The following is a 57,671-nucleotide window of genomic DNA, read 5'->3' as shown; positions in this document are numbered from 1 at the left end:
CAGCGCCTTCAGATCGACGTCGGGGCCGAAGTTGAAGGCCACCGGGATGCCGACCTGGTGCAGCGCGGCGATCGATGCCGGCACATCCTTGGCCTTCTTGATGGCGTTGATGCGGGTCAGCAGCGGGGCGATCGGGTTGGAACCGTCCGCTTCCACGGCGGCTTCGTCCAGGCCACTGGCCCAGAAGTCGCCCAGCAGTTTCTGCACGTTGCCCTGCGGCGATTTCATCGCGGCGTCGAGCAGTTCACGCTGCTGCTGGCGGCTGCGGTCGACCAGCTGGCCCAGCGCGGTGGTGGCGCCGGTCTGCGGCACCGGATTGGCCTTCAGCCAGCCTGCGTTGGTAGCGTCATAGAAGTCGCTGCACTGGGCACTGACGGCCGGAGCGCGTGCGGCCTTCTTCTTGGCGGCGGCGAACGCATCGTGGGTCGGGACCAGGGTCGCCAGGCTGATGCCCAGGGCGATGGCAAGCGGACGGAAGTTGGGCATGTGGAACGAATCCGTGATGGATTGAGGGCGCGCGCACTATAGCAAGCCGCGCATCGACGCGGCATGCACGCATCACGCCGCGCTCGCAGGGCGCCGCCAAAAACAAAGGCCCGGGAATTCCCGGGCCTCTGCAGGTCTGCCGCAGCGTCAGCCGTGGCTTACCAGATCACCACCTGCTGCTCGCCGGTGCGGGCCATCGGCGAACCGGCCTTGCACTGGAAGGCCGCGGCAAAAGTCGGCAGGTTCGACGGCGCACCCATGGCGCGGAACTGCGCCGGGGCATGCGGGTCGGTGGCCAGGCGGACCTTGGCGTTTTCCGGGGTGTACTTGGTGCGCCACACGGTGGCCCAGTTGAAGAAGAAGCGCTGGTCGCGGGTGAAGCCATCGACCTTTGCATCTTCCTTGCCGGCGGAGGCCTTCTGCAGCGCGTCGTAGGCGGTGGCCAGGCCGCCCAGGTCGGCGATGTTCTCGCCCAGGGTCAGGTGGCCGTTCACCGCCTGGCCGTCGACCTTGTACTGGTCGAACTGCTTGACCAGCTTGCCGGTCAGGCCTTCGAAGTTCTTCTTGTCGGCCGGGGTCCACCAGTCTTCCATGTTGCCGGTCGGCCCGAAGCGCGCACCCTGGTCATCGTAGCCGTGGGTCATCTCATGACCGATCACCGCACCGATGCCGCCGTAGTTCAGCGCGTCGTCGGCCTTCGGATCGAAGAACGGCGGCTGCAGGATGGCGGCCGGGAACACGATCTCGTTTTGCAGCGGGTTGTAGTAGGCGTTGACCGTCTGCGGGGTCATGCCCCACTCGGTCTTGTCCACCGGCTTGCCGATCTTGGACAGGTTGAACTTGTAGTTGAACTCACTGGCCGCGCGCACATTGCCCAGATAGCTGTCGCGCTGGGTCTGCAGGCCCGCCCAGTCACGCCACTTGTCCGGGTAACCGATCTTCGGGGTGAAGGTTTCCCACTTGGCGATGGCCTTGGCCTTGGTTTCCTCGCCCATCCAGCTCAGGCCCTGGATGCGTTCCTTCAGCGAGGCGGCCAGGTTCTTCACCAGCTCTTCCATCTTCGCCTTGGCTTCCGGCGAGAAGGCAACCTTCACGTACAGCTGGCCGAAGGCTTCGCCGGCATCGTTCTCGATGGTGCCCAGCACGCGCTTCCAGCGCGGCTTCTGTTCCTTCTGGCCGTTGAGGGTCTTGCCGTAGAACTCGTAGTTCTCCTGCACGAAGGCGTCAGCCAGGTACGGCGAGGCGCTGTCCACGGTGTGGAAGCGCAGGTAGGCGCGCCACACCGACGGATCGGTGTCGCCAAGCGCCTTGCTTACTTCCTCATGGAAAGCCGGCATGGCCAGCGAGAACTTCTCCGGCGCGGCCACGCCCTGCGACTTGAAGAACTCGGTCCAGCTGAAGTTCGGGGTCAGCTTGTCGGCGTCGGCCAGGGTGACCGGGTTGTAGAACAGCTCGACGTTGCGCGACAGCTCCACGCGCGACTTGGAGGCCTTGGCCAGGCGGGTCTCGAACTTCACCACGTCCTCGGCCTGCTTGGCTGCATCGGCTGCAGCGACGCCGGACAGCTCCAGCACCTTGGCGACGTGCGCCTGGTAGGCCTTCAGCTTGTCGGCATTCTTGGCGTCGGTGTAATAGGTGGTGTCCGGCAGGCCCAGGCCGCCCTGGCTGGCGTAGGCCATGTTCACGGCCGAGTTCTTGAAGTCGGCCTCGGCGCCGAAGCCGAACAGGACGTTGTCGCCCTTGGCGGCGCTGCTGCGCAGGTAGTTGGCGATGGCCGCCTTGTCCTGCAGGCCGTCGATCGCGGTCAGGTCGGCCTTCAACGGCTCGATGCCCTGCGCGTTGATCTTGGCTTCGTCCATGCCGGTGGCCCACAGGTCGCCGACGATCTTCTCGATGTGGTTCGGGTTCTTCACCTGCGCGACCTGCTCGGCCAGCTGGTGCTGTACGGCCACCGAGCGCTCGTCGAGGATGGTGAAGGCACCCCAGCTGGTGCGGTCGCCCGGAATTTCATTGGCGGCCAGCCACTTGCTGTTCACGTAGTCGCCGAAGGCGCCACAGGCGTCCTTGCTGGCATCCAGATCGCTGGGCTGGAAAGCGTTGTAGGCCGGCAGCTTGCTCTCGTCCAGCGTGTAGTGGGTGGCTTCGGCCGCAGCCGGCGTGGAGGCGGTGGCGTCCTTGGCCGGGGCTTCAGTCTTGCCGCAGCCAACCAATACGGCCGAAACGGCCAGGGTCAGCAGCACGATCTTGGGATTACGGGTCACTTGAATGGCCTCCAGGCCGAGTGAGTCAGGGAAGGGCCGCAGGACGGCCGTGGGCCGAACGATACGCCGCCAGCCTGACCTGCAAGGGTGTCGAAGGTCATGGCCGGGCGCAAGGGGGCAGGGCCGCGGCCGGAAAAAGACAGACCCGGCAAAAGCCGGGCCTGTCGGGGTGCTGCGGTTCTGGATGGATCAGAACTTGTAGGTGGCGCCCATATACATGTAACGGCCGATGTTGTCGTACATCGCTGAACCGACATCGGAGCCGAAGTAGTTCACCGGCGGGTCCTTGTCGAAGGCGTTGTCGATGCCCAGGTAGACGTCGATCTTGTCACCCGGGAAGCGGTAGCCGAACTGGAAGTTGTGGTACGTGTACGAGCCGTTGCGGATCGGACTGGTCTGTCCCGGGTTGGCCTGGTAGCTCTTCGGCTGCACACGCAGGTTCGGGCCGACGTAGGTCATGTCCCACGACGCGCGCCACTGGCCCAGCGAGTACTTGGTCTGCAACTGGCCACGCCAGCGCGGATCGGTCACCCAGGTGACGTTCTCGTCGTACTCGTTCGGGAAGGCCTGGAAGGCCCACTCGCGCGACTGCAGCAGACGGGTGCCCACCAGGCGGATGACGGTGTCACCCTCGGCCAGCTTGAAGCGGTAGTCCATTTCCAGATCGACGCCGACGCGACGCGAGCGGGCCAGGTTTTCGTTCAGCGCAACCCAGCGGCTGATCGAGTATTCCGGGAAGGTGCGGCCGCCAGCATCGGTCTTGCCGCCCACCGGTGCGCGTTCGATGAAGCCGCAGAAGCTGTTGTTGATCCCCCCCGGCGAATCCACGCAACGGGTTGCATTGGTCTGCGCGGTCACCGCACCAATGGCGTCCTTCAGACTGATCCACCAGTAGTCGACGGACATGCCGAAGCCCTGCAGGAAATCAGGCTGCCAGACCAGGCCATAGGTGAAGCTGCGTGCGCGTTCCGGCTTCAGGTCCGGATTGCCGCCGCTGACGCCCGGGCGGGTGGCAGTGTAGGTGTCGACCCAGCCGACCGGCACGCCCAGCGCCGAGCAGTTGGCCTGGCGCAGTGCCGGGTCCGCCGCGGTGTTCGGGCGGTTCGGGTTGGTGGCCAGGTAGTTGCAGGGGTCGTTGACCGTGGCGAAGTTTTCGCTCTGCGGGTTGTACAGCTCACCGATGCTCGGTGCGCGCACCGCCTGCGACAGGGTGCCGCGGGCACGCAGCGACGGGATGATGGTCCAGTCCAGGCCCACCTTCCAGGTGGTGGTCTTGCCGATGCTGCTGTAGTCCGACCAGCGGCCTGCGGCGTCCAGGGTCAGGTTGTAGATGCCCGGGATGTCGGCCAGCAGCGGCACGGTGGTTTCAACGAAGGCCTCGCGCACGTCGTACTTGCCCATGCGGTTGGGAATGGCGTTGAGGAAGGTCAGGCCCTGCGCGGCCAGCGGATCGGTGATTTCGCGGCTCTTTTCGCGGCGGTATTCGACACCACCGGCCACGCCGACGTCACCGGCCGGCAGGCTGAAGAGCGAGCCGTTGGCCAGCGACGCGCTGAACACCGACTGCTGCAGGCGCGAGTAGTTGAACGAATTGACGTTCATCCAGTCACGCGCGGCCTGGGTCACAGCTCCGTTGCCGAACACCGAGAACGGCACGCAGCCTTCGCGGGCGAACTGCGAGTACACGCGGTTGCCGTTGTTGGGATTGGTCGCGTTCGGGTTCAGCGTGGTGCGGCAGACGATCTCGCCATTGGCCGGGTTGACCACGGTATCCAGGCCGGCCTGCCAACGCTCGTTGATGCGGTTGTTGAGGTTCCAGCGCTTGACTTCGCTCTGGCCCCAATTGCCGTAAACGTCGTAGGTCCAGTTCTCGGTCAGGTTGCCTTCAATGCCCAGCACGAAGCGCTGGGTGTTGCGCTCCACGTGCTCACCACGCTGGCCGGCGTCGACGTTGAAGCGGCTCAGGGTCAGCTGGCTCAGGCCGGCGCTGGTCATCAGTGCGCGCAGTTCCGGCGACACGTAGGCGTTATCGCGCTGGATGCGCAGGGTCTGGTCGAACGACGGCTGTGCCAGGAAGTCGGACACCGTTTCGGTGTACTTGCCCTCGAAGTACAGGCGGTGGTTGTCGGTCAGGTCGAAGTTGACGACCGTGTTGATGCTCTTGCGGTCGAACTTCGGCTGCAGGTCGGCAACCGAGTTAAGGTCGGCGAAATCACAGTTCACGCAACTGGTTGCGCTGACCACGGTGCCGTCGTAGCGCTGCTTGCGGAAGGTGCCATCCGGGTTGAACTGGTAGCGGTTGCCCCAGGTAGCCGGATTGTTCGGGTTGAAGGTACCAATGTTGAAGGTACCGCCGAAGGAGATCGAGTGGTTGCCGCCCGGGCCTGCCAGCACGGTTTCCGGGTTGCTTTCGCTGGACGGCTTGCTGCTGTCGTAGTTCGGGTTGCGCACCGACACCAGGAACTCGTTGCCGATGGCGCGGTCGGTGCGGACGAAGCGGTCCTGCTTGCTGTATTCAAGGGCGACAGCGGCGTTGCCGCGGCCACCGGCGAAGTCGGTGCCGGCCGAGGCACTGATGAAGGAACGGTTGAAGCCGCCTTCGCTGGCCATGCCGGTCTGACCGCGTACTTCAGCCCCGTCGAAGGACTTCTTCATGATGAAGTTGACCACGCCAGCCACAGCGTCGGCGCCATACACCGCCGATGCACCACCGGTGATCACTTCCACGCGCTCGATCCATTCCACCGGAATGGTGTTGACGTCCACGGCGGAGGAGCCGGAGGTTGCGCCGACGTGACGGCGGCCATTGACCAGTACCAGGGTGCGGGAGGTGCCCATGCCACGCAGGTCCATCAGACCCACACCGGCGGTGCCGATGAAGCGGGTCGAGTTGCCCAGGGTATAGGTCGGGGTCAGCGCCGGCAGGCGGGTCATCAGGTCGCCGATGTTGTTCGCACCGGTGGCACGGATTTCCTCGGCGGTGATGGCCGTAACCGGGGAGGGGGTCACGAAGCCGGTACGCGCAATGCGCGAGCCGGTCACGCTGACGCGATCGAGGTCGATCGGGTTGGAACCTGAGCTGGCTTCCTGGGCCAGGGCCGGGCCGGCAGCGGCCATCATCAGACCGACCAGCAGGGCGTTGGTCAGCGGGTGGCGGCCGGGAGTGCGGTTGTACGTCATCGAGTGGATCCCCCTAGTGGACAGAATTCTTTCGCTTCCGTGCAGTTGTTATGTTGATGTTCAGATGTCGTCCTGACTTGACGCGAACCTAACATGGTCTTAACGCAAATTGGCCATTTGCTGGGAGAGCTGACACATTCCGCATCAGTTGGCTACATAAAAGTGCAACAAATACAGCGACTTGGTATCAGTTGTAATCGTGGCATCGAGATCTTCCAATGGATGCTGAATGGGCTGTTAAGGTCAACTTTGCGCAAAGTGGCGGTTGGCTTTGCGCGGGGAGACATGCGCGGGGGACCCGAGGGTCTCTGTGCCCGACATGCCTGTACGGTGCGTTCAGCTGCAGCAGGCCGGCGGGTCAGGGGGTGACGACCGTCCTGCAACGTGGGACGTCCCACCGCCTGCAGCCGGCCCGGCCAGGTCGCCTTGCAGCATCACCTCAAGATTGCACGAGGCGGCGAAGCAACCCGTCCGCGGGGCATTGGATTCATCAGGCGATCAATGCTCGGACGGGAGATCGGTAGGCCGTTCGAACGGCTTTTGAACGTAGTTGTGCTGCGCACCAATGTCGCCAACTTCCGCTGGGCTCAGAGCGTGCCTCATGTTGCCGGCAGTGCCGCCTGACTGCGGATCAACGTGATTGCCCATTCCTTTCAGATCCAACGGCCTTGGGTGTCGAGCCAGGTCGGCAAGGTTTCATTCCGCGACTTTTCAGGGGGTTGTTGCAAGAAAGTAAAGATTGAAAATCCATTTCAGCGTTTTGGCCGGAATCGGGCAAAAAAGACCCCGCCGAAGCGGGGTCCTGGTGTTCTGCAGGAACGCCCCCGCCTGGGCGGGGCGTCCAGCAGGGAGGGGCTTACTTCCTGCCGAAGTCGTACTGCGCCTGCACATAGATCGCCCGTCCGTAGGCGTTGTACAGGGAGTTGTTGTACGGCACGTCGATGTTGCCGGCATAGGAGTGCTGCTGGTTGTCCGGCACCTTGTTGAACAGGTTGTTGACCATCAGCGAGAACGTCAGGTTGTCCATCGCGCGATAGCTCACGCTCAGGTTGTAGGTGGTGTACGAGCCCCACTTGCCGGCCTTGTAGCCGGACGTCGGGTCGACAAAGTCGTAGCCGCGACCCAGGTAGGACATGTAGTTCGGCGTGCGGCCGATGTAGTTGAAGTACAGGGTGGTGGTGAACTTGTCCAACGCCCAGCCGATCGAGCCATCGGCGCGGACCTTGGCGTAGGAGTCATACACCCACATCGCGTACGGGTTGCCCAGCAGGTCCAGGAACGGATCATTGAGCTGCGGCTGCAGTTCGCGCTTGAGCATGTTGGTGTAGTTGCTGGCGAACTGCAGGGAGCCGAAGCGGCCGATGTCCTGCACGTACTTGAAGCTCGCGGTGAGCGCCTCGAGGTTCTGGCGCGCCACGTTCAGCTTCGGCGTGTAGATCTCCTCCAGGGCGCCGGTGGCGTCACGGGTGACCCAGTTGGCCACCTCGTCACAGGTGGCGCCTGCGGTGTTGGTCAGACCGTTGCGGCAGTAATACTCCGCCAGCAGCAACTGGTCGGAACTGAGGGTGTTGACCTCGTTCTTGATCTTCCAGTTGTAGTAGTCCAGCGATACCGACAGATTGTTGATCGGCGCCCACACCAGGCCGGCGTTCCACACATCGGCAGTGATCGGCTTCAGTGACGGATTGCCCGACTGCGTGCCGAACACCGACACGCTGCCATAGCGGCAGTCCACCGTGTTGGACGGATCGAAACCGAGCTGGCCGCAGCGGTAGTAGTCCTTGGAGCCATTGGCGTAATAGCCGCTCTTGCCCTGGAAGGCATCGGGCAGGGACGGTGCTCGGAACGCGGTGCCGTACTTGCCGCGGACCAGCAGGCTTTCGAAGGGCCGGAACTCGACGCCGATACTGTAAGTGGGCTTGTCAACGGTATTGCCGGCGATCTTGAAGTTGTCGTACCGACCCGAGGCCGTCACCGTCAGCATGTCGTGCAGTGGCAGGCGCAGTTCGCCGGTCACCGCATAGTTGCTGCGGTGGCCATTGCCGGCCACGGAGGTGGTTCCGAACACGGTGCCGTCGGTCAGGCGTACATCCGGGGTGTAGTCCCAGCCTTCACTGCCGCCCTCGACGACTGCCGCAAAGCCGGCATCACCACCGGGCAGCTTGAACAGCGAACTGTTGGTGAGCTGGGCCCGGGTCTGGGTCTGCCAGGTGCGGCTGCGGCTGGTGGTGAAACCGGTGAAGCTCTGGAACGCCCCGTCTGGCAGTCTGGAATAGAAGGCGCCCCAGTTCGGGTTGTAGATGTTGTAGCCATCATCGGTCTCGCCCAGCACCGGACCCAGCACGTTGTCGGCGAACCAGTTGTTGATCGGATCGTTCCAGCGCGCATAACCGCGCTCATTGAGCTTGTACTCGCCGCGTGTGATGCTGGCCTCGTAATCCCAGTTGCTGCCGATCGAACCGCGTGCGCCGAACGTGACCTGATAGGACTTGCTGCGGTCGGTATTCATGATGTCGCGGTAGCCACCGCCGCCGATGTCTTCGGGGGCGAACACGCGCTGCAGGCCCAGATAGCGACCGCTGGACTGATCGAAGAACGGACCCATGCTGATATCCGTGCCCCAGTAGTTGTAGCCGGCACCGGTGTTGTACTTGACGGTTTCGTAGCTGTAGAGGACATCGCCGAACAGCTGCAGGTTGTCATTCACATCGTAGGTCAGCGACGAATAGAACTGGCTGCTTTCCTTGCTGTTCTTGATCGTCTTGTAACCCGCGCCGAACGCGGAGCCGCAAGATTGTCCAGCGCGGCGTGTACCGAGGATGGTGGTGCCGTCGAACTGGCCGGCAACGCCGGCGCAGTTGTTCGGGTCCATCATCAGGAAGTCGTCGGTTTCCGCATCGAAGACCAGGAAGTCGTTCGAGGGGAGCTGGCGGGTGTAGCCCCGGGGATTGTTCTGCGTGGTGATGTCGCGCTGGTAGCCCCAGATCGGGTTGGTTTTTTCGTACTGCACGTTGACCAGTGCGCGGAAGCGGTCGTCGCGGCTGTTGAAGCCGTTGGCCGCGCTCACGCGGAAGCTGGCGCCGCCGCCATCCGAGTACGCGCCGCCACGCACGTTCAGGGTGCCGCCGTCCATGCGTTCCTTGAGGATGATGTTGACCACGCCGGCGATCGCGTCCGAACCGTAGAGCGACGACTGACCGCCAGGCAGGACTTCGATGCGGTCGACGATGTCGATCGGAATGCCACTGATGTTGTTGAACGCGTCGCTGCCGTTGTACAGCGCCGGGTAGGACAGCATCGGGCGGCCGTTGATCAGGTACTTGGTGTAGCCCGGATTCAGGCCGAACATGCCGGCCGCTTCGGCGCCCTGGGTGAACGACGCGGAGGTCTGGCCGCCCTGCAGGCCGCCGGTGGTCAGCGAGGACTGCTGCAGCACTTCGGCAACGCTGGAGAAGCCGCGCGCCTGGATCGCCTCAGCACTGATGGTCAGCACCGGCGTCTGGTTTTCGATCTGCGTCTGCGGAATCAGCGACCCGGTGACCGTGACGCGGTCAAGGTTGGTGGCCGCGCTCTTGCTTTCCTGAGCGAGCGCGACAGTGCTGACGCTGGCAAGGAACAAGCCGCTGAGCACGGCACTGGTGAGCGGGTGGCGTGAGAACAAGAAGCGACTGCGAGACATGCGATTACTCCGTGTGATCGTAATAACGCGTTTCCCTTCCAGGGGCTCGGTTTCTGTTCGGCCGCGTCAACAGGTCATGCCGCGCGCGGTCGCTGAAACCTAACATGCGCTTAATTTGAAATGCACCGATTTGTAACCAAGCTTGACGGGCTTCGTCACAATTCCGTCCTGTTCTCTTTTAAAACAACAACTTGCAGATACTGTCTGGTTTTGCCGAGTGTGGCGGAATGAATGTCGATCAAATGATCGTATTAATAATCGAGACATTTATTCGATTATTTTCCGGGTTGTTCATTGTCAAAAAAAAAGGCCCCGCCGAAGCGGGGCCTGGTCCAGACACTAAGTCCGGAAAACGACGGGATTACTTGCCGAAGTCGTACTTGGCCTGCACGTACACGGTGCGGCCGTAGACGTTGTACAGGTAGTTGTTGAACGGCGTGCCGGAGGTGCCCTGGTAGCTGTGGGCCTGCTGCTCGGGCATCTTGTTGAACACGTTGTTGACCATCAGCGACAGGGTCAGGTCATCCTGCGCGCGGTAGTTCACGCTCAGGTTGTACGTGGTGTACGAAGCCCACTTGCCTGCCTTGTAGCCCGACGCGGCGTGGGTGTACTCGTAGCCGTTCAGGCCTGCCAGGTAGTTCGGGGTGTGGCCGATGTAGTTCGCGTACAGCGTGGTGGTCCACTTGTCCAGCGACCAGGCCACCGACGCGTCGGAACGGACCTTGGCGTAGCTGTCGTAGTTCCACATCGACTTCGGGTTGCCCAGCAGGTCCTGGAAGTCCTCACCCGGCTGCGCCTGCACTTCACGCTTCAGCATGTTGGTGTAGTTGCCCGAGAACTGCAGCGAACCGAAGCGGCCGATGTCCTGCAGGTACTTGAAGCCGACGGTCACGGCCTGCAGGTTCTGGCGGGCCACGTTCATCTTCGGGGTGTACAGCGAGCTCAGGTTGCCGGCCGAGTCACGGGTGACCCAGTCAGTCACGTTCTGGCAGGTGGCCGAGGAGCCGTTCGGAAGGCCGTTGCGGCAGTAGTACTCAGCCAGCAGCAGCTGGTCGGTGCTGGCCGTATCGACTTCGTTCTCGATCTTCCAGTTGTAGTAGTCGGCCGAGATCGACAGGTTCGCCATCGGCGCCCAGACGATGCCCGCGTTCCAGACGTCGGCGGTGATCGGCTCCAGGTCCGGGTTGCCGGCACGCTCGGAGTAGACCGAGACGCTGTCGGCGTAGCGGCAGGCGTCGGTGTTACCCGGGGTGTAGCCCAGCTCGCCGCAACGGTAGTAGTCGGTCGAGTTGGCAGCGTAGTAGCCGCTGCGGCCCTGGAAGGCGTCGGGCAGGGTCGGCGCGCGGAAGGCGGTGCCGTACTTGCCGCGGAACAGCAGGCTTTCGATCGGACGGAACTCAACGCCCACGCTGTAGGTGGCCTTGTCGACGGTGTTGTCGGCGATCTTGAAGGCGTCATAGCGACCGGAAGCGGTCACCGTCAGCGACTCCAGCAGCGGCATGCGCAGCTCGCTGGTCACCGCGTAGTTGCTGCGATGGCCGTTGCCGGCAACAGCCGACGAGCCCCACACGTCGCCGTCCAGCAGGCGCTGGTCCGGGCTGTAGTCCCAGCCTTCGCTGCCGCCTTCGACGACCACGGCCAGGCCGGCATCACCGCCCGGAAGCGAGAACAGCGAGCCATTGGTGACCTGCGCACGTGCCAGGTTCTGCCAGGTGCGGGCATGGTTGGTGGTGTAGCCGGTGAAGCCAGCGAAATCTTCCGGCGAGATCGGCGAGTAGAACGCGCCCCAGTTGGTGTTGTAGATGCCGAAGCCATCCTTGGTGCCCAGCTGCGGGCCCAGCACCTTGTCGGCGAAGTAGCTGTTGATGGCATTGCCGAAGCGCTGGAATTTGCTTTCATCCAGGCGGTATTCGCCGCGGGTGAAGCTCAGGCTGTAGTCCCAGTTGCCGACCGCGCCCTTGCCGCCCAGGGTGACCTGGTAAGCACGGCTCTTGTCGTTGTTCAGGATGCCCTTGTAGCCTTCGCCGCCGATGTCTTCCGGAGCGAACGCGCGCTGCAGGTTGACCAGCTTGCCCGACGCCTGGTCGTAGAAGCCGCCCATGCCGCTCTTGGTGCCCCACCACAGGTAGTTCGAGCCCGAGGTGTATTCGGTCTTTTCCTTGCTGTACAGCACGTCGGCGAACAGCTGGAAGTTGTCGTTCACGTCGAAGGTCATCGACGAGTAGAACTGGCCGCTGTCCTTGCCGTTCTTCAGGGTCTTGTAGCCGGCGCCGAAGACCGAACCGCAGGACTGGCCGGTCGGGCGGTTGGCCAGCACGGTGGTGCCATCGAACTGGCCGGCGACGTTGGCGCAGTTGCTCGGGTCCATCATGTACAGCGCATTGGTCTTGGCGTCGATGACGGCGAAGTCGTTCGACGGCAGCTGTGCGGTGTAGCCGTGGGTGTTGTTCTGCTTGGTCAGGTCGCGCTGGTAGCCCCAGATCGGGTTGCTGCTTTCGATCTGCACGTTGACCAGTGCATTGAAGCGGTTGTCCAGTGCCGAGAAGCCGTGGGCGCCGCTGATGCGGAAGCTGCTGCCGCCGCCTTCAGTGGTGGTGCCGCCACGCACGGACAGGCTGCCGCCTTCCATGTGGTCCTTCAGGATGATGTTGACCACGCCGGCGATCGCGTCCGAACCGTACAGGGAGGACTGGCCGCCCGGCAGGACTTCGATGCGCTCGACGATGTCGATCGGAATGCCGCTGATGTTGTTGAACGCGTCGCCGCCGTTGTACAGCGCCGGGTAGGACATCATCGGGCGGCCGTTGATCAGGTACTTGGTGTACCCCGGGTTCAGGCCGAACATGCCAGCGGCTTCAGCGCCCTGGGTGAACGAGGCGGAGGTCTGGCCGCCCTGGATGCCGCCGGTGGTCAGCGAGGACTGCTGCAGCACTTCGGCGACGCTGTTGAAGCCGCGCGACTGGATGGCTTCAGCGCTGATGGTCATGACCGGGGTCTGGGTCTCAACCTGGGTCTGCGGGATCAGCGAGCCGGTGACGGTGATCTTGTCCAGGTTGGTGGCCTTGTCCTGGGCCATTGCCGGCGAGGCGGCGACCAGGGCGGAGATCAAGGCGACAGCGAGGGTGTTGCGACGTGCGGAATTGCGAAGGTCTTTCATGTAGTTCCGTTCAAAGAGCAAATACGAATACGGCACTGCGCATGCGCCATCGTGCGTGCCGTGAAACAGCGACGCAGCCCAAAACCAGTGCTTAGCGAACGTAACATGAACTTAACAACCTGTGCACGAATCTGTAGCAATCCTGAATTTCAGTCAGGCTACGTCCAGCTTGTATGATGTTGGGTTATTCCCCCCGATACCGCTGGTGCCCGTTGTGAACAGTTCTCCCCGTCGCCCCCATGCCAGCCAGGTCCAGAAGGGACTGACGCCACATGCCCGCATCCGCAATGTCATTGCGGTCGGCTCGGGCAAGGGCGGTGTCGGCAAATCCACCACGTCGGTGAACCTGGCAGTGGCGCTGCAGCAGCTCGGTGCACGCGTGGGCGTCCTTGATGCGGACATCTACGGCCCAAGCGTGCCGGCCATGCTTGGCCTGTCAGGCCGCCCGGAAAGCCCCGACAACAAGAGCATTGAGCCGCTGCGTGCGTTCGGTGTGGATACGATGTCGATCGGCTACCTGATCGAGGAAGACACGCCGATGATCTGGCGTGGGCCGATGGCCACGTCGGCGATGACCCAGCTGTTCAACGACACCCTGTGGGACGACCTGGACTTCCTGCTGATCGACCTGCCGCCGGGTACCGGTGACATCCAGCTGACCCTGACCCAGAAGATCCCGCTGGCCGGTGCGGTGATCGTCACCACGCCGCAGGACATCGCCACGCTGGATGCGAAGAAGGCGCTGAAGATGTTCGAGAAGGTCGAGGTGCCGGTGCTGGGCATCGTCGAGAACATGGCGGTGCACACCTGCAGCAACTGTGGTCACGTCGAGCACCTGTTCGGCGAGGGCGGCGGCGAGCGCATGGCCGCGCAGTACGGTGTGCCGCTGCTGGGTTCGCTGCCGCTGCAGATCGGCATCCGCGAGCAGGGCGACGCTGGTACGCCGATCACCGTGGCGCAGCCCGATTCGGTCCCGGCCCAGGCCTACCGCCATGCCGCGCAGCGCCTGATCGAAGAAGTGGGCAAGCGCCCGCGCGCTTCGATTCCGATCCTGTCGTCGCTGCTCTGATCACAGCTGCAAAGAAAAAGCCGCCGGCGCAAGGCCGGCGGCAAGTTGGAGCGTTCCTGGAGAGGAAGCTGCTTACCAGTCGTACTGGACCTGGAAGCGGACGGCACGCGGATCGTTGAAGTACTTCGGCGTGTTGTAGTTGTAGTAGTTGCGAATGGTCGGAGCGGAGCTGGGGCGACCGTACTTGGTTTCGTACACCTGCACCGGCTTGATGTTGTTGAAGGCGTTGAGCACGGACACCTGCAGGCTCAGGCCTTCCAACCAGTTCGGCGTATAGGTGATGTTCGGGCTGACGGTGAACTGCCATGGCGTGCGGCCGGCGCTGCCGACCTTGGCGATGTCGTCTGCCGGAACCCGGCCATTGAGCTCGCAGCTGTGGAATACGCCGGAGTAGCCGTACTCGGTGTCGAAGCTGCCATAGCCGCCGCCGAGGCAGCTCTTCGGTGCGCCGGACTGCGCCAGGATGTTCACGCCGACCGACCACTCGTCGGTGAACTTGTAACCACCAAACAGCTTGATGCTGTGGCGATGGTCGTTGAACAGGTAGCCGTCCGAGCCATACATGATCTCGGCGAAGTCGAAGTCCGACGTGGTGCCGGTGTCATCCTGGCCGTTGGTGCTCTTGACCAGGCCTTCATAGTTGCCTTCCAGCTTGGACCAGGTGTAAGAGAAGCTGGCATACCAACGTTCGGTCTGCTTGTCGGCGCTGAGGGTGACGGCCTTGTACGTACGCTTGGCCTTCGGGCCGAGGCTGGCGCCCGGAACAGTGATCTCTTCCGCCGTACCGTTGCCATCCACATCAAGGGTGACCTTCAGGTCGCTACCCGGGTTGTAGATCCAGCAGCCGGGCAGGCCTTCCGGCACGGTCCACGGGTCGGACCAGTTGGACAGGTCATAGCCTGCGGCAGCTGCGGCGTTGTACAGCGAGCGCGAGTCGCAGGTGTCGTCGATCACCTTGTTGGCGCGGCGATAGGTCGCCTTGATGCCAACGGTCCAGTCGTTGAAGAAATCGATCGACGAGCTGACCTGCTGCTGGTAACCGATGATCAGTTCGTCCTGGGTGTAAGGCTTCAGGCCCTTGGACGCGACTGCGCGCGGATCCGGAGTGACGCCGCTTTCGCCATTGACCACGGAGTCGTTCGCACCATCCTCGAAACTGCCGGTGACGTTCGGAGCGCCATTGGCGCCGATGCCGTCGTAGGTGTAGTACTGGTCCAGGTAGTAGGAGGCGCTGGCTGCGCGCAGTGCCACGTTTGCCGCGATCGGCAGCGAGTACCGGCCCACCGAAGCGAACAGCTTGCTGCGACCATCACCCAACAGGTCCCACGAGAAGCCAAAACGCGGCTGCCAGATGTCGTCCTGCTTGACGAACGTTGCACCGTCGGAGTTCTTGTTGTTGAACGAATCGTTACGAATGCCGCCGTACAGCATGAAGTTGTCGGTGATCTGCCAGTTGTCCTGCAGATACCACGACTTCTGCTTGATCTCGATCGAACCACCGTTGCGGAAGTTCACGAGATTGGCGTAGTCGTCGAACAGGTACCAAAGTGCTCCGCCCGAGTACGAGGTGCCCTGCACGGACGTCCATTTTTCATCGCTGTAACCAAAGCCGACCTTGTGGTCGCCCAGCTGCCAGTCGAAGTCGAGGCGAGTGCCCTTGCGTTCGTTGCGGCCGCCGAAGATACCGACGGTGCTGGCAACCGCACAGCCGATCTGGCGGCCGGTGCCGCCGGTGGCCGAGCGGTAGTCCAGCACATAGGGGCACGCACCCTGCGGGCTGTTGATGTCACCGTTGTAGGCATCAAAGACGCCATCGGCGCTGATGGTGTGTTCCGATGAACGATTGCGCATCTGCCCGTACTGCAGGGATGCGGTCAGGTTCTCGGTGAGATAGCTGGTCCACTTGAAGACGTCGGTCTGGCCGCCGCTCTTGCCGATCAACTGGCCCAGGTCGCCGGTCTTGGCCGGTTCGCCACCAGCGTTGGGGCTGTCATAGGCCGCAGTGTAGTAGTCATACGAGTAACGACGGCTGTTGTCGAAGCCGGTGTACTCCAGGTGGTTGTTCTCGTTGAGGTACCAGTCGACCTTCAACAGCCAGTAAGGCGTCTTCGACTCATAGTCATAGGCGCTGGTCGACAATGCCGCAGCCGACGGCGGACGGCCATTGGTGGTGTACTGGGAGCCGCGGTTGCCGAAGTTGCCGGTCTTGGAGTTGCTGAACTGGCCCATCGCGAACACGAACAGCTTGTCCTCGATCAACGGACCGCCAGCCCAGACGCTGTACACGTTGGAGCTGCTGCTGTTCTTGTCGTACGAACGGAACAGCGAGCCATCGCTGTAGTAGGTGTCCGGAGCTTTTTCACGCAGCGAGTCCGGGGTGCCGGTCCAGCTGAAACCACCCTTCCATTCGTTGGTGCCGCGCTTGACGTTGACGCTGGTCACGCCACCGGTGGAGAAACCGTACTGAGCACCATAGCCGCCGGTCTGCACGTCCAGCTGATCGATGGCCTGGTACGGGATCTCCGAGAAGGACAGGCTGTCATACAGATTGGTGACGTTGAATCCGTTGACGTAGTAGCTGTTTTCCGCAGCCGACGCGCCACCGAACGAGGCTGGGCCGAAATAGCCGCTCGATGCGACGGTGCCCGGGGTCAGCAGCGAGACGCTGGTGATATCGCGGGCGACCGGCAATGAATTGAGCTTGTCGGCAGTGAAGGTGGTACGCGATTCAACGCTGCCCAGGTCGATCGTGTTGGCCGCGCCCAGGGCGCGCACGTTGACGGTATCCAGCGATGTTGCACCGCTGCTGTTCGCCGAGGCGAATGTCGCGAACGACTGTTGTCCGGCGACCACGGTGACGCGGGTGGTCGCAACCGGATTTCCACCACTGACCGTGGTGACCTCATAAGTGCCGGTCGGCAATTGGGAGATGCGGAAACGGCCATCCGCGCTGACGTTCGCCTCGCGGGTGGCGCCGGAAGACAGGCTCTTGACCTGCACTTTGTCAGCCGACGTAGCGGTACCGACGATGTCGCCGGAAGTGCTCTGCGCATAGCTGGTGCCGGCGATGGCTCCCAGGACCATGGCCAGAGCGGTGCGCTTCAGACTGCGTCCATTGAAGTTCAGATTCATCGTGTTCCTTTGCGGTTGCAGAGGGAAATCGGTTGGGCTCAAAGGACCTGAACGAATTGTTCAGGATGAATGAAACCGTAACGATCAATCTTTCCTCATGCAACGTTCATCCGGCGCTCATGTCACCAAGGAGGCCGACTGGTGGCTTCATGTATTTGAATTTCAAGAAAAAATATTTTTATGTCGACATGTGTCATTGCAAACATGCTGATTGGATTTGACATAAATATGTGCTAACTGATTTAACTCGGTCGGCCTGGTCTCATTTGTTAGTCATCCTGCGCGTGCGTCTTTTCGCTGCGACGGCGCATGACAATGGAAGTGGCGCGCCAATCCGCATCATGGCCGGCACAGTCGGCCCGCCTGTAGAATCGCCGCCTCGGGCGCAGCCCGTTTCCCCCTCGTTCAACAGGACAGAGCATGAGCATCAAGAGTGACCGTTGGATCCGCCGCATGTCCGAGCAGCACGGCATGATCGAGCCGTTCGAGGCAGGGCAGGTCAAGCAGGCCAACGGCGAGCGCATCGTGAGCTATGGCACGTCCAGCTATGGCTATGACGTGCGCTGCTCGCGCGAGTTCAAGGTGTTCACCAACATCAACTCGACCATCGTCGATCCCAAGCGCTTCGACTCGGGCAGCTTCGTCGACATCACCGCCGACGAGTGCATCATTCCGCCGAACAGCTTCGCGCTGGCGCGTACCGTTGAATACTTCCGCATTCCGCGCGACACCCTGGTGGTGTGCCTGGGCAAGAGCACCTACGCGCGCTGCGGCATCATCGTCAACGTGACCCCGCTGGAGCCGGAGTGGGAAGGCCACGTGACCCTTGAGTTCAGCAACACCACGCCGCTGCCGGCGCGCATCTATGCCAACGAAGGCGTCGCACAGATGTTGTTCTTCCAGGCGGCGGCCGATGACGTCTGCGAGACGTCGTATCGTGACCGTGGTGGCAAGTACCAGGGCCAGACCGGCGTGACCCTGCCGCGGACCTGAAGGCTGTCGGCAGCTTGTGGGGCCGGGCGATGCTCGGCCTGACGTCAAGGCAGCCGAGCATGGCCCGGCTCTACATGAAGAAGGCGGCGCAATGCGCCGCCTTCTTCATTTCCCGCGACCGAACAGCATCGCGATACCGACACCCACCAGCGCCACCGGCCACCAGGTCAGCAGCAGCTTGGACAGGTTCAGGTGCGTCCAGCCGAGGTTGCTGGCGAGCATGAACAGACCGATCAGGATCAGCAGGATGGCGGCAACGAGGTTGAATCGCATCGGGTCGGCGAACGCTCAGGAGTGGGCCGGATATCCTAGCCGTTCCTTCCAGTAGGCGACATGCTGGTCCAGCGCGGCCGGCTCGTAGCGGTGCGCCGGCCCGCTGCCCCAGACCGGGCCGGGCCAGGCCGGGTCGCCATCGTGACGCCCGATCACGTGGAAGTGCAGCTGGCGCACGATGTTGCCCAGCGCGCCGATGTTGATCTTCTCCACGCCGTCGGAGCCCTTCAGGGCCTTGCAGGCGCGGTTGAGCTCGGTGCGCAGCTTGTCCTGCTGCTCGCCGTCCAGCTCGATCCACTCGGTCACCCCGGCCAGACGCGGCACGAGTACCAGCCAGGGGAATCGTTCGTCGTTCATCAGCCGCACTTGCGACAACGGTCCTTCCGCCACCAGCACGCTATCGGTGGCCAGGCGTGAATCGAGTTCGAAATCGCTCATCCAAGATGCTCCGAGAAGAAGTCCAGGGTGCGTTGCAGCGCCAGGGCGGCGCTGTCTGGATCATACGCATGTCCGACCTCCCGGTTGAAGGCGTGATCGGCCGGATAGACGTGGGTGGCCATCTGCGGCAGCTTCTCCCGGTGGGCCTGCACGGCCTCCGGCGGGATGCTGCGGTCCTGGGCGCCAAAGTGGAAAATCACCGGGGCCTTGGGCGTCTCATCCAGGAACTGGACGTTGCGCGCACCGTAGTAGCTGACCGAGGGCAGGCCCAGGCGCAGCGCGGACAGCATCGCTACCGTGCCGCCCCAGCAGTAGCCGACGGTGCCGACCTTGCCGTAGGGGGCCAGCCGGGTGGCCGCCGCGCGGACCACTTCCAGCGCCTTCTCCATGCCCAGCGCGCTCACCCGTTCCAGGCCCTGCTTCACGCCGTCGGCGTCATAGGGCAGGGCATCCGGATCGGCTTCTGCGCCATCAACCAGGTCGAAGAAGGACGGCGCCAGCACCGCGTAGCCTTCGGCCGCGAAGCGCTCGGCTACGCCGCGGATGTGCGGGTTGGCGCCGAAAATTTCCTGCACCACCACCAGCCCGCCGCGCGGGGTGCCTTCAGGGAGGGCCTGCCAGGCCCGTACCGCGCCGTGGTGCGTATCCAGGGTGATCCACTCGGCCATTGCTTCTACCTCATTGCGGGAACAGACCCGCATTGTCGGTGCTGCGCGGGTTAGCGCGGTGTCAGCGGCTGTGCGTGATCGGGCGGCTGGCCATTCAGAGCGAGGTCGCCAACCCCGGTATACTGGCGCCCTTTCAGGCCCCGGCCCCCAGGAACCCCTGCCACGCCGGCAGGGGCCCAGGCCCCCAGAGTCCCGCGATTCCATGTCCCAGCTGAACCCCAAAGTCGGCTTCGTCAGCCTTGGCTGCCCGAAGGCCCTTGTCGATTCCGAACGCATCCTTACCCAGCTCCGCTCGGAAGGCTACGACATCGTCCCGTCCTACGATTCGGCCGATGTGGTGGTGGTCAACACCTGTGGCTTCATCGATTCGGCGGTGACCGAGTCGCTGGACGCGATCGGCGAGGCGATGAACCAGAACGGCAAGGTCATCGTCACCGGCTGCCTGGGCAAGCGCCCTGAGCAGATCCGCGAGGCGTACCCCAACGTGCTGGCGGTGTCCGGCCCGCAGGACTACCAGAGCGTGATGGAAGCGGTGCATGAAGCATTGCCGCCCAAGCACGATCCGTTCGTGGACCTGGTGCCCGACTACGGTATCAAGCTGACTCCGCGCCATTACGCTTACCTGAAGATTTCCGAAGGCTGCAACCACAAGTGCAGCTTCTGCATCATTCCGTCGATGCGAGGCAAGCTGGTCTCGCGCCCGGTGGATGAGGTGCTGCGCGAAGCCGAACGCCTGGTACGCGGTGGCGTGCGCGAGCTGCTGGTGGTTTCGCAGGACACCTCGGCCTACGGCGTGGACGTGAAGTACGCCGAAAAGATGTGGCGCAACAAGGCCTACCAGACCCGCCTGAAGGCGCTGTGCGAAGGCCTGTCCGAGCTGGATGCGTGGGTGCGCATGCACTACGTCTACCCGTACCCGCACGTGGACGAAGTGGTGCCGCTGATGGCCGAGAACCGCATCCTGCCGTACCTGGACATCCCGTTCCAGCACGCCAGCCCGCGCATCCTGCGGCTGATGAAGCGCCCCGGTGCGGTCGAGAAGACCCTGGAGCGCGTGCAGAACTGGCGCCGCATCGCGCCGGACATCACCGTGCGCTCGACCTTCATCGTCGGCTTCCCGGGCGAGACCGAATCCGAGTTCGAAGAGCTGCTGTCGTTCCTTGACGAAGCGCAGCTGGACCGCGTGGGCGCGTTCGCCTATTCACCGGTTGAAGGTGCCACCGCCAACGATCTGCCCGATGCGGTGCCGGAAGAGGTGAAACAGGAACGTCTGGCCCGCTTCATGGAGAAGCAGGCGCAGATCTCAGCCGCGCGCCTGGAGGCCAAGATCGGCACCGTGCAGCAGTGCCTGGTCGACGCCATCGAAGGCGATATCGCCGTGGCCCGCTCCAAGGCCGATGCCCCGGAGATCGACGGCTTGGTGCACATCCAGAATGCCGACCAGGTGCCACTGCGCGTGGGCGAATTCGTGGATGTGGAAATCACCGAGAGCGACGAGCACGACCTGTACGGTGACGCGCTGCCGGCCGCCACCCGCCCGGCATTCGATCTCAAGATGCTGTGACCGCAGCGACGACCGCCGCCGGTGACGGCAGCGGCGTCCGCCGCTTCGTGCCGCCGCCGCGTGCGGCGGTCGATCCGCAGGTGTTCGCGCACCCGGTGTTTGCCGGATTGCGCGACGTTCGTGACCTGCTGGCCAGCCCGGAGTGGCCGTCCATTGCAGCGCTCGAGACACGCCTCGCGCTGCCCGGCAAGCATCTGGTCGAGCAGGATGCCACGCTGCTGACGGACGGCCTGCACTACGAAGTCCGCATCGCACAGGGGCGCATCGCCACCCGCGCCGACAACTGGCATGACCTGTTCAACGCACTGGTGTGGGCCCGTTACCCGCAGCTCAAGCAGGCGCTCAACGTGCAGCAGTGCAGGCATATCGCATCCATGCCGCCGGGCCAGCGCAATCGCGCACAGGCGGCACTGACCCAGTTCGACGAGACCGGCGTGATCGTGCGCGTGCGCCATCACACGCTGCTGGCCGCCTGGGATGCGCACGACTGGCGTGCACTGTTCGAATCGAGATACTGGCTGAGCGGCGACATCGCCATCGCTGCGGTATTCGGCCATGCGCTGATGGAGCAGGCGCTGCTGCCGGGGCGTCTGCTGGTGGGCAAATGTGTGGTAGTGCACGGCGAAGTCGATGGTGCCTGCGTTGATGCAGTCGCCGCGGCCATTGCCGAGGGCAGAGCAGTGACCGATCCCTTGCAGCTGCGTCCGCTGCCGTTGGCCGGAATCCCGGGCTGGCACCAGGGACAGGACGCCGCCTTCTATGCCGATGCCGAGTACTTCCGCCCGTTGCGCGCCGGCCGCCAGTATCCGCCGCCGTTGCACGGCGCTATGTAGAGTCGACTGTCAGTCGACTGCTCTTCGTTCCGAGGCTGTGAACGCCTGACAGATGGCTTCGGCGAGTCATCAACCGCGACGAGGATCGCGGTGCGTTTGCCGTCCGGCTGCGGAGGTTTGTGCCGCGCTTCGCGCGGTAGTCGACTGACAGTCGACTCTACAACGGCTCGTATTCCACCCCGATTACCGCAAAGGTGAACTGGCCGCCGGGCAGTTCCACCGAGAATTCATCATCCAGCCGCTTCTTCAGCAGCGCACGCGCCAGCGGCGAATCGATGCTGATCCAGCCCAGGCCTGCGTCGGTCTCATCCGGGCCGACAATGCGATAGCGGCTGGTGTCGCCACTGTCCACGTTCTCCAGTTCCACCCACGCGCCGAAGAACACCGCCTGCGGATCGGTCGGCGTGGTGTCGACCACGCGCAGCGATTCCAGCCGCTTGGTCAGATAGCGCACGCGGCGGTCGATCTCGCCCAGCTGCTTCTTTCGATAGGTGTACTCGGCGTTTTCCGAACGGTCGCCTTCTGCGGCGGCTGCGGCCAGTGCCTTCACCACCTCGGGGCGCCGCACACGCCACAGGTCATCCAGTTCGGCCTTCAACCGGGCGTGGCCGGAGGCGGTGATCAGGGCGGTACTCTTTTCTGCAGGGGGACGCCAACGCGACATGTGGTGCGACTTCTTTTCTGGATGACAAACGGGGTAGCGGGGGCGGAGCCCGCCCTGGCGGGTGGGATCCGACCGCGGGGCCAGATCCCTTTCCAGCGGAAAGGGCTCCGATCCCAGTAGCGGCAGGTCAGCGCTTGCCGCCGAAGATGCCGCCCAGCAGGCCGCGCACGATCTGGTTGCCCAGCTTGGTGCCAACGGTACGCGTGGTCTGCTTGGCCATGGTTTCGATCATGCCCTGGCGGCGCTTGGTGCCGAAAATCGCATCCTTGATCGCCTGGCCGAAACCGCCTTCCTGCGCTTCGTCCTGCTCACGGCTGCGCGCGGCCGGCGCCTGCGCCTGTTCGACGGTCTTCTGCGCACGCTGGGCCAGCAGTTCGGCGGCCGATTCGCGGTTGATCGCGGTGTCGTAGCGGCTGCCGACCGGGCTGCCGGCACGCACCTGGGCACGCTCGGCCTCGGTGATCGGCCCCATCCGGCAGCGCGGCGGTGCAATCATCGTCTGCTGCACCGGCATCGGCACGCCCTTGTCCTGCAGCGTAGAGACCAGCGCTTCGCCGGTGCCGAGCTGGCTCAGTACCTTGGCCACGTCCAGCTTCGGGTTCGGCACGAAGGTTTCAGCCGCGGTCTTCACTGCCTTCTGGTCGCGCGGGGTGAATGCACGCAGCGCATGCTGCACGCGGTTGCCCAGCTGGCCGAGGATGTTGCCCGGCACGTCATCAGGGAACTGCGAGCAGAAGTACACGCCCACGCCCTTGGAGCGGATCAGGCGCACCACCTGCTCGATGCGCTGCACCAGCGAGGCCGGTGCGTCGTCGAACAGCAGGTGGGCCTCGTCGAAGATGAAGACCAGCTTCGGCTTGTCCAGGTCGCCCACTTCCGGCAGCTGCTCGAACAACTCCGACAGCAGCCACAGCAGGAAGGTCGAATACAGCTTGGGCTTGAGCACCAGCTGGTCGGCGGCGAGGATGCCGATCACGCCGCGGCCGTCGTGATTGACCCGCATGATGTCGGCCAGTTCCAGGGCCGGCTCACCGAAGAAGTTCTCGCCGCCATCCTGCGCCAGGCGCAGCACCGAACGCTGGATCGCAGCGATGGACTGCGCGCTGACCAGGCCGTATTCGGTGGAGATGTCCTTGCGCTCCTCGGCCACCAGGCCAAGCAGGGCGCGCAGGTCGTCCATGTCCAGCAGCAGCAGGCCACGGTCGTCGGCCAGCTTGAACACGATGTCTAGCACGCCGGACTGGGTGTCGTTCAACTCGAGGATGCGCGCCAGCAGGGTCGGGCCCATCTCGCTGACCGTGGTGCGCACCGGGTGACCCAGCTTGCCGTACAGGTCCCAGAAAAGGGTCGGGCTGGCGGCCGGCGCGTAGTCGGCCACGCCGATCTCGGCGGCGCGCTTGAGCAGGTTCTCGGCGCCGGTGCCGGGCACGGCCAGGCCGGAGACATCGCCCTTCACATCGGCCAGGAATACCGGCACGCCCAGTCGCGAAAAGCCCTCGGCCAGCGTCATCAGGGTCACGGTCTTGCCGGTACCGGTGGCGCCGGCCACCAGGCCGTGGCGGTTGCCGAGTTTCGGCAGCAGGGTGACGGCAATATCGTCGGTAATGCCTTTGCCGAGCAGAATCGGATCCATGGTCCAGCCCTTGTGGTGAATAGCCCAATGTTAACCGCCGGCGGTGACGGTCCGAAGGTCGGCTTGCCCGGACCTTGGCGGCGCCGCTACTCTGCCTGCCTGTTTCGCACACAGTGCCATCAATGCCCGTTCCTGTCCTGATTTCCCGCGGTTGGCCGCTGCTGGCCCTGGCCGGCCTGGTTTCCCTGGCACCCGACGCCCATGCACAGCGGGTCTCGGCCCGGGACAAGGTGAAGGTGGATGCGCTGCAGCAGCGCATGACCGCCGCCGAGAAGCGCTACAGCGACGCTCTGCTGCTGGTCGCCAACGCCGACCCCAAGGGCAGCAACGAGGCCGATGCCGCGCTGGAGGACATGGAAGATGTCCTCAACGACTGCGTGAAGCAGAAGGGCTGCCAGATGGGCACCCTGCTGGCCAGCTACAAGCGCCTGCTCAAGCACGACGCCGATGCGGCCGCCAGCGATGACGTCGCCGACGAGGGCGGTGACCGCCTGGAAGCCGACCCCGACCACATCGGCCCGCTCACCGCCGACGTGCCCGAAGCCGCCCGCGCCGCCGCGCTGCTCAACGACAAGCGGCACGCCTTCGACAGCATGGTCGAATACAACCCGGCCGTGCAGGCCGGTATTCGCCGCTGGCTGACCGACATGCGCCCGGCGCTGCTCACCAGCTATGAGAACTACCAGAACCTGCGCGCGGTGATGTGGCCGGAGTGGGAGAAGCGTGGCCTGCCCGAGGCACTGCTGTTCGGCATCATGGCCAAGGAATCCAACGGTCGCGTGCACGCCTCCTCGCGTGCCGGCGCAGCCGGCCTGATGCAGTTCATGCCGGCCACCGGCCGCCGCTTCGGCCTCGGCCCGGACGGCACCGGCTTCGATACCCGTTTCGATGCGCGCAGTGCCGCTGAAGCCAGCGCCAGCTACCTCAACGAGCGCCTGCGCGAACTGAACAACAACGTGGAAATGTCGGTGGCCGCCTACAACGGTGGCGAAGGCCGTGCCGCGCGCGTGTTCAAGCAGAGTGCTGGGCAGAGCTTCTGGACCGACAGCGTCTACAACCAGTTCCCGGGCGAGACCAAGGACTACGTGCCGATGGTGATCGCCGCGGCCTGGATCTTCCTGCACCCGCAGCAGTACGGCGTGGAGTTCCCGAAGATCAGCGCCCAGCCGGCCACGCTGCGCCTTGCCAAGTCCACCACCATCTACGAACTGACCATCTGCCTGGGCAGCCACGGTACGCGAGATGGCTACATGCGCGCGCTGCGCAACCTCAACCCGCGCTATGAAGCCGATGGCTGGATTCCGGCCGGTACGCTGATCAACGCTACCACCCGCATCGCCGGCCTGTACCAGCGCAACTGTGTCAGTGGCCCGCGCGCCGACCTGGCCCGCACCCTGATCACCGCCGATCTGAATGCGGCGATCAAGCGCCCGACTGCGGCCAGCTACACCGGCAGCGTGGCGGTGGGTGGTGTGGTGCCGGTGGCCGACGCGGCCGCATCCACCAGCGTGCCGACCGCACCGGTGGCTGCGGTGGCGGCGCCGCGCCCGGCACCGGCCGCCCGGCCGAAACCGGTGCGCAGCCACAAGGTGGGCAAGGGCGAAACCCTGGGTGCCATCGCGGCGAAGTTCCAGTGCGACGTGCCGACCCTGGCCCGCGCCAACGGCCTGAAAGCCCCGGCCTACAGCCTGCGCCACGGCCAGACGCTGAAGCTGCAGGGCTGCGACAAGTAATCCCCCACGACCCCTGGAACCTGCATGGACCTCGAAGACACCCGCAACCTGTTCGCCAACCTCCGCGAAAACACCGACTGGGACATCAACGGCCCGTTGCTGTGGGGGTACTTCTTCGTCCATTCCAGCGCCGAGCCGCTGCAGGCACTGGCGGATCATCTGCAGGGGCAGGGCTACAGCTTCGTCGAACTGTTCGAACAGGAGCCGGAAGAGGGCGGTGCACCGTTCCATGTGCTGCACGTGGAGCGCGTGGAGATCCACGACGAAGCGTCGCTGGACCGTCGCAACCAGGAGTTCGCGGCGTTGGCTGCGGAAAAGGGTGTGGAAGACTACGACGGCATGGACGTCGGCCCTGCACCGGCCCTGCAGTAACGCGCTTCTGGCTGTAGAGCCGAGCCCATGCTCGGCTTCCTTTGCCCACAGAAATGCATGACCGGTTGCAGCCAGCAGCCGAGCATGGGCTCGGCTCTACATGTACCTCAGCGCAGTTTCGCCAGCGCCTGGCCCAGCTGCACCGGGCTTTCGGCACCCAGCTGCGGGGCAAACTCGGCCACGCCCGGCGGCAGCAGCACGATCACGGTCGAGCCGTAGTTGAAGCGCGCCATCTCGGCGAAGCGCTCCAGCTTGATGCCCTGGCCGCGGTAATCCTTGCGGGTGATGCGGTCGCCATAGTGCGGAATTTCTTCGCCGCTCCATACGGTTTCCACACCGGACACCAGCAGCGCACCGACCATCACGCTGACCATCGGCCCGAAGCTGGTGTCGAAGTGGCAGACCAGGCGCTCGTTGCGGGCGAACAGGCGCGGCACCCCGTTGACGGCCGCAGGACCAACGCTGAACAGGCGGCCCGGCACGTGCACGGTTTCACGCAGGGTGCCGGTCCACGGCATGTGCACGCGGTGGTAGTCGCGCGGGGACAGGTACACGGTGGCGTACAGGCCGTCGTTGTACGGCTTGGCGTCTTCGTCGCTGCCCAGCAGCTCGGCGGCGGTGAACGACTGCCCCTTGGCCTGGAAGATGCGGCCGGCCTCGATCTTCCCCAGCTGGCTGATGCGGCCGTCGGCCGGCATCACCAGGCTGCGCGGATCGGCATCGGCCACGCGCGCGCCCGGCTTCAGCGCACGGGTGAAGAACTGGTTGAAGGTCGCATAGCTGCGCGGGTCCGGGTTGGCCGCTTCGTCCAGGTTGACGTTGAACTTGCGGGTGACCGTGTCGATCAGCCAGCGCGACACGCGCGGATCGTCCGAGTACGCCAGCGAGCGCGCCATCGAGGACAGCAGGCGATGGGGCAGGGCGTACGTCAGGGCGGTGGTGAGGCTCATGGGGCGGTTTTCTCGGTCAGCTTCTGCAGGTCGCGGGCAATGGCCGGCGCGTTGAACGGGGGGCGTACCAGGCCGGCAAGACGGCCCTGCGGGTCGAGCACGGCCAGGCTGGCCGAGTGCTCGACGGTGTAATCCTCGGGATTCTCGTCGAAGTGCTTGCCCGGCACCTTCTGGAACACGAAGCCCAGCGAGGTGGCGAAGCGTTCCAGCGAGGGCACATCGGCGGTTGCGGCCAGGGTGTCCTTGTGGAAGCCGTGCACGTACTCGCCCAGCCGCGTGGCGCTGTCCCGTTCGGGGTCGACCGAGATGAACAGCACCCGCGGGCGCAGCGTGTCAGGCAGGGCTTCCCACTGGTTCTGCGCGCCGGCCAGCTCGGCCAGGGTGGTCGGGCAGACGTCGGGGCAGAAGGTGAAGCCCAGGAACACCAGGGTCCAGTGGCCCTTCAGCTCGCCGGGGATCAGCCGGGTGCCGTCGGACTGTGCCAGGTTGAAGTCGGGCAGCTCACGCGGCTGCGGGTACAACGTGATTGCTTCGGTGGCCGGGGCGTTGGCCGGGGGCTTCGGCGCGAATGCCTGCTGGGCGGCCAGCAGGCCGAGCCCCGCCGCCAGGGCGATCAGCAGGATGATGCCGGCGTTGCGATTGAACATGGGAGCTCCCGCGCGAAATGGGCTCCATCATACCGGCTGCGGCCCGATCGTTTCCGCCGCAACGGATGCCGCCACGGGCGCCAGCCCCTATAATCGGGGGCCACTTTGCCCGCAGTACCGCCATGACCGCTGAAACGGCCGCCGAACTCCACACGATCATCGATCTGATCCGCTACGGCACCAGCCGTTTCAACGAAGCCGGACTGACCTTCGGGCACAGCTACGACAACGCGCTGGATGAGGCCACCCAGCTGGTGCTGCACAGCCTGCACCTGCCGCACGATCTCGGCCCGGCCTATGGCCAGGCGCGCCTGCTGCAGGCGGAGAAGCTGCGCGTGCTGGAGCTGTTCCAGCGTCGCATCGATGAACGCATCCCGGCCGCCTACCTGACCGGTGAGGCCTGGTTCGCCGGCCTGAGCTTCAAGAGCGACAAGCGCGCCCTGGTGCCGCGCTCGCCGATCGCCGAACTGATCGAATGCGGCTTCGAGCCGTGGCTGGCCGGCCGCGATGTCAGTCGTGCGCTGGACCTGTGCACCGGTTCGGGCTGCATCGCCATCGCCATGGGCCACTACTACCCGAACTGGGAAGTGGACGGTGTCGACCTGAGTGACGACGCGCTGTCGCTGGCCGAGGAAAACAAGGAGCGCCTGCAGGCGCACAACGTCACGCTGCTCAAGTCGGACCTGTTCAACGGCCTGACCGGCCGCCACTACGACCTGATCGTCACCAACCCGCCGTACGTCACCAACGACGAGACCGATGCCCTGCCGCAGGAATACTCCTACGAGCCGGAGATGGGCCTGCGTGCCGGCGACGACGGCCTGGACCTGGTGCTGAAGATCCTGCGCGACGCCCCGCTGCACCTGAGCGAAGACGGTCTGCTGATCTGCGAAGTGGGCGAATCCGAGCAGCACCTGATCAAGCTGCTGCCGGAAGTCGACTTCGCCTGGATCGAGTTCAAGGTCGGCCAGATGGGCATCTTCGCGGTCGAATGCCGCGAGCTGATCGCCCACAGCGCACGCATCACCGAACTGGCGGCGCAGCGCCCGTGAGCTCCAATTCGTTCGGCAAGCTGTTCACCGTCACCACGTTCGGCGAGTCGCACGGGCCGGCCATCGGCTGCGTGATCGATGGCTGCCCCCCGGGGCTGGCACTGGACGCGGCCGAATTCGCCCACGACCTGCAGCGCCGCGCGACCGGCAAGAGCAGGCACACCTCGGCGCGCCGCGAGGCCGATGAGGTCGAGATCCTGTCCGGCGTGTACGAGGGCCTGACCACCGGCACGCCGATCGCCCTGCTGATCCGCAACACCGACCAGCGCAGCAAGGACTACGCCAACATCGGCCAGCAGTTCCGGCCGGGTCATGCCGACTACAGCTACTGGCACAAGTACGGCATCCGCGACCCGCGTGGTGGCGGCCGTTCCTCGGCGCGCGAAACCACCATGCGCGTGGCCGCCGGCGTGGTCGCCAAGAAGTGGTTGGCCGAGCGCTTCGGCGTCACCGTGCGTGGCTACCTGTCGCAGCTGGGCGACATCACTCCGGCCGGTTTCGACTGGTCGGCGGTGGAAGACAACCCGTTCTTCTGGCCGCACGCCGCACAGGTGCCGGAGCTGGAGGCGTACATGGATGCGCTGCGCAAGTCCGGTGATTCGGTCGGTGCGCGCGTGGACGTGGTGGCCGACAACGTGCCGCCGGGCTGGGGCGAGCCGATCTACGGCAAGCTCGACGGTGACCTGGCCGCCGCGCTGATGAGCATCAATGCGGTGAAGGGCGTGGAGATCGGTGACGGTTTCGCCAGCGCTGCGCAGAAGGGCACCGAACATCGCGACCTGCTGACCCCGCAGGGCTTCGCCAGCAACCATGCGGGTGGCATCCTCGGTGGCATTTCCACCGGCCAGCCCGTGGTCGCGTCAATTGCGTTGAAGCCGACCTCCAGCCTGCGTCTGCCGGGTCCGTCGCTGGACACGGCCGGCAACGTGGTCGAGGTGGTCACCACCGGGCGCCATGATCCCTGCGTCGGCATCCGTGCCACTCCGATCGCCGAGGCGATGGTGGCGATGGTGCTGATGGACCAGGCACTGCGCCATCGCGCGCAGTGCGGCGATGTCGGCACGATCACCCCGCGCATTCCCGGGCAGATCGATGGCTGACACGCGGCCGACCGTGTGGGTGAGCCAGCCGCTGATCGACGCGGCCATCGCGCCGCTGCGCGATCGCGTGCAGCTGCGCAGCACCGACACCGTCACCGCCTGGTCGCCCGACCAGATCGCCGAACAGCTGGCCAGCGCCGACGGCGCGATCATCACCCTCAACGAACGCATCGGTGCGGCCCAGGTGGCCGATGCCACGCAGCTGCAGGTGATCGCCAATGTCGGCGTCGGCTACAACAACCTGGATGTCGACGCGCTCAGCGCGGCCGGCATCCTGGCCAGCAACACGCCGGACGTCCTGACCGAAACCACCGCCGATCTCGGCTTCGCGTTGCTGATGGCCACCGCGCGCCGCATCACTGAATCCGAGCGCTGGCTGCGCGAAGGCCAGTGGCAGCAGTGGTCGTTCCAGACCATGCTCGGTGCCGACATCCACGGCAGCACGCTGGGCATCCTCGGCATGGGCCGCATCGGCCAGGGCGTCGCCCGCCGCGGCGCGCATGGTTTTGGCATGAAGGTGCTGTATCACAACCGCTCGCGGCTGCCCGCCGCGACCGAGGCGGAGGTGGGGGCCCGTTACGTAGACCTGGACACGCTGCTGGCGCAGTCCGATCACCTGCTGCTGGTGCTGCCGTATACCGCGGCCTCGCACCACCTGATCGATGCCGCCGCGCTGGCGAAGATGAAGCCGTCGGCGACGCTGGTGAACATCGCCCGTGGTGGCCTGGTTGATGAGATCGCGCTGGCCGATGCGCTGGCCAAGGGTCGCCTTGCTGCAGCGGGTCTGGATGTGTACGAAGGCGAGCCGAAGGTGCGCCCCGAACTGCTGGCACTGCGCAACGTCGTGCTCACTCCGCATATCGGCAGCGCCTCCCTGGCCACGCGCACGGCGATGGTACAGCTGGCCGTGGATAATCTGGTTGCCGGGCTCGGCCTGGATGGCGGCCCGTCGTGCATGCCGAGCGCGATCAACGCTGACGCGGCGATGGCCGCGCGCGTGACGCTGGGCAAAAAAACCGGGAAACGATAGGGAACCTCCGCGCGCCCCGCTTGAGGAGGTTCCCCGAACCCAGCTGTCGTGCGTGTTTTTTTCCCCATTCCCGTTTTTCGTGAGAGTTTCCCCCATGAGCAATGCACAGCGCAGTTTCCACGTCGCCGTCGTCGGTGCCACCGGTGCGGTCGGCGAGACCATGTTGTCGATCCTGGCCGAGCGTGATTTCCCGGTCGGTACCCTGAGCGTTCTCGCTTCCGAGCGTTCGGCCGGCGGCGAGATCGAGTTCAACGGCCAGAAGGTCACGGTCCAGGACCTGGCCACCTTCGATCCGACCGGTGTCGAGATCGCCCTGTTCTCGGCTGGCGGCAGCGTGTCCAAGGAATACGCACCGAAGTTCGCCGCAGCGGGCGCGGTGGTGATCGACAACTCCTCGGCCTTCCGTTACGACGATGACGTGCCGCTGGTGGTGTCCGAGGTCAACCCGGAGCAGGTCGCCAACCGTCCGCGCGGCATCATCGCCAACCCGAACTGCTCGACCATGCAGATGCTGGTGGCGTTGGCGCCGCTGCACCGCAAGTACGGCATCGAGCGCATCAACGTCTCCACCTACCAGTCGGTGTCCGGCGGCGGCCGTTCGGCTACCGAGGAACTGGGCAAGCAGACCGGCCAGCTGCTGAGCTTCCAGGAAATCGATCCGCAGCGCTTCCCGGTGCAGATCGCCTTCAACCTGATCCCGCACATCGACGACTTCCAGGACAACGGCTTCACCAAGGAAGAGATGAAGCTGATCTGGGAAACCCGCAAGATCCTCGGCGACGACAGCATCCTGGTGAACCCGACCGCGGTGCGTGTGCCGGTGTTCTACGGCCACTCCGAGTCGGTTGCGATCGAGACCCGTGACAAGGTCACCGTGGCCGAAGCGCGCGCGCTGCTGGAGCAGTCGCCGGGCATCGAAGTGGTGGATCGCCACGAGGCCGGTGGTTACCCGACCCCGGTCACCCATGCCTCGGGCACCGACGCGGTGTACGTCGGCCGCATCCGCGAGGACCTGTCGCACCCGCGCGGCCTGAACCTGTGGATCGTGTCGGACAACGTGCGCAAGGGCGCGGCGTTGAATGCCGTGCAGCTGGCCGAGCTGGTCGCCGCCGAACAGCGTTGATGGAGAGGCCGGGCAATGCCCGGCCTTTTCTGTAGAGCCGAGCCCACGCTCGGCTCAGGCCATGCAGCCGAGCATGGGCTCGGCTCTTCATGGGTGCGGACTCCGGTCCGCACGCTTTATAGTGTCGCCCATGAATAAACGGGCCAAGGGCGCAAAGCGCCCGCTCAGCTATCTGTCCGCCGCCCTGCTCGCCTTGGCCAGCAGTTCGGCGCTCGCCCTGGGGTTGGGCGACATCCGTGTCCTGTCCAAGCCGGGCCAGCCCCTGCTGGCCGAAATCCCGGTGGTCTCGGCGGACCCGTCCGAGCTGGAAAACCTGCGCGTGGCGCTGGCCTCACCGGTCACCTTCGAACGTGTCGGCCTGCAGCGGCCCACCGGACTGGTCAGTGAGCTGCAGTTCGAGCTGACCCGCGACACGCAGGGCAGGGCGGTGGTGCGCGTCACCTCGCAGGCGCCGGTGGAGACGCCGTCACTGAGCTTCCTGATCGAAGCCGACTGGGGCCAGGGCCGCCTGGTGCGCGAGTACTCGGCGTTGGTCGATGCGCCGCCCAGTGCGTTGGCCGTGGCCGAGCCGGAGATCGTCGCACCGGCCGGCACGCTCTCCAATACCATCATGCGCGAACCTGCACCGGCTTCGGCAACGGCGCCGGCAGCAGCGACGCCCACTACGCCGCCCCCTGCGGTGGCGCCAGCACCGGCACGCCCGCGTGCGGCCTCCGCGCCGGTTGCTGCACCGGCGGCCGATGGCAGCATCACCGTGCAGCGCGGGCAGACCCTGTCGCAGATCGCCAGTGCGGTGGCACGTGGCAACCAGGTCAGTCGCGACCGCGCGATGATCGCCCTGCTGCGTGCCAATCCCGAAGCCTTCATCCGTGGCAACGTCAACCTGCTCAAGCAGGGGGCGGTGCTGCGCATGCCGGGCAGCGACGCGCTTGCTGCGGTCGACGCTGCCGAAGCGGCGACGCTCGTGCGCGAGCACGCCGCGCAATGGCGGCAGGCGCGTACCGTGCCGCAACCGGCGGGTGCCGTCGCCCCGGTCGCCAAGGCGGCAGCCACGAACGCTTCTTCCCCGGCTGCGGCCAATGGGGCACGACTTGAAATCGCTCCGGCGCTGGCGTCCGACGCCGTGCACGCGGGCACAACCACCGGCACCGCTGCCGGCAGCGAGGGTGACATGCTGGGCAACGAACAACTGCGCCAGGCGCGTGAGGACATCGCCACCCGCGATGCCGAGATCGGCGAGCTGAAGCAGCGCGTGGCCGACCTGGAAAAACTCAAGGAGCAGCAGCAGTCGCTGATCGCGATGAAGGACAACGACCTGGCCGCCGCGCAGCAGCGCCTGGCGCAGGCGCCGGATGCCCGGGATGCCGCAACACCGTGGTACTGGCTGGGGCTGCCGGTGCTGCTGCTTGCGGCCGGAGCGGCCTGGCTGCTGCGTCGTCGCAAGCCGTCGCCGCTGCCGCCGCTGCGTGAGGAAGACGATGCCGCCGGCCTGGCCGCTGCGGTGCCGGCGGGCGCGGCGCTGGATACGCTGGCCGAGCGGTCTTCGTGGTCGTCGGCGGTAGCCGATGGTGGCCGCCAGGAACCGGCGATGCCGGCCTGGGCGAGTGAGCCCGAGGCACCGGCCGAAACAGTGGGCGATCCCGTGGTGTCGGCCGACTGGCAGGCCGGTACGCTGCGCGACGACGAGATGGTCGCATTGCCCGAGGCGGTGACCGATCTGCCGCGCTGGGACGAACCCGTAACCACCAGCAGCGCGGGTGTCGTCGAGCCGGTGCACGACGAGCTGGTCGCATCGGAAACCCCGATCGAAACAGGCGTGCCGGACTATGCGCTGCATGCCGAACAGCAGCCGCAGTTCCGCGGCGTGTTCGATCTGCCGGCCGACGCGCATGAGAACGAGGCTCCGGCGGATGCCATACGTCCCGAAGCCATCGACGGCATCGACCATGGCAGCGTCGAGGCCTCTCATTCCGACGACATCGCGTCGAGCGCGGTCGCGCCTGCCGGCGACGCGGGCTGGTCGCCACGTGCCGGCCAGGAGCGCCTGGAGCTGGCCATCGCCTATCTTGACCTGGGCGACGCACAGACTGCGCGTACCCTGCTGCTGGAAGTCGCAGAAGACGGCGATCTGCACAGCCAGGCACAGGCGCGCGAACTGCTGGCCCGCCTGCCGTGATCGAACCTGCTGACAAGGACCGTGCCATGAACCGCGAACGCCGCATCGATTACGTTGAGTTCGCGTCCAACGACCCCGCCGCCAGCCGTGCCTTCTTCGAGAAGGTGTTCGGCTGGTCGTTCGTCGACTATGGCAGCGACTACACCGCCTTCGACGATGGCCGCCTGCAGGGCGGCTTCTTCCGTGGCCAGCCCCAGCGGGCCAGCGACAGCGGTGCGCCGCTGCTGGTGCTGTATGCCGACGAGCTGGCACCGGTCGAGGCGGCGGTGCGTGACGCCGGCGGCGAGATCGTGCGCGCGGTGTTCTCCTTCCCCGGCGGCAGCCGCTTCCAGTTCGTCGAGCCCGGTGGCAACGAACTGGCGGTCTGGTCCGAACGCGATCCGGCCTGAGCGCCGCTCCATCCGCAACATCGAGGTAGCACATGCGTTATGCGCTTGGCGTCGAGTACGACGGCAGCGATTTCAGGGGCTGGCAGAACCTGGGCGAGGGTGGTCCCAGCGTGCAGGCCAGCCTCGAGCAGGCCCTGTCGTCGGTGGCCGATGTGCCGCTGCAGGTGGTCTGCGCCGGTCGCACCGATGCCGGTGTGCATGGCCAATGCCAGGTTGTCCATTTCGACACCGACGTGGTGCGCGATCCGCGTGCCTGGATGCTGGGCACCACCACCCGCCTGCCGCGCTCGATCGCGGTGCGCTGGTGCGTGCCGGTGGCCGATGATTTCCATGCCCGCTTCTCGGCGCGTGCGCGCCGTTACCGCTACCGTCTGCTCAACCGCGAAGTGCGGCCGGCGCTGGAGCGGCAGACCCTCAGCTGGGAGCGCCGGGCGCTGGACGAGACCCTGATGCATGCCGCCGGCCAGGCTCTGCTCGGCGAGAACGACTTCAGTGCCTTCCGTTCGGTACAGTGCCAGGCGCTGCACGCCCGGCGTGAACTGCAGTCACTGCAGGTCAGCCGCCAGGGCGAGGTGATCGAGGTTGCTGTGCAGGGCAATGCATTCCTTCATCACATGGTCCGCAATATCGTCGGATCGTTGATCCTGGTGGGCAGCGGCGAAAAGCCGGTGGAATGGATCGCCGAACTGCTGGCCGGGCGTGATCGCACCGTAGCTGGCCCCACCGCACCGCCGCAGGGCCTGGTGTTCCTTGGGCCCCTGTACCCCGACAACTGGCATCTGCCCGCCGAGGTCACGCTATGAGCCGCTCCTACTACCGTACACGCATCAAGTTCTGTGGCATGACCCGTGCCGGCGATGTCCGCCTGGCCGGTGAACTGGGCGTGGACGCGGTGGGTTTCATCTTTGCCCGCGAGAGCAGCCGCCGGGTTGCGCCGGCCGAGGCCCGCGCAATGCGCCAGGCGATCGCGCCGATGGTCGACGTGGTGGCGCTGTTCCGCAACAACAGCAAGGAAGAGGTGCGCGAGGTGCTGCGCACGGTGCGTCCGACCCTGTTGCAGTTCCATGGCGAGGAAGACGAGAGCTTCTGCCGCAGCTTCAACATGCCCTACCTGAAGGCGATTGCCATGGGCGGGCGTGAAGAGGTCAACGCCCGCACCCTGCAGCTGCGCTATCCCAGCGCCGCCGGCTTCCTGTTCGACAGCCACGCACCGGGTGGTGGTGGCGGTACCGGCGTAGCGTTTGACTGGGGCCGTATTCCGACCGGGTTGCACCGGCCGTTCCTGCTGGCCGGTGGCCTGAACCCGGAAAACGTCTATGACGCCGTCCTGGCGACGCTGCCGTGGGGCGTGGACGTCTCCAGTGGCATCGAGCTGGAGCCGGGCATCAAGGACGGGTACAAGATGCGCACGTTCGTCGAGGAAGTGCGCCGGGCGGACTGCGCGGTTCTCGAGTGATTCGCGTCGCTCTTTGTCCTGATCAGCGCCCGGATTTGAGCCTGCACGCATTCTTCACATAGGATGGAGCCAAGCGCGCCTGCCATGAGGGCCGGCGCGGGGATCGACGGGGCGCGCTCTGCGCGTCCCGACCGGGCGAGCACCGCCCACAGCCCAGGAAGGCAAAGCGATGCAGGAATTCCTCACCGTCGTGTTCGGTTTCCCGACCCTGCCGTACAGCATCGTGTTGGCGGTGGCGGTGCTGTATTGGACGCTGGCGGCGTTCGGCCTGGTCGATGACGGGTTCGGCGATGCCGGCGCCGATGGTGCGCTGCATGGCGATCACCACGACCTGCAGGGCCTGTCCGCGCTGCTGGCGCGCTGGGGCCTGGGCGGGGTGCCGCTCATGCTGGTGGTGACGCTGCTGGGCTTCTTCGCCTGGATCGTCACCTATTTCATCCATTTGTTCGTGCTCCTGCCGCTGCCTGACCTGCTGCGCTGGTCGATCGGCGCGGTCGTGGCCGTGCTGGCGCCGTTGCCGGCGGTGCCGGTCACCGCGCTGCTGCTGCGGCCCATCCGCCGGTTCCTGCTGCGCCTGCGGCCGGTGGCGCAGGCCTCGCTGCTGGGGCGGACCGGCGTGGTCGCCTCGCCCAGGGTGGATGCGCGCAGCGGTCACGCCACTTTCGACGACGGTGGTGCCGGGCTGGTGCTGCAGGTGCGCAGCGACATCGAACTGCAGCGTGGCGAGCGCATCGTGCTGGTGGAGCACGTGGCCGAACAACACTATTACCGGGTGGTCCGCGCTGATGCGGTCGCCCTCGATTTCCAGGACAACCTGCTTCCGGGCAACAAGGAGAATCACTGATGACATTGGCAACCATGGCTCCCTTCCTGATCGGCGTGGTGGTCCTGCTGGTCGGTCTGCTCGGCCTGGCCGGCCTGTTCAAGGCCTTCTACCGCAAGGTCGATCAGGGTGTGGCCCTGATCGTCAACGACATGAGCTCCACGCCCAAGGTGCATTTCACCGGTGCGCTGATCATCCCGGTGCTGTACCGCGCCGAACTGATGCGGATCAGCCTGATCACCCTGCAGATCGACCGCCGCGGCAAGGAAGGCCTGATCTGCCGCGACAACATGCGTGCCGACATCGCCGTGGCCTTCTACCTGCGGGTCAATGAGACCCAGGCCGACGTGCTGCGCGTGGCCAAGGCCATCGGTGCCGACCGTGCGTCGGACAAGCATGCCGTCGATGAGCTGTTCAACGCCAAGTTCTCCGAAGCGCTGAAGACCGTCGGCAAGAAGTTCGACTTCACCGAACTGTTCGAGAAGCGCCAGGAATTCCGCGACGAGATCATCGCGGTGATCGGCAACGATCTCAACGGCTACGTGCTGGAAGACGTGGCGATCGACTACCTGGAACAGACTCCGAAGTCGTTGCTGGACCAGTTCAACATCCTCGACGCGCAGGGTATCCGCAAGATTACCGAGCTGACCGCCGCGCAGAACGTGGTGACCAACGAGCTGGAGCAGAACGAAAAGCTCGCCATCACCAAGAAGAACGTGGAAGCGCGTGAAGCGCTGCTGGCGCTGGAGCGCCAGCAGGCCGAAGCCGAAGCCCGCCAGAAGCGCGAGATCGAGACCATCCGCGCGCGCGAGGAGGCCGAGACCGCCAAGGTGCAGGAAGAACAGCGCCAGCTGTCCGAGAATGCCCGCATCGAAGCGCAGCAGCTGATCGAGATCCGCGACCAGAACCGCCTGCGCGAAGTGGAAGTGGCCGAGCAGAACCGCCAGCGTGCCGTGGCCATCGAGGCCGAGCGCGTCGAGCGCGCACGCCAGCTGGAGCAGGTCACCACCGACCGCGAAGTGCAGCTGCAGGGCGTGGAGCGCGACAAGGTGGTCGAGCAGGGCAAGATGGACGTGGCCAACATCACCCGCGAACGCATCTCCATCGACAAGACCGTGGCCCAGGAAGAAGAGCGCATCAAGGAAGTGCGTGAGGTCTCCGAAGCCGATCGCCAGAAGCAGGTGCTGATCCTGGAAGCCGAAGCCAAGGCGCAGGAGTCGCTGGTGCGCGAAGTGAAGGAAGCGCAGGCACGCGAGACCGCCTCCAAGCATCGCGCGGTTGAACTGACCACGCTGGCCCAGGCCGAGCATGAAGCGGCTGGCAAGCAGGCCGAAGCCAAGCGCCTGCTGGCCGACGCCTACCGTGCCGAACAGGCGGCCCCAGGCCTGGCCGAAGCGCAGGTGCGTGAAGCCTCCGCGCTGGCCATCGAGAAGGTCGGCATCGCCGAAGCGCGCGTGATCGAAGCCAAGGCCGAAGCCAGCCTGAAGCAGGGCAGCAACGAAGCCCGCGTGCTGGCCGAGACGCTGCAGGCACAGGCACAGGGCGAGGAGAAGATGGGCCTGGCCCGTGCCACCGCCACCGAATCGCTGGGCAACGCCGAAGCCGGTGTGGTGCAGAAGAAGCTGCTGGCCGAGGCCGAAGGCCTGGTCCGCAAGTTCGAGGCCATCGCTTCGTTGAGCGACCAGGCACGCGGCCACGAAGAGTTCCGCATGATGCTGGACAACAGCCTGAAGCAGGCCTTGGCCTCGATCGAAGCCGGCAAGGAAGTCTCGCGCGAGAACGCCAATGTCATCGCCAGCGCGTTGCGCAATGCCGACATCGATCTGGTCGGCGGCGACGGCGGCATGTTCGAGAACCTGGTCAAGGCCGTCTCGCTGGGCAAGTCGATCGAAGGCTTCGCCGGCAAGAGCCCGATCGTGCAGGAGCTGATGCAGCGCTACCTGGGCGTGGCCGTGGCCGAACCGGCACCCCGCCAGATCACCGAGGATGCCGAAGCGGTGCCGACCGTGTCGGCCACCGTGGTCGACAGCGCCCGTTGATGCATCGGGCGGTGGCCGCCGTGGCCATCGCCCGCCCGCGCCGGCCGCAACCGCGGCCGTCCGCCCGTGAGCTGGAAACCTGCTGATGTCTGAAACCCATCCGTCCGCCGAATCCACCGCGCCGGAGGCCGGCGACAACACCGTTGACCAGGCCGTCGCCAAGGGCGGTGCCTATGAAGTCCTGCGCCGCCGCCTGGTCGAGCAGGGCCAACGCCTGCAGTCCCTGGCCGAAACCCTCAATCGTCAGCGCCTGGCCGAATTCGGCGACAGCCGGTTGGAAGTGGCCGGGCGCTTCCGCATCCGCAGCGAGAACAACTGCGTCGGTCGTGACATCGTGCAGGTGGGTCCTGATCGCCTGCTGTTCGGCTACAACGTGTTCATCGGGCTGAAGACCCAGACCCGCATCGAGGATGTGTTTGGCCTGTACCGGCTGGTACAGGGCAACGACGGCTACGATGTCGCCGCGCTGGAGCTGAAGGGCAGCTTCCTCGACCAGCCCGGCTTCGTGCACGACTTCAACGAGCTGTACGCCTACTACAAGCACGCACGCCTGCTGCAGTTGATCGTGGTGGGCGACAAGCTGCTGGCCTCGTTCCAGATTGGCGAGCGCAGTAGCGATGTGCGCGTGTTCCGCTGGGCACTGTCGCGCGATGGCGAACTGACCTATCTGGATGCGCGCGGCGAACGCGATATCGCGCTGCCGCCGCCGTTCGACTTCGAATGGACCAGGGCCACGCGCGACCTGGCGGTCAGTGGCCGCCATTCACACCTGAACATCCTCGACACCCTGTTCGTGGAGACCACCGGCGGTGATCTCACCATCAAGGTCGAGAACAACACCGAGACCGGGCAGGGCATCTACAGCGAACCGGTCGAGGACAGCACGCAGTCGCTGGACGACGCCCAGTTCGAATTCGCCCGGGTGGGTTCGCTGGTGCTGCTGAAGGTGCTGCCGTACCGCGAGACGGCGTGGCGCGGCCTGATCTACAACACGCTGACCGGCGGCATCGTGCGCAACGATGCGATCGTACAGGCCTGCGTGCAGCTGCCCGAAGACCACGGTGTGATCTTCCCCGGCGGCTATTACCTGCAGGGTGGCGAGCACAAGGCGTTTGACGCCTCGATGGCCGGCATGCAGTTCAAGCGCAGCATCCGTTCGCCGAACGGCGAGGACGTGCTGTACATCTTCTATGAGCGCGAAGGTGGGCGCTCGGCACTGTTCGTCTACAACACCATCCAGCGCGTACTGCAGACCCCGGTGTTCGGCCATGGCTACGCCTTCCTGCAGGATGGGCGCATGGTGCTGTTCCACGCTGAAGGCAACGAACCAACCCGTATCCATCCGATGCAGGTCTGGCAGACGCCCTTCAGCAGCGATGAGTTCGCCGCCAGCCGACCGCCCGGCAACACCTTCATGGGCCGCATCGGCAATGCCGAACTGGTGCGCGGCATCTCCAACCTGTTCAACCTGGCACGCGAGATCGACGGCCAGGACGTGTCGGTGCAGCGCTACCAGCGCCTGGTGGCCGATACACGGCGCTTGTTCGATGCCCACCACTGGCTGGGTGATGCGGCCTGTGATGGCGCCGAGGCGCTGCTGCGGCAGATCAGCGCCACCGGCGAATCAGTGCTGGACGAGTACGAGAAAGTGCAGTCGATCCGGCAGCAGTCGGCACAGGCGATGGTCGAGGCCGAGACCGCGTACAAGGCGTTGCTGGGACGGCTGCAGCCGCAGAACTGGAACGAGGTGCAGGCGTTCGTCGAGGCCCTCAACGCAATCACCGCATTGCGTGGACGCCTGTTGACCATCCGTGAGCTGCGCTACATCGACACCGCGCGCATCGAAGTGATGGCGGCCGAGCTGGTGGAAGCGCAGGACCGCGTCGGCGCCGCCACTGGCGAGTTTCTTGCGGACGAAGCCGCGTTGGCGCCGCTGACCACGCGCCTGCAGGTGCTGGATGAAGCGGCACAGCAGGCACAGAGCGCCCGCCAGCTGGACGAGCAGCTGGAAGGGTTGCGTGGCATGGCCGCCGACCTGGACATGCTGTCCGAGCTGATGGCCGGCCTGAAGGTGGACGATGCGACCGCCCGCACCCGCGTGGTCGAGTCGATCTCGGTGCTGTACGGGCGCCTCAACCAGGCGCGCGCGCGCGCCGATCAGCGCCGCAGGTCGCTCGGTTCGGCCGAGGCCGTGGCCCAGTTCGCCGCACAGTTCGCGCTGTTCTCACAGTCGATCACCAGCGCGCTGGCGCTGGCGACCGACCCTGAACGCGCCGACGAGCAGTTGTCGCGCCTGCTGGTCCAGCTGGAGGAGCTGGAGAGCCAGTTCGGCGAGCACGAGCAGTTCCTCGGCGACATCCTGAGCAAGCGCGAGGAGCTGGTCGAAGCCTTCGAGACCCACAAGCAGGCGTTGCTGGATGACCGCCAGCGCAAGGCGCGCTCGGTGCTGGATGCGGCCAACCGCATCCTCGACGGCCTGGCCAGGCGCACCGAGCGCTTCGCAACCGCCGATGAGCTCAATGCGTTCTTTGCCGGCGATCCGTTGATCCTCAAGCTGCGCGAACTGGCCGAACGCCTGCGCGCGTTGCATGACAACGTCAAGGCCGACAATATCGAGGCGCGGCTGAAAGGCGTGCGTGACCAGGCGGTGCGCCAGCTGCGCGACCGCAGTGACCTGTACGAAGCCGGCGGCAACGTCGTGCGGCTGGGGCCGCGCCATCGCTTCAGCGTCAATACCCAGGCACTGGATCTGACCCTGTTGCCGCGTGGCGATACGCTGGCGATCCACCTGACCGGCACCGACTTCCTGGAGACCCTGCACGATCCGGAGCTGGATGCGCTGAAGCCGTTCTGGCCGGTCACGCTGGACTCCGAATCCCCCACGCTGTATCGCGGCGAGTACCTGGCCGGCAGCCTGCTGATGGCTGCGCAGGAGGGGCGCGACGGCCTCGATCTGGCCATGCTGCAGCAGGACGTCGCCAATCCCGAAGCGCTGGATCAGCGTGTGCGTGCGTTCGCCGCACCGCGTTATCGCGAAGGCTACGAGCGCGGCATCCATGACCATGATGCCGCGCTGATCCTGCGCGCGTTGCTGCCCCTGCAGCAGGCCGCTGGCAGCCTGCGCCATGCACCACGGGTGCGCGCACTGGCGCTGCTGTTCTGGGCGGCCGAGCAGCGGCGCGAGGCAGTGGCGCAGTGGCCGGCGCGGCAGGCCGGTGCCGAGGCGCTGGCACGATTGTTCGGGTCCGATGAGGGACGCCAGGCCCTGCGTACGGAGATGGCCGAGGCACTGTTGGCCTACGCGCAGTCCCATGCCTTGCCCTTCGACGCCGATGCCGCTGAGGCTGCAGCCGCCTACCTGGGCGAAGAGCTGGCGGCGGGCGATCCGGTGTTCAGCAGCAGCCGCCATGCGGTGGCACTGCTGGAGGCATTGGCGCAGCAGCTGGAGCAGGCAGGGCAGCGCGACACGGTCGAACGCGCCGTGCAGCGCAGCCAGGATCCGCTGGCAACGCGCTGGGCACTGGCCGGGCAATGGCTGCGTGCACTTGCGAGTACGCCCGCGTACGCCATGCATGCCGGATATGTTGATGAAGCGGCAGCGCTGCTGCTGGTGCAACGCCAGCTGCGCACCCGTGCCAGCGATGCAGCGTTGCGGGTAGAGGTCAACGGCCTGCTCGGTGAACACGCGCGCATCGGCAACGGCACGCTGGTGGTGTCGCTGGATGACTTCCTGGCACGCCTGCAGCAGCACCTGCGTCACTTCGTGCCGGCGTTCCATGCCTATCAGGCATTGCGCCAGGGCATCATCGGCCGCGAGCGCGAGACCCTGCGTCTGTCCGAGTTCAAGGCGCGGCCGCTGTCCTCGTTCGTACGCAACAAGCTGATCAACGATGTCTACCTGGGCGTGATCGGCGACAACCTGGCCAAGCAGATGGGCACGGTGGGCGAGAACAAGCGCAGCGACCTGATGGGCCTGCTGATGATGATTTCGCCACCAGGCTACGGCAAGACCACGCTGATGGAGTATGTGGCGCACCGGCTCGGTCTGGTTTTCATGAAGATCAACGGGCCGGCGCTGGGCCACGAAGTGCGCTCGCTGGATCCGGCGCAGGCGCCGGACGCGACCTCGCGGCAGGAGCTGGAAAAGCTCAATCTGGCGCTGGAAATGGGCAACAACACCATGCTGTATGTCGACGACATCCAGCACACCCATCCCGAGTTCCTGCAGAAGTTCATTTCGCTGTGCGATGGCACCCGTCGCATCGAAGGCGTGTGGCGCGGCCGCACCCGCACCTACGACATGCGCGGCAAGAAGTTCTGCGTGGTGATGGCCGGCAACCCGTATACCGAGTCCGGCGAGGTGTTCAAGATTCCGGACATGCTGGCCAACCGTGCCGACATCTACAACCTGGGCGACGTGCTCGGTGGCATGGAGGCTGCTTTCACGCTCAGCTACATCGAGAACAGCCTGACTTCCAACCCGGTGCTGGCGCCGCTGGCCACGCGTGACATGGCCGATCTGTACGTGCTGGTCGAGCGTGCGATGGGCAAGGAGGTCTCGACCAATGGCCTCAGCCATGCCTACAGCAGTGCCGAGATCAACGAGATCACCGCCACCCTGCAGCGCATGCTGCGCGTGCGCGACGTGGTCTACCGGGTCAACCAGCAGTACATCGCCAGCGCCGCGCAGGATGACCGCTACCGCACCGAACCGCCGTTCCGGCTGCAGGGCAGCTACCGCAACATGAACAAGCTGGCCGAGAAGATCTCACCGGTGATGAACGAGGACGAGCTGCAGCAGCTGATCTCCGACCACTACCTGGGCGAGGCACAGCTGCTGACCACCGGCGCCGAAGAGAACCTGTTGAAGCTGGCCGAACTGCGCGGCGTACTGGATGACACGCAGGCGCAGCGCTGGGCACAGATCAAGCGCGACTTCCTGCGCAACAAGGCCATGGGTGCCGACGACAGCGATGTCGGCGGGCGCGTGGTTGCACAGTTGGCAGACATCGCCAGCGCGTTGCAGTTGCCACCGCCGACGCCGGAGGCGGCGCCCGTTGCCGTCGCCGACCCTGCGCCATGGCCGGCGTTGCTTGAAGCCCTGCAGCGGCTCTCCGAAACACGCCCTGCGCCCGCCGCATCGGTGCCGGTCGCGGTGGCACCCAGTGTGCCGGCCACGGTCCTGGCCGAAGATCTGCAGGCCGGCCTGGCACCTCTGGTCGAACTGCTGGCGGCATCACAGGCGCAGCAGGCACAGGTATCGCAGACCCTGGCTGCGTTCGCCGGTTGGGCACGGCAGCAGGTCGAGCGCGGCGGGCCCAGTGCCGTGGTGGCGCAGCGTGCACGTGTACGCCGTGCCGCGACGCCGGAGGAGCGGGCTCTGGATGAGGCCCTGATGCGCCACTTCTACGGCGAGTCATTGCCGCCGGAAGACGCTGATGGCCCCCCGGCATCCACGCCGAAGCCGCCGCCGCTGCCGTGACCACGCAGGCGCCACTGCCGTCACCGATGTTGCCGGACACGGCCGATGTCGCCGTGCTGGCCAACTACGGTGCGCCGCTGCTGCAGGTGCTTGCCCAACGCGCCGCCAGGTTGCCGCCGGTTGCGGGCGAAGGCCTGGTGGCCGCGCTGGCGCGCATCGCGCTGGCCCTGCAGGCGGCGAATCCTGCGCAGATCCGGCGACAGGAAGGCTGGTGGGGGCGCCTGCTTGGGCGCGATGTCGACCGCGAGGCGCAAGGGCATGCGCTGCAGTCGCAGCTGGGCGTGCTGGCGCTGCAGGCGCGCGAGCAGGCCCAGCACCTGCAGCAGCACCAGCAGCAGCGGGCCCTGGCCATCGTCGAGCGTGCAGAGGCGGCCACGGCACTGGACGCCTGGGTCGAGGTGGGTGCATCACGGCTGGCGCACTGTGATGCGTCCGGGCATGCCGCGCTGTCGGAGCGGCTGGATCACTTGCGCCGGCTGGCGGCCCTGCATCGCGTCGAGGCCGGTCAATGGCAGCTGCTGCAGGACCAGGACACGCTGCTGCTGCAACGTTTCGCACGCATCCATGATGTCCTGCTGCCCGCCTGGCGACAGGCCACCCTGGCCGACCAGAGCGCCGCAGGCGCTGCATTGGCGGGCAAGGCGGCCACGCTGCACGCCCAGATCGATGACGAGGTTGCGGCCGCTCAGGCTAGACTGCGCTGAATCGGCCGCAGCCGCTTACCCATTTCAAGGAGATCGCCCGATGGTCCAGGACAGTCAGAGCCCCGGCACGCTGGTACAGGCCAACACCGCCGTTTCCACGCTCGACGAGGGCACGCTGAGGGCACTTGGCCTGGTCCACGAGGACCTGCCGCGCATCGCCGAGATCCGCCGTGAGCTGGATGACCTGCGCCCGGGCAACCTGCAGGTGTTCGGTCGCGAAGCGGCCACGCGCACCGCAGCGTTCTCCAGCCAGTTGCTCGACCAGGTGCGCAATCGTGACCTGGATGCCAGTGGCGAGAAGCTGGGCGAAGTGGTGCGCATCGCGCGCAGCCTGAAGCTTGACGGTTTCGCGCAGCGTTCCAGGGTCCCTCTGATTGGTGGCCTGATTGATCGGTTGCGGGCATCCAAGGGCGAGCTGGTGCAGAAGTTCAGCGACACCAATGCGCAGATCGAGCAGCTGCTGGGAGACGTCGGGGCGCAGCAGGTGCTGATGGGCAAGCGTGTGGGCGAGTTCGACCGCATGCACGATATCGTCCGTGAAGAACGCCACGCTCTGGGGCTGTACGCCGCTGCGGGCAAGCAGCGTCTGGCCGAACTGCAGACCGAGCAGCTGGCCGGGCAGGGCAGTGAGGATCCGCAACAACGCATCCGCCAGAGTGAAGTCGACAACGCGATCCGGCTGATCGAAAAGCGCGTGTCCGACCTGCAGCTGATGCAGCACGCGGCCGATCAGTCGCTGCCGATGATCCGGCTGATCCAGGCCAACGCACTGCAGCTGATCGAAAAATTCAATACGGTGCGCGAGATCACCATCCCGTCGTGGAAGCGCCAGTTCGCCATCCAGCTTTCGCTGGGCGAGCAGAAGGCCGCGGTCGAGCTGTCCACCGCCATCGACGATGCCACCAACGAGCTGATGCGCCGCAATGCCGATCTGCTGCGCCAGGCCTCGGTGGATACCGCGCGCAGCAACCAGCGCGGCGTGATCGACGTCGCCACGCTGCGCCACGTGCACGACCAGTTGATCGCCACGGTCGAGGAAGTGCGCAGCATCCATCGCGAAGGAATGCAGCAGCGGCAGCAGGCCGAAGTCGAGCTGTCGCGCCTGCGCGAAGACCTGCAGCAGCGCCTGGCCACCCCGACCGCCAGCTGAAAAAAGGGGACGGAGGGGATTAAGTCGCTTGTGCCACTTGCGACTTGATCCTCTCCGTCCCTTTTTTGTTGTCAGCGCAGTTGCTGGCCCAGCCAGTCGGCCAGCGCATCCACGCGTGCATCTGCCGGTCCGTCCGGCCTCGCCAGCACCCAGAAACCGCCGGTGGCGGCAAACCCCCACGGCGCGACCAGGCGGCCTGCCGCCAGATCCTCGGCCACCAGCGGCTCTGGCGCGATTGCCGGGCCCAGCCCGGCCACCGCGGCTTCCAACAAGTAGTACAGGTGCTCAAAGGCGGTGCCCAGCTGCAGCTTCGACACGTCCAGGTCGTGCGCCTGTGCCCAGGCCGGCCACGCCTGCGGTCGCGAGCTGGTGTGCAGCAGCGTCTCCTGCAGCAGCGCCGAGGGCGATACATGCCGCAGGCGCTGCGCCGCCGGATGCGATGGGGCCACCACCACGCCAACCCGTTCCGGTGCCAGCTCACGCACCTGCCAGCCCCGGGGCCACGGCCCCTGCGCCAACAGCAGTACTGCATCCAGTGCCGCCTGCGCTTCGGTGAAACTGCCATCCAGCGCCGACCACTGCAGGCGCACACCGGGCAGGGCGGCCTGCAGTGCGGGCAGGCGCGGGATCATCCAGCGCGCCAGTACGCTGCCGCTGCACCCCAGTACCAGTGCCGGGGCCGCCGCCGGCCGCCGCAGTTCGCGCACGCAGTCTTCGATGCCGCCGAAGGCCTCGCTGCACGCTGCCTGCAGGCGCGTGCCCGCAGCGGTCAGGCGCAGACCGCGACCGGCACGCTGGAACAGCGCCAGGCCGAGATGGTCTTCCAGCAGCTTCAGTTGCCGGCTGACCGCGCCGTGGGTGACGTGCAGGTCCTGTGCGGCCCGCCCAACGCCACCCAGGCGGGCAGTGGCCTCGAACGCGCGCAGTGCATTGAGCGGCGGAAGCAGGGAACGACTCATGTGAGATTTCCTGACGATATACGCCAGATAATATCCATTTTCCGGTCACAACCCGTGCGCTAGAGTATCCACCTGTCTCGAATCAGCGGTCGCTTCCATGTCTGCCTCCCCCATTGCCGACTACCACGCCTTCCCGGATGCCCAGGGCCACTTCGGCCGCTACGGCGGCAGTTTCGTTGCCGAAACCCTGGTCGGCCCGCTGCAGGAACTGGCCCAGGCCTATGACCAGGCCCGCCAGGACCCCGCATTCCAGCAGGCCTACGACCGCGACCTGGCCCATTACGTCGGCCGGCCGAGCCCGATCTATCACGCCCAGCGCCTGAGCGATCATGTCGGCGGCGCGCAGATCCTGCTCAAGCGCGAAGACCTGAACCACACCGGCGCGCACAAGATCAACAACACCATCGGCCAGGCCCTGCTGGCCGCGCGGATGGGCAAGACGCGCATCATCGCCGAGACCGGCGCGGGCCAGCACGGCGTGGCCAGTGCCACGGTGGCCGCACGGCTGGGCCTGGAGTGTGTGGTGTACATGGGCGCCACCGATATCGAGCGGCAGAAGATCAACGTCTACCGCATGAAGCTGCTCGGCGCGACGGTGGTGCCGGTCACCTCCGGCTCGGCCACCCTGAAGGACGCGCTCAACGAAGCGATGCGAGACTGGGTGACCAACGTGCAGGACACCTTCTACATCATCGGCACCGTGGCCGGCCCGGATCCGTACCCGCGCATGGTGCGCGACTTCAATGCCATCGTCGGCCGCGAGGCACGCGAGCAGATGCTGGCCGAGTACGGTCGCCTGCCGGATGCGATCACCGCCTGCGTCGGCGGCGGCAGCAATGCCATCGGCCTGTTCCATGCCTTCCTCAACGATCGCCAGGTCGAGATCGTCGGCGCCGAAGCCGCCGGTGATGGCATCAGCACCGGCCGCCACGCCGCCTCGATTGCTGCCGGCCGCCCCGGCGTGCTGCACGGCAACCGCACCTATGTGCTGTGCGATGACGACGGCCAGATCATCGAGACCCATTCGGTGTCGGCCGGCCTGGACTACCCGGGCGTCGGCCCGGAGCATGCGTTCCTGGCCGATACCGGCCGCGCACGTTACCTCGGCATCACCGACGAGGAAGCGCTGCAGGCCTTCCACCTGCTGGCGCACACCGAAGGCATCCTGCCTGCGCTGGAATCCAGCCATGCGCTGGCCCAGGCGATCAAGCTGGCACGCGAGCGTCCGCGCGACCAGATCGTGTTGTGCAACCTGTCCGGCCGTGGCGACAAGGACGTGCACACCATCGCCGCGCGCGAAGGGCTGGTGCTGTGAGCGCGCTGCTTCGCAATAGTAGCGTGCTGCTGCTGGCGCTGGGGATGGCTGCATGCCAGCCGCCGGAGCCACCGGTGCTGGCACCGGCCGCCAAGGCCACCACGCAGCCTGTGCAGCAGGCGGCCAACGATGATCTCGACCCGATGGCGCGTACGCCCATCGTCGATCCGCCGTCCGTGGAGGGCGCGGACAGCGACGACGTGCCTGCAGTGGCTTCGGTGGCGCTGGACCATGCCGGCGAGGTCTTGATCGGCCAGCATATGACGGACCTGAAGGCACTTGGGCCGTGGACCGCACAAGGCGCGGTTGAAGCCATCGGCGGCAGTTGCGAGTACTACGACGGCAAGGAGCTGCCGCCCGGCGTATCGATGATGACCGATGAAGATCGCGTCGTCCGTTTCGATCTCGGCCTGGATCCGCAGAGCGGGGCGCCGACCCAGCAGCCCGGTCCATTCGGCCTGCGTGTCGGCATGACCCGTGCCCAGGCCATGGCCCAGTTCCCGAAGCCGCCGGTGTCCAGCCCGCACGCCTACGACGGTGATCAGGGCGAGTACCTCACCTGGCAGGACCCGGGTTCGGACCTGGGTATCCGCGTGGAACTGTTTGAAGGAAAGGTCATCCAGATGTACTGGGGGACCAGCGATGCGATTGAACTGATTGAAGGATGTGCCTGAAATGTCCGTATCCCGACTCGATGCCTGTTTCCAGCGACTGCGCGAGCAGCAGCGCAAGGCGCTGATTCCCTTCATTACCGCCGGTGATCCCTCACTGGAGGCCACCGTGCCGGTCATGCACGCGCTGGTCGATGCCGGTGCCGACGTGATCGAACTGGGCGTTCCGTTCTCCGACCCGATGGCCGATGGACCGACCATCCAGCGCAGCTCCGAGCGCGCGCTGGCACGCGGGGCCGGCGGCCGCTATGTGCTGCAGGCCGTGGCGCAGTTCCGCGAGCGTGATGCGCAGACGCCGGTGGTACTGATGGGCTACCTGAACCCGGTGGAGATCCACGGTTACGCGGCCTTCGCCAAGGCCGCCGTCGACGCCGGCGTGGACGGCGTGCTGCTGGTCGACCTGCCGCCGGAAGAAGCGGGCGAGGCGCTGCAGGCATTCGATGCGGCGGGCCTGGCGCTGGTCCTGCTGGCGTCACCGACCACCAGCGAAGCACGTGCCGACAAGCTGCTGGCGCTGGCCCGTGGCTACCTCTACTACGTCAGCTTTGCCGGTGTCACCGGCGCGTCCGAGCGCCTGGACAGCGATGCCGCCAGTGCCCGCCTGCAGGCGTTGCGCGCGCGTGCTTCAGTGCCGGTGGTGGCGGGCTTCGGCATCAAGGATGCCGACAGTGCCGCAACCATGGCCCGCCAGGCCGACGGCGTGGTGGTGGGCAGCGCGCTGGTGGCGGCGCTGGCCGAAGCGGGCTCGGCTGAAGAGGCCGCGCAGCGCGCTCGAACCTTCCTGGCTCCGCTGCGGCAGGCGCTGGACGCGTAACAGGACTGCCGGCCGCTGGCCGGCATCCTCCTCCATACCCGCCTGCGCGCAGGGGCTGCTGGCCAGCGGCCGGCACTTCCCCGCACCTAAACGTACGTCCCAGCATGGTTTTTTCCGGCTGCCCTGCGGCTGGCAAGGGGGTGCACGGGCGGCGAAAGCGGAGCTAGACTGTCCGCCTTTGCGGCCCCTGGGCCGCCCTGAACGGAAGTGTCCTCCCGCATGAGTTGGCTCAGCAAGTTGATGCCGTCCGGCATCCGCACCGACAACACCCCCAGCAAGAAGCGCAGTGTCCCCGAGGGCCTGTGGGAAAAGTGCAGCAACTGCGGCAGCGCGTTGTACCGTCCGGAACTGGAAGAGAACCTGGAAGTCTGCCCGAAGTGCGGCCATCACATGGCGATCCGTGCGCGTGCGCGCCTGGCCGCCCTGTTCGACGCCGACAGCACCACCGAGATCGGTGCGCGCCTGGGCCCGACCGACCTGCTCAAGTTCAAGGACCAGAAGAAGTACAGCGAGCGCATCAAGATCGCGCAGAAGAACACCGGCGAGTATGACGCGCTGATTGCCATGCGAGGCCTGCTCAAGGGCCGTGCGCTGGTGGCATCGTCGTTCGACTTCGCCTTCATGGGCGGCTCGATGGGCTCGGTGGTCGGCGAGCGTTTCGCACTGGCTGCGGAAACCGCGGTCGAGATCGGTGCGCCCTATGTGTGCTTCTCGCAGAGCGGAGGCGCCCGCATGCAGGAAGGCCTGTTCTCGCTGATGCAGATGGCCAAGACCTCGGCTGCGCTGGGCAAGCTGCGCGAAGCCGGCCTGCCGTATATCTCGGTGCTGACCCATCCGACCACCGGTGGCGTGTCGGCCTCCTTCGCGATGCTGGGCGACATCAACATCGCCGAGCCGCAGGCGCTGATCGGCTTCGCCGGCCCGCGCGTGATCGAGCAGACCGTGCGCGAGAAGCTGCCGGAAGGCTTCCAGCGCTCGGAGTTCCTGCTGGAGCACGGTGCCATCGACCAGATCTGCGACCGCCGCGAAATGCGCGATCGCCTGTCCGATCTGCTGGCGATGCTGGGCCGTCAGCCGGCGCCGGAGGTGGCTTGATGGGAGGCCGCAAGTACTTCGGTACTGATGGCATCCGTGGGCGGGTCGGCCAGGGCGTGATCTCGGCCGATTTCGTGCTGCGCCTGGGCAACGCCCTGGGCCGTGTCCTGGTCGCCCAGCGCGGCCAGGACGGGCGCCGGCCGATCGTGGTGATCGGCAAGGACACCCGCATTTCCGGTTACATGTTCGAAGCGGCACTGGAAGCCGGCCTGGTCGCCGCCGGTGCCGACGTGCAACTGCTGGGCCCGATGCCGACCCCGGCGGTGGCATTCCTGACCCGTACGCTCGGTGTGGATGCCGGCATCGTCATCAGTGCCTCGCACAACCCGCACTACGACAACGGCATCAAGTTCTTCTCCGCCCAGGGCGAGAAGCTCGATGATGCGACCGAGCTGGCCCTGGAAGCGGCGCTGGACGTCCCGTTCACCACCGCCGAATCGGAGAAGCTGGGCAAGGCATCGCGCGCGCGTGAAGCGGTGGGACGTTACATCGAGTTCTGCAAGGCCAGCGTGCCGCGCGCGTTCGACCTGCGTGGCGTGCGCCTGGTGCTGGATTGCGCGCACGGTGCCACCTACCAGATCGCACCGCTGCTGTTCCGCGAACTGGGCGCCGAGGTGATCGGCATTGGTGCCGAGCCCAACGGCGTCAACATCAATGCCGGCGTGGGGTCCACCCATATCGACAACCTGGCGGCCAAGGTCCGCGAGACCCGGGCCGATCTGGGCATCGCCTTCGATGGCGATGGTGACCGCGTGTTGATGGCTGATGACCAGGGCAACCCGGTCGACGGCGATGACCTGCTGTACATCCTGGCCCGCGCATGGAAGGACGAAGGCCGCCTGCGCGGCCCGGTGGTCGGCACGCTGATGAGCAACTACGGCGTCGAGAAGGCATTTGCCGACCTGCAGATTCCGTTCGTGCGCAGCAATGTCGGCGATCGTTACGTGCACCAGGCGCTGATCGAAGGCGGCGGGGTGCTCGGCGGTGAAGCCTCCGGCCATCTGCTGTGCCTGGACCGGGCCACCACCGGCGACGGCATCGTCAGTGCCCTGCAGGTGCTGGTGGCGCTGCGCAACAGCGGGCAGTCCCTGCGCCAGGCACTGAAGGGACTGGTGCGGGTGCCGCAGAAGACGGTCAACGTGCGGCTGGGCAATGTCTCGGCCAAAGCCACGGTGCAGGCCGACAGCGTGCAGGCCGCGCTGGCTGTCGCGCAGCAGTCGGTGGCCGGCCGTGGCCGTGCGTTCCTGCGCCCGTCCGGTACCGAGCCGGTGGTGCGGGTCACGGTCGAGGCCGATGATGCAACGCTGATGCAGGATACGCTGGACCGCCTGTCCGCTGCGGTGCGCGAAGCCGCCAGTTGAAGCGCCTGCTCGTCGGTGCAAAAAAACGCCCCGGAATTCCGGGGCGTTTTCTTTCTGCGGGCCGGGCCTGGTCGTGCCTACGGCCCCGGTACCATCTTCTTCTGGCGCGCCTTGAAACCATTGAACAGTGGCGCGATCAGGGGGTTGTAGCTCTGGGCTATGCGCTTGCGCAACCAGCTCGCCGGGCGGTTGCGGATCGCGAAGCGGTAGATGCGTTCCGGATCGCCGCCCACCACGTTGCGGCCGAACGGGTGGGTGGTGTGCAGGTAGCGGAAGCCGTGCTCGCGTGCCACCTCGATGTGGTCCTGGTCGAAATCGCCGTAGGGCCAGCACAGCGTATCGGACACCTCGCCGAGCTTGTCCTGCAGGACTTCGCGTGAGACTGCCAGATCGTGGCTCAGGCCGGCACGGCGCTGTGCGCGGTCCAGGTCGTTGCGGCGCAGCCAACGGGTGTGGGTATGGGTGTGGCAATGCACTTCGAAGGTGCCGGCGGCGATGGCCGCGCGCGCTTCACTCCAGCGCATCATCACGTCGTCGCTGCGGTTCTGCTCGTAGATCGCCGCTTCGCAGCCGCGATGGTCCGGCGTGGCAGGCAACGTTGCCCCGGCAAGCCCGGCGTGGGGCCGCTCCGGGCCTTCGCCCATCCAGCCGGTGACCACGAACACCACCGCGTGCATGCCGTACTTCTGCAGGATCGGGTGCGCATACACCCAGTTGTCCAGGTAGCCATCGTCGAAGGTGATCACGATCGACTTGCGCGGCACCGGCTTGCCGGCCAGGAAACCGGCGTACTGGTCCAGTGTCAGCGAGGTCCAGCCGTTGCCGGCCAACCATGCGATCTGGCTCTCGAAATTCTCCGGCGACACGGTGATCATGCCCGGCGACGGACTGACGTGGTGGTGCATCAGCACCGGTACGGTTCGGGCATCAGCCATGTCCCAGCTCCTTCAGCCACTGGTGGTAATAGTGTTCGGTGGTCTCACCGTGGCCGTCGGGAGTGAACCGGTGCGCGCTGCGCATCCAGTCCCAGCCGGCGCGGCCCATCTGCCGCCGCCGTTCCGGATCGTCCACCAGCAGGCGCAGGGCGCCTGTCAGGGCAGCATTGTCGCCCAGCCGGGTGAGGATCGCATTGCTGCCATCCACCACCATCTCCGGCACGCCGCCTACGCGTGTGGCCACGATCGGCACCCCGACATAGGCGGCCTCCAGGAAGACGGTACCGGCCGCTTCCTTGTGCGAAGCCAGCGCGAAGATGTCGAAGCCGGCCATAAGCCGGCATGCGCCATCGCGGTAGCCGAGCAGATGGACCTGCTGCTGCAGTCCGTGCTCGTCGCGCAGCGCCTGCAGCCGATCCATGACCGGCTGGCCATCGCCGACCACCACCAGGTGCAGGTTCGGGTGCGTCTTGCACAGCGGCACCATCGCCTGCAGCAGGTCGGCATGGCCCTTGGGTTCGCGCAGCACCGCCACGCAACCGACCACGATGTCCTGTTCGCCGAAGCCAAGCTCGGCGCGCACTTCCGCGCGCACCTCCTGCAGGCCTTGCCAGGGATCGTCCTTGCGGATCTCGCTCCAGCGCGGCGGGACCGCGATGGGCGGTACGATGCCGATGTATTCGGCCGGAATGCCGCGCTCGGCCAGCAACTGCTTGACGAAGCTGCTGACGGTCAGCACCCGGTGCGGCAGGCCGGTATAGGTCAGCAGCGAGTTGACCGGGCTCATCAGGTGGCGCGAGCGCACCACCAGCGGCGTGCCGCCCAAGCGTGCGCCGGCGGCGGCGATCAGCGCGTCACGGCGGCTGGTGGTGTTGACCACGTCATAGCGTTCGCGGCGCACCAGGCGCGAGACCGACCAGATGCCGCGCAACAGGCGCAGCAGGCCACCCATGCGCAGGGTATGCACGGTGAAACCATCATCGCGTGCCAGCTGGGCCAATCGCGCTTCGGGCTGGCACAGCAGCGCCACCTCGTGGCCGCGCGCGCGCATCACCTGCATGTGGCGGAAGATGTAGATCTCCTGCCCACCCATTCCCTTGGCGGCTTCGGTGTGCAGGATGCGCAGCGGACGGTTCATGCAGGATCGATCCTTGAGGGTCAGCGGTTGCGGAAGCGGGTCAGCGCTTCCCATGCGGTACGGACGGCGGCGGCATCCGGGGCCTGCTGCGGCAGTGGGCGATAGTGCAGGTCCAGCGAGGTCGCGTTGCCGAACTTGTCGAACACGTAGATGGCGTTGCCGTGGCGGACGGCGCGTTGCGACCAGCTTTCCACCACCAGCGCGCGCTCGCCCGCAGGTTCGGCCAGCAGGTCCTGGCCGGTACTGAAATCGGTCAGCGCGTTCTCGCAGCCCAGTGCGTGGCGCATCAGGGTAGGCACCCAGTCCTCGTGCGAACTGACGCGCGTTTCATGGGCATTGCCCTTGCCAGGCCAGTGCAGGACGAACGGCACCTGCAGCTGGTAGTCGGAGAAGTTGCCGTTGTGGCCCCAGTAGTTCAGCTTGAGGTCGTTGAATTCCTCGGCATGGTCGCCGGTGACCAGCACGATCGTGTCCTGGTCCAGGCCCTGAGCGCGCAGGTCGTCCAGCAGCGTGCCGACCAGGCTGTCGGCGTAGTGCACGGCGGTCCGATACCTGTTCCGTTCCGGGGTCGGGTCGTGGTCCGGGCCGAACTTCAGGAAGTCGATTTCACTGGCCATCGGGGTCGCCAGCGGCGGGTAACCCGGGGGCATGTGGTAGGGCGCATGGGTAGAATCGAGGAAGACGAAGCCGAACCACGGCCTGTGCGCGGCCTGGCTGGTCCGGATGTCTTTCCGCAGCGCGTCGACGATGCTGCGGTCGCGTCCTTCAGAACCCAGCTGGGCAGGCCCCTGGTGCAGCTGGTCGCGAACATCGGCGAACGCAGTGCGGTCGAATTCGGGGCTGTACATCGGCGCACTGCCGTACAGATGCAGGTCGTAACCCTGCTGGCCCAGTACCTTGAACAGCTGCGAGCCGCGCTGCTCGTCAAGCATGCTTTGCCAGTAGCCGCCCGGCAGGCCGTAGAGCAGGCCGAACAGGCCATAGCGGGTGGCGTTGCCGGTGCTGAAATGGCGGTCGTAGACACGAGCGGAAGCCGCCAGCGCCGAGGTGTTCGGCATGATCTGCGGGGTGAGGGCGTCGTGGCGCAGTGATTCCAGCACCACCATCAGCACGTTGGGCCGTTGCGGACTCTGGCAGCGCAGCGGCTGCAGCGGATACAGCAGCTGCGCATGGCGAGGATCGGGCAGGCCGACCTGCTGCTCGCTGACCACGCCCAGCTTGCGCATGAAGCTCTTGGCGGTGATCGGCTGCGCCCAGGGCAGGTAGTTCCACTGGGCGATCACGTCACGGTCGCCGCGCGCGTCGTAGTAGGCGGTGGCCACCTGGCCGCCGGCCATCAGCAGGACGGCCGCCGTCCAGGCCTGCAGTACCCGGTGCCGGCGCGGCGCGGCAGGCAGCAGTTTCCAGCAGGCCCAGGCCAGGATGCCTTCGGCAGTGAAGATCGCCGCGACCAGCAGGCCGACCTGCACCCAGGTCTTCCACGACAACGCGACCTGGTCCTGCAGCGCGCCGCCGAACACCATGTTCACGACCATGGCATTGAGGTGGAAGCGATACAGGGTGAAGATCTTGGCATCGACCAGCAGCAGGCAGAGCCACAGGCCCTGCAGCAACACCGCGCTGATGCTCAGCGTGCGCGCACTGCGCTGCCACAGGCCCAGCAGCAGCGGCAGCACACCGGCCAGTGCACCGAAGGCGAGCAGGTGGCCGGGCAGGGCGACTGCCAGATAGGCCAGGCCCTGGCTGCCGCCCGGGTTGTCACGCAGCGGCACGTTGCCGAGGGTGATCATCGTCGCCAGAAGTACATTGCCCATGACGAACAGCGACCACCATGCGAGCCTGCGCCAGAGGCGGGCAGGGCCTGCGGGGGAGGTGGCGATGGGGGCTGGAGCTATGGGCATGATGCGGGCGGGTTGAGACGGCGCGGAAGGGCGGCGCGGCAGCAACGTAAGGATTCGTTAAATGTGCGCGGGTCGCGCATTGTATCGGTTTGTTTCGTTGCATCGAGTCGCGTTCGCCGGACGATCTGTCACAATGTTCAGGCGGGCCATGAATGCGCAGGCCCCCCAGACCCAACGACAAGCCAGGAACCGCTGTGAGCCAGATCCCCACCCTCGACATCACCCGTTTCGACAGCGACCGCGAGGCCTTCGTGGCCGAGCTGGGCGCGGCCTACCGCCAATGGGGATTCGCGGGCATCCGCAACCACGGCATCCCGCAGGCCGACATCGACGCGGCCTACGATGCCTTCAAGGCCTTCTTCGCCCTGCCGGAAGAGGTCAAGCGCAAGTACCACGTGGCCGGCAGCGGCGGCGCCCGCGGCTACACCCCGTTCGGGGTGGAGACCGCCAAGGGCTCCAAGCATTTCGACCTGAAGGAGTTCTGGCACATCGGCCGTGAAATCGCTGATGACTCCAAGTACCGCGAGGTGATGGCGCCGAACCTGTGGCCGACCGAGATCGAGGGCTTCCGTGAGCGCGGTTACGGGCTGTACCAGGCGCTGGACAACCTGGGTTCGCGCGTGCTGTCGGCGCTGGCCCTGCACATCGGCCTGCCGCAGGACTTCTTCGCCGACAAGACCAACTTCGGCAATTCGATCCTGCGCCCGATCCACTACCCGCCGATCACCACCGACGACATCCCGAACGTGCGTGCCGGTGCCCATGGCGATATCAACTTCATCACTCTGCTGGTCGGCGCCAGTGCCGCGGGCCTCGAAGTGCAGTCGCATGAAGGCGAGTGGGTGCCGTTTACGTCAGACGCGGACACGATTGTGGTCAACATCGGCGACATGCTGCAGCGCCTGACCAACCACGTGTATCCGTCGACGATCCATCGCGTCGTCAATCCTCCGGGTGAACTGGCGCGCCAGCCGCGCTACTCGGTGCCGTTCTTCCTGCACCCGAACCCGGACTTCCTGATCGACGTGCTGCCGTCCTGCATCACCCCGGAGAACCCGAGCCGGTATCCGGAGCCGATCACCGCCCACGGCTTCCTCGAGGAACGCCTGCGCGAGATCAAGCTGAAGTAATGAGTGAGAAGGCCGCCGAAAGGCGGCCTTTTTCTTTGCAGGGTTGCACCCTGCACCCGCAGAGGCCGAAGCCAAAGCCAAAGCGGCTCTGGGGTT

42 protein-coding genes (1 of these 42 running past the window's edge) are annotated in these 57,671 nt (G+C 65.8%); 25 read left to right on the top strand and 17 right to left on the bottom strand.

Features of this window, described 5'->3' with window-relative positions; genetic code table 11:
- The 5 genes from N5J73_RS08930 to N5J73_RS08910 all read right to left on the bottom strand — a co-directional run.
- Nucleotides 1-486: the 5' portion of a M13 family metallopeptidase gene (locus tag N5J73_RS08930; RefSeq protein WP_049447722.1), read on the bottom strand. Its footprint begins 1,524 nt before the window's first position; 486 of the gene's 2,010 nt are visible here — the first part of the coding sequence; the start codon lies at nucleotides 484-486; its stop codon lies beyond the left edge, outside the window.
- A gap of 158 nt (nucleotides 487-644) precedes the next feature.
- The gene (locus N5J73_RS08925; protein ID WP_279940825.1) at nucleotides 645-2,747 is read right to left on the bottom strand and encodes a M13-type metalloendopeptidase; all 2,103 of its coding nucleotides are present in this window, start codon (nucleotides 2,745-2,747) and stop codon (nucleotides 645-647) included.
- Nucleotides 2,748-2,936: 189 nt separating this feature from the next.
- Nucleotides 2,937-5,951 (bottom strand): TonB-dependent receptor, encoded by a 3,015-nt coding sequence (locus N5J73_RS08920; protein ID WP_049447720.1) that lies wholly within the window; start codon nucleotides 5,949-5,951, stop codon nucleotides 2,937-2,939.
- Nucleotides 5,952-6,783: 832 nt separating this feature from the next.
- Nucleotides 6,784-9,606: a TonB-dependent receptor gene (locus N5J73_RS08915; protein WP_107379978.1), complete on the bottom strand. Its 2,823-nt coding sequence runs from the start codon at nucleotides 9,604-9,606 to the stop codon at nucleotides 6,784-6,786.
- Nucleotides 9,607-9,967: 361 nt separating this feature from the next.
- Nucleotides 9,968-12,763, bottom strand: coding sequence for a TonB-dependent receptor (locus tag N5J73_RS08910; protein WP_049447717.1), 2,796 nt, complete (start codon nucleotides 12,761-12,763; stop codon nucleotides 9,968-9,970).
- Nucleotides 12,764-12,977: 214 nt separating this feature from the next.
- Between N5J73_RS08910 and apbC the strand changes: the two genes are divergently transcribed.
- Nucleotides 12,978-13,832: an iron-sulfur cluster carrier protein ApbC gene (apbC, locus tag N5J73_RS08905; RefSeq protein WP_049447715.1), complete on the top strand. Its 855-nt coding sequence runs from the start codon at nucleotides 12,978-12,980 to the stop codon at nucleotides 13,830-13,832.
- A gap of 72 nt (nucleotides 13,833-13,904) precedes the next feature.
- Here the strand turns inward: apbC and N5J73_RS08900 are convergent, their stop codons facing one another.
- Complete coding sequence (locus N5J73_RS08900) at nucleotides 13,905-16,964, bottom strand: TonB-dependent receptor (protein ID WP_049447713.1); 3,060 nt, start codon at nucleotides 16,962-16,964, stop codon at nucleotides 13,905-13,907.
- A gap of 420 nt (nucleotides 16,965-17,384) precedes the next feature.
- Between N5J73_RS08900 and dcd the strand changes: the two genes are divergently transcribed.
- On the top strand, nucleotides 17,385-17,957 hold the full coding sequence (gene dcd / locus N5J73_RS08895) for a dCTP deaminase (RefSeq protein WP_049447712.1): 573 nt from the start codon (nucleotides 17,385-17,387) through the stop codon (nucleotides 17,955-17,957).
- A gap of 105 nt (nucleotides 17,958-18,062) precedes the next feature.
- On the opposite strand, the gene N5J73_RS08890 is transcribed toward dcd, so the two are convergent.
- From N5J73_RS08890 to N5J73_RS08880, 3 genes are read right to left on the bottom strand one after another with little or no spacing between them, the layout of a single operon-like run.
- Nucleotides 18,063-18,230, bottom strand: a complete 168-nt coding sequence (locus N5J73_RS08890) for a DUF5668 domain-containing protein (protein ID WP_005410498.1) — start codon at nucleotides 18,228-18,230, stop codon at nucleotides 18,063-18,065.
- Nucleotides 18,231-18,245: 15 nt separating this feature from the next.
- Nucleotides 18,246-18,668 carry an HIT family protein gene (locus tag N5J73_RS08885; RefSeq protein WP_049447711.1) on the bottom strand — a complete coding sequence of 141 codons (423 nt, stop codon included), beginning with the start codon at nucleotides 18,666-18,668 and terminating at the stop codon, nucleotides 18,246-18,248.
- The gene (locus tag N5J73_RS08880) at nucleotides 18,665-19,336 is read right to left on the bottom strand and encodes a dienelactone hydrolase family protein (RefSeq protein ID WP_049447710.1); all 672 of its coding nucleotides are present in this window, start codon (nucleotides 19,334-19,336) and stop codon (nucleotides 18,665-18,667) included. Before N5J73_RS08880 ends, N5J73_RS08885 begins: the two co-directional genes overlap by 4 nt.
- Nucleotides 19,337-19,538: 202 nt before the next feature.
- On the opposite strand from N5J73_RS08880, the gene rimO reads away from it, so the two are divergent.
- Both rimO and N5J73_RS08870 read left to right on the top strand, forming a co-directional pair.
- The gene (gene rimO, locus N5J73_RS08875) at nucleotides 19,539-20,900 is read left to right on the top strand and encodes a 30S ribosomal protein S12 methylthiotransferase RimO (RefSeq protein WP_049447709.1); all 1,362 of its coding nucleotides are present in this window, start codon (nucleotides 19,539-19,541) and stop codon (nucleotides 20,898-20,900) included.
- On the top strand, nucleotides 20,897-21,733 hold the full coding sequence (locus N5J73_RS08870; RefSeq protein ID WP_049447707.1) for a DUF3025 domain-containing protein: 837 nt from the start codon (nucleotides 20,897-20,899) through the stop codon (nucleotides 21,731-21,733). Before rimO ends, N5J73_RS08870 begins: the two co-directional genes overlap by 4 nt.
- A gap of 157 nt (nucleotides 21,734-21,890) precedes the next feature.
- On the opposite strand, the gene greB is transcribed toward N5J73_RS08870, so the two are convergent.
- On the bottom strand, nucleotides 21,891-22,397 hold the full coding sequence (greB, locus tag N5J73_RS08865; protein ID WP_049447706.1) for a transcription elongation factor GreB: 507 nt from the start codon (nucleotides 22,395-22,397) through the stop codon (nucleotides 21,891-21,893).
- Nucleotides 22,398-22,524: 127 nt separating this feature from the next.
- On the bottom strand, nucleotides 22,525-24,030 hold the full coding sequence (locus N5J73_RS08860; RefSeq protein WP_049447705.1) for a helicase HerA-like domain-containing protein: 1,506 nt from the start codon (nucleotides 24,028-24,030) through the stop codon (nucleotides 22,525-22,527).
- A 122-nt stretch (nucleotides 24,031-24,152) separates the two neighbouring features.
- Between N5J73_RS08860 and N5J73_RS08855 the strand changes: the two genes are divergently transcribed.
- Nucleotides 24,153-25,763 carry a transglycosylase SLT domain-containing protein gene (locus tag N5J73_RS08855; RefSeq protein WP_099588646.1) on the top strand — a complete coding sequence of 537 codons (1,611 nt, stop codon included), beginning with the start codon at nucleotides 24,153-24,155 and terminating at the stop codon, nucleotides 25,761-25,763.
- 24 nt (nucleotides 25,764-25,787) lie between these two features.
- Nucleotides 25,788-26,135, top strand: a complete 348-nt coding sequence (locus N5J73_RS08850) for a ribonuclease E inhibitor RraB (RefSeq protein ID WP_049447703.1) — start codon at nucleotides 25,788-25,790, stop codon at nucleotides 26,133-26,135.
- 107 nt (nucleotides 26,136-26,242) lie between these two features.
- On the opposite strand, the gene asd is transcribed toward N5J73_RS08850, so the two are convergent.
- Together asd and N5J73_RS08840 are read right to left on the bottom strand one after the other, a co-directional pair.
- The gene (asd, locus tag N5J73_RS08845; RefSeq protein ID WP_049447702.1) at nucleotides 26,243-27,085 is read right to left on the bottom strand and encodes an archaetidylserine decarboxylase; all 843 of its coding nucleotides are present in this window, start codon (nucleotides 27,083-27,085) and stop codon (nucleotides 26,243-26,245) included.
- Nucleotides 27,082-27,732: an SCO family protein gene (locus N5J73_RS08840; RefSeq protein ID WP_049447701.1), complete on the bottom strand. Its 651-nt coding sequence runs from the start codon at nucleotides 27,730-27,732 to the stop codon at nucleotides 27,082-27,084. The genes asd and N5J73_RS08840 overlap by 4 nt, the downstream gene beginning before the upstream one ends.
- Nucleotides 27,733-27,854: 122 nt before the next feature.
- On the opposite strand from N5J73_RS08840, the gene prmB reads away from it, so the two are divergent.
- The 13 genes from prmB (at nucleotide 27,855) to N5J73_RS08775 (ending at nucleotide 46,256) form a co-directional block, all read left to right on the top strand.
- Entirely contained in the window at nucleotides 27,855-28,784 is a 930-nt protein-coding gene (gene prmB / locus N5J73_RS08835) for a 50S ribosomal protein L3 N(5)-glutamine methyltransferase (RefSeq protein WP_005410487.1), read from the top strand.
- Nucleotides 28,781-29,884 carry a chorismate synthase gene (gene aroC / locus N5J73_RS08830; protein WP_049447700.1) on the top strand — a complete coding sequence of 368 codons (1,104 nt, stop codon included), beginning with the start codon at nucleotides 28,781-28,783 and terminating at the stop codon, nucleotides 29,882-29,884. The genes prmB and aroC overlap by 4 nt, the downstream gene beginning before the upstream one ends.
- Entirely contained in the window at nucleotides 29,877-30,914 is a 1,038-nt protein-coding gene (locus N5J73_RS08825) for a D-glycerate dehydrogenase (protein ID WP_049447699.1), read from the top strand. The genes aroC and N5J73_RS08825 overlap by 8 nt, the downstream gene beginning before the upstream one ends.
- A 94-nt stretch (nucleotides 30,915-31,008) precedes the next feature.
- Nucleotides 31,009-32,037: an aspartate-semialdehyde dehydrogenase gene (locus N5J73_RS08820; RefSeq protein WP_049445577.1), complete on the top strand. Its 1,029-nt coding sequence runs from the start codon at nucleotides 31,009-31,011 to the stop codon at nucleotides 32,035-32,037.
- Between the two features lie 130 nt (nucleotides 32,038-32,167).
- Nucleotides 32,168-34,213 (top strand): FimV/HubP family polar landmark protein, encoded by a 2,046-nt coding sequence (locus N5J73_RS08815; protein WP_164078670.1) that lies wholly within the window; start codon nucleotides 32,168-32,170, stop codon nucleotides 34,211-34,213.
- Nucleotides 34,214-34,239: 26 nt separating this feature from the next.
- Entirely contained in the window at nucleotides 34,240-34,602 is a 363-nt protein-coding gene (locus tag N5J73_RS08810; protein WP_049447731.1) for a VOC family protein, read from the top strand.
- Between the two features lie 32 nt (nucleotides 34,603-34,634).
- Nucleotides 34,635-35,405 (top strand): tRNA pseudouridine(38-40) synthase TruA, encoded by a 771-nt coding sequence (gene truA, locus N5J73_RS08805; RefSeq protein WP_049447697.1) that lies wholly within the window; start codon nucleotides 34,635-34,637, stop codon nucleotides 35,403-35,405.
- Nucleotides 35,402-36,058: a phosphoribosylanthranilate isomerase gene (locus tag N5J73_RS08800; protein ID WP_049447696.1), complete on the top strand. Its 657-nt coding sequence runs from the start codon at nucleotides 35,402-35,404 to the stop codon at nucleotides 36,056-36,058. Before truA ends, N5J73_RS08800 begins: the two co-directional genes overlap by 4 nt.
- Before the next feature lie 169 nt (nucleotides 36,059-36,227).
- Nucleotides 36,228-36,902, top strand: a complete 675-nt coding sequence (locus N5J73_RS08795) for an OB-fold-containig protein (RefSeq protein ID WP_049447695.1) — start codon at nucleotides 36,228-36,230, stop codon at nucleotides 36,900-36,902.
- Nucleotides 36,902-38,920, top strand: a complete 2,019-nt coding sequence (locus tag N5J73_RS08790; RefSeq protein ID WP_049447694.1) for a hypothetical protein — start codon at nucleotides 36,902-36,904, stop codon at nucleotides 38,918-38,920. Before N5J73_RS08795 ends, N5J73_RS08790 begins: the two co-directional genes overlap by 1 nt.
- Nucleotides 38,921-39,005: 85 nt before the next feature.
- Nucleotides 39,006-44,402, top strand: a complete 5,397-nt coding sequence (locus N5J73_RS08785) for a DNA repair ATPase (protein ID WP_049447693.1) — start codon at nucleotides 39,006-39,008, stop codon at nucleotides 44,400-44,402.
- Nucleotides 44,403-44,428: 26 nt separating this feature from the next.
- Nucleotides 44,429-45,106 (top strand): hypothetical protein, encoded by a 678-nt coding sequence (locus tag N5J73_RS08780; protein ID WP_219630039.1) that lies wholly within the window; start codon nucleotides 44,429-44,431, stop codon nucleotides 45,104-45,106.
- Nucleotides 45,107-45,146: 40 nt separating this feature from the next.
- Entirely contained in the window at nucleotides 45,147-46,256 is a 1,110-nt protein-coding gene (locus N5J73_RS08775) for a toxic anion resistance protein (RefSeq protein WP_049447691.1), read from the top strand.
- 71 nt (nucleotides 46,257-46,327) lie between these two features.
- Here the strand turns inward: N5J73_RS08775 and N5J73_RS08770 are convergent, their stop codons facing one another.
- Nucleotides 46,328-47,215 (bottom strand): LysR family transcriptional regulator, encoded by an 888-nt coding sequence (locus tag N5J73_RS08770; RefSeq protein ID WP_049447689.1) that lies wholly within the window; start codon nucleotides 47,213-47,215, stop codon nucleotides 46,328-46,330.
- Nucleotides 47,216-47,312: 97 nt separating this feature from the next.
- Between N5J73_RS08770 and trpB the strand changes: the two genes are divergently transcribed.
- From trpB to glmM, 5 genes are all read left to right on the top strand, one after another.
- On the top strand, nucleotides 47,313-48,530 hold the full coding sequence (trpB, locus tag N5J73_RS08765) for a tryptophan synthase subunit beta (RefSeq protein WP_049447688.1): 1,218 nt from the start codon (nucleotides 47,313-47,315) through the stop codon (nucleotides 48,528-48,530).
- Nucleotides 48,527-49,204 (top strand): hypothetical protein, encoded by a 678-nt coding sequence (locus N5J73_RS08760; protein WP_049447687.1) that lies wholly within the window; start codon nucleotides 48,527-48,529, stop codon nucleotides 49,202-49,204. The genes trpB and N5J73_RS08760 overlap by 4 nt, the downstream gene beginning before the upstream one ends.
- A gap of 1 nt (nucleotide 49,205) precedes the next feature.
- The gene (gene trpA / locus N5J73_RS08755; protein ID WP_049447686.1) at nucleotides 49,206-50,015 is read left to right on the top strand and encodes a tryptophan synthase subunit alpha; all 810 of its coding nucleotides are present in this window, start codon (nucleotides 49,206-49,208) and stop codon (nucleotides 50,013-50,015) included.
- Nucleotides 50,016-50,234: 219 nt separating this feature from the next.
- Nucleotides 50,235-51,110, top strand: a complete 876-nt coding sequence (gene accD, locus N5J73_RS08750; protein WP_005410473.1) for an acetyl-CoA carboxylase, carboxyltransferase subunit beta — start codon at nucleotides 50,235-50,237, stop codon at nucleotides 51,108-51,110.
- A complete protein-coding gene (gene glmM / locus N5J73_RS08745; protein WP_049447684.1) occupies nucleotides 51,110-52,471 on the top strand; it encodes a phosphoglucosamine mutase in 1,362 nt (453 codons plus the stop codon). The genes accD and glmM overlap by 1 nt, the downstream gene beginning before the upstream one ends.
- Before the next feature lie 77 nt (nucleotides 52,472-52,548).
- Here glmM and N5J73_RS08740 read toward each other — a convergent pair whose 3' ends face one another.
- The 3 genes from N5J73_RS08740 to N5J73_RS08730 are packed head-to-tail and all read right to left on the bottom strand — an operon-like array spanning nucleotide 52,549 to nucleotide 56,445.
- Entirely contained in the window at nucleotides 52,549-53,406 is an 858-nt protein-coding gene (locus N5J73_RS08740) for a polysaccharide deacetylase family protein (RefSeq protein WP_049447683.1), read from the bottom strand.
- Nucleotides 53,399-54,544, bottom strand: a complete 1,146-nt coding sequence (locus N5J73_RS08735; RefSeq protein WP_049447682.1) for a glycosyltransferase family 4 protein — start codon at nucleotides 54,542-54,544, stop codon at nucleotides 53,399-53,401. Before N5J73_RS08735 ends, N5J73_RS08740 begins: the two co-directional genes overlap by 8 nt.
- 20 nt (nucleotides 54,545-54,564) lie before the next feature.
- Nucleotides 54,565-56,445, bottom strand: a complete 1,881-nt coding sequence (locus N5J73_RS08730; protein WP_049447681.1) for a sulfatase-like hydrolase/transferase — start codon at nucleotides 56,443-56,445, stop codon at nucleotides 54,565-54,567.
- A 152-nt stretch (nucleotides 56,446-56,597) separates the two neighbouring features.
- On the opposite strand from N5J73_RS08730, the gene N5J73_RS08725 reads away from it, so the two are divergent.
- The gene (locus N5J73_RS08725; RefSeq protein ID WP_049447680.1) at nucleotides 56,598-57,575 is read left to right on the top strand and encodes a 2-oxoglutarate and iron-dependent oxygenase domain-containing protein; all 978 of its coding nucleotides are present in this window, start codon (nucleotides 56,598-56,600) and stop codon (nucleotides 57,573-57,575) included.
- Nucleotides 57,576-57,671: the final 96 nt, after the last annotated feature.

The organism is Stenotrophomonas sp. GD03654, from assembly GCF_029845105.1.
GTDB lineage: Bacteria > Pseudomonadota > Gammaproteobacteria > Xanthomonadales > Xanthomonadaceae > Stenotrophomonas > Stenotrophomonas africana.
This window is presented reverse-complemented; position numbering and strand designations above follow the sequence as displayed.

Coding starts and splice junctions, on each gene's coding strand:
- N5J73_RS08915 (WP_107379978.1), bottom strand. CDS start 9,606: ATGTCTCGCAGTCGCTTCTTGTTCTCACGCCACCCGCTCACCAGTGCC.
- N5J73_RS08910 (WP_049447717.1), bottom strand. CDS start 12,763: ATGAAAGACCTTCGCAATTCCGCACGTCGCAACACCCTCGCTGTCGCC.
- N5J73_RS08900 (WP_049447713.1), bottom strand. CDS start 16,964: ATGAATCTGAACTTCAATGGACGCAGTCTGAAGCGCACCGCTCTGGCC.
- dcd (WP_049447712.1), top strand. CDS start 17,385: ATGAGCATCAAGAGTGACCGTTGGATCCGCCGCATGTCCGAGCAGCAC.
- N5J73_RS08890 (WP_005410498.1), bottom strand. CDS start 18,230: ATGCGATTCAACCTCGTTGCCGCCATCCTGCTGATCCTGATCGGTCTG.
- N5J73_RS08885 (WP_049447711.1), bottom strand. CDS start 18,668: ATGAGCGATTTCGAACTCGATTCACGCCTGGCCACCGATAGCGTGCTG.
- N5J73_RS08880 (WP_049447710.1), bottom strand. CDS start 19,336: ATGGCCGAGTGGATCACCCTGGATACGCACCACGGCGCGGTACGGGCC.
- rimO (WP_049447709.1), top strand. CDS start 19,539: ATGTCCCAGCTGAACCCCAAAGTCGGCTTCGTCAGCCTTGGCTGCCCG.
- greB (WP_049447706.1), bottom strand. CDS start 22,397: ATGTCGCGTTGGCGTCCCCCTGCAGAAAAGAGTACCGCCCTGATCACC.
- N5J73_RS08860 (WP_049447705.1), bottom strand. CDS start 24,030: ATGGATCCGATTCTGCTCGGCAAAGGCATTACCGACGATATTGCCGTC.
- N5J73_RS08855 (WP_099588646.1), top strand. CDS start 24,153: ATGCCCGTTCCTGTCCTGATTTCCCGCGGTTGGCCGCTGCTGGCCCTG.
- N5J73_RS08850 (WP_049447703.1), top strand. CDS start 25,788: ATGGACCTCGAAGACACCCGCAACCTGTTCGCCAACCTCCGCGAAAAC.
- asd (WP_049447702.1), bottom strand. CDS start 27,085: ATGAGCCTCACCACCGCCCTGACGTACGCCCTGCCCCATCGCCTGCTG.
- N5J73_RS08840 (WP_049447701.1), bottom strand. CDS start 27,732: ATGTTCAATCGCAACGCCGGCATCATCCTGCTGATCGCCCTGGCGGCG.
- prmB (WP_005410487.1), top strand. CDS start 27,855: ATGACCGCTGAAACGGCCGCCGAACTCCACACGATCATCGATCTGATC.
- N5J73_RS08825 (WP_049447699.1), top strand. CDS start 29,877: ATGGCTGACACGCGGCCGACCGTGTGGGTGAGCCAGCCGCTGATCGAC.
- N5J73_RS08820 (WP_049445577.1), top strand. CDS start 31,009: ATGAGCAATGCACAGCGCAGTTTCCACGTCGCCGTCGTCGGTGCCACC.
- N5J73_RS08815 (WP_164078670.1), top strand. CDS start 32,168: ATGAATAAACGGGCCAAGGGCGCAAAGCGCCCGCTCAGCTATCTGTCC.
- N5J73_RS08810 (WP_049447731.1), top strand. CDS start 34,240: ATGAACCGCGAACGCCGCATCGATTACGTTGAGTTCGCGTCCAACGAC.
- truA (WP_049447697.1), top strand. CDS start 34,635: ATGCGTTATGCGCTTGGCGTCGAGTACGACGGCAGCGATTTCAGGGGC.
- N5J73_RS08800 (WP_049447696.1), top strand. CDS start 35,402: ATGAGCCGCTCCTACTACCGTACACGCATCAAGTTCTGTGGCATGACC.
- N5J73_RS08795 (WP_049447695.1), top strand. CDS start 36,228: ATGCAGGAATTCCTCACCGTCGTGTTCGGTTTCCCGACCCTGCCGTAC.
- N5J73_RS08790 (WP_049447694.1), top strand. CDS start 36,902: ATGACATTGGCAACCATGGCTCCCTTCCTGATCGGCGTGGTGGTCCTG.
- N5J73_RS08785 (WP_049447693.1), top strand. CDS start 39,006: ATGTCTGAAACCCATCCGTCCGCCGAATCCACCGCGCCGGAGGCCGGC.
- N5J73_RS08780 (WP_219630039.1), top strand. CDS start 44,429: ATGTTGCCGGACACGGCCGATGTCGCCGTGCTGGCCAACTACGGTGCG.
- N5J73_RS08775 (WP_049447691.1), top strand. CDS start 45,147: ATGGTCCAGGACAGTCAGAGCCCCGGCACGCTGGTACAGGCCAACACC.
- N5J73_RS08770 (WP_049447689.1), bottom strand. CDS start 47,215: ATGAGTCGTTCCCTGCTTCCGCCGCTCAATGCACTGCGCGCGTTCGAG.
- trpB (WP_049447688.1), top strand. CDS start 47,313: ATGTCTGCCTCCCCCATTGCCGACTACCACGCCTTCCCGGATGCCCAG.
- trpA (WP_049447686.1), top strand. CDS start 49,206: ATGTCCGTATCCCGACTCGATGCCTGTTTCCAGCGACTGCGCGAGCAG.
- accD (WP_005410473.1), top strand. CDS start 50,235: ATGAGTTGGCTCAGCAAGTTGATGCCGTCCGGCATCCGCACCGACAAC.
- glmM (WP_049447684.1), top strand. CDS start 51,110: ATGGGAGGCCGCAAGTACTTCGGTACTGATGGCATCCGTGGGCGGGTC.
- N5J73_RS08740 (WP_049447683.1), bottom strand. CDS start 53,406: ATGGCTGATGCCCGAACCGTACCGGTGCTGATGCACCACCACGTCAGT.
- N5J73_RS08735 (WP_049447682.1), bottom strand. CDS start 54,544: ATGAACCGTCCGCTGCGCATCCTGCACACCGAAGCCGCCAAGGGAATG.
- N5J73_RS08730 (WP_049447681.1), bottom strand. CDS start 56,445: ATGCCCATAGCTCCAGCCCCCATCGCCACCTCCCCCGCAGGCCCTGCC.
- N5J73_RS08725 (WP_049447680.1), top strand. CDS start 56,598: ATGCGCAGGCCCCCCAGACCCAACGACAAGCCAGGAACCGCTGTGAGC.